This window comes from Segatella bryantii, assembly GCF_022024215.1.
GTDB lineage: Bacteria > Bacteroidota > Bacteroidia > Bacteroidales > Bacteroidaceae > Prevotella > Prevotella bryantii.
Map to the genome: position 1 here is coordinate 1,042,672 of NZ_CP091797.1, position 57,671 is coordinate 1,100,342.

Below are 57,671 nucleotides of genomic sequence, written 5' to 3' on the forward strand. Positions count from 1 at the left end.
TGCATATAGAATCATAATTGGCACATAAGAATAATGGTATCTCATTCCTCCATATAAAATACAATGCATTCCACAAGCTAAAATAATAGGCAGAATAAATACTCCCCAATATCCCCATAATTTTTTTCGAAGTTTCCATAAACCAATTAACATTAAGAAGAATGTTATATAATAGAAAAGAGAAAAGCCTACTATTCTAAAAGCTCGTTTACATAGCTCCAATTTTGAATATAATGATGTATTTGAGGTTGCTAAATTATTTAAAGGTAAATCCATATAATTATCTCCCCACCAAAGTCGAGCCATCTTAATTGGTACATAGGATACATATTTAACAGGATGCTGAGCTATCCATTGTATTGCATGTGATTGCCAAATAGAATCTTTTTGGTAAACATTGGTGTTTTTTTCAATATATCCAATATCCCCTTTTTTAAAGACTTCATCATTTACAGTACCATTCATATGATCGGATTTCGTAAAGTTCATCCCAGGATACTTCTCCGCGGGCAATAACAGGGTGATTGGTAACCACGATAGCAAGATAACCACTCTCATTAATTTTCTTGATAGCCTCTGCTGTGCCTTCTATGAGCTCAAAATCATTGATGTCGCGTAGGAAGCCAACATATGTGTTGATGGTCCCATCACGGTCAAGGAAGATTGCACGCTGCTTATTGTGCAAGTTCTTGGCCTGTACCGTACCTGATTTATAATCAGCTTCTACTTGATGGAATCGTTCCGGGGTGCCCATAGCTTATCTGTAATACTCTATTTTACTCATAATATACTCTCCACTTCTTTTAATTCCTCCGGTGTATCTATCTCATAGATATCCTTTATTTCCTTCACATGTATATCTAATTCAGGATAAATATCCAACACCATATTATCCCAATAGAGATTGGTGTAATCCTTATTGGCATACACTTCTTCCATGTGCTTGATGATTTTCTTGCAGTCATCAGCCTTCCAATACGAGATTCCACTCATCAGAAAGCCTTCACCTGCACCGATGTTTATCTTTATAAGTTTGTTGTTGCTATCTACCTCCAATCCCCATTCATTCTCGTATTTTTTCTTCTTGGCAAAATAGATGGATTGCGCAAGTTCCGACAATAGGACATTCTTATCCATATATACATCGCCTTCCATGACGTATGTATCATGAAATCTATCTCTAACGATATACAAGGAATTGATGTTGTTACAAGAATCGTATCTGTCGTTGAAAACTATATCCACTCCATACTTTTCTTTCAAGAAATCCAAGGCATCAGCCTTATATCCTGAAATCAGAGTAATATCATCTATACCTTTCTCTTTCAAGAATTGTATCTGACGTTCCACCATAGGGATACCATTTACCTCGACCAAACACTTTGGTCGGTCATTTGTCAAAGGGCGCAGGCGTGTTCCCATGCCTGCTGCCAATATTATAGCGTTCATATCTAAATATTATTTCCCGTTCAAATAATTCTTCACATCTTTAAAGAAACTCCAAACTATCAGTATCAAAAGAATACCCACTGGGAATGCAGCAATGATTGTCACAGACTGCAAACTGTAAAGCGTATTCTCGGCAAATAGCAATCCGATAGGGAACAAGATGAGCATAATACTCCATACCGCTCTAATTTTTCTGCTTGGCTCTTTATCAGCAGAGATTTTATTATAGCTATAAGAAGATGCCACATACGTAATACCATCCAATGTAGTACTGTAGAAAGCAATCATCGTGATAACCAATAGTATCAATGCTACCTCTGGTAAAGGTAATGTACCGAATATCTTCAAAATAGCTTGATACATCTCACCTCCATTTGATATATAGCCTGTAACATCAAGTCCATGCTTCAGCTGTTGAGCCAATCCATAGTTTCCTAAAATGATAAATGACATGTAAGTTCCAGCCAATCCCCAACCAAATGTACCAAAGACAAGGTTCTTGATAGTTCTTCCCTTACTGATAAGAGCTATAAAAAATGGAGTTGCAATACACCAAACCAACCAATATGCCCAGTAGTAAATAGTCCATGTCTGTGGGAAACTATTTTCACGCAAGGGATCCATATAAGTAGAGAGACCTACGAAGTTCTGAACCATGTTGCCTAAAGATTGGAATCCTGTTTCTATAATATATCTTGTTTCTCCGCCCAAGAACAAGAAATAAAACAAGATGGCAAAAAACATATATGAACAGAACGATGCCAATTTGGAAATACCATTCATACCCAACAATACTGTAATGGTATAGACTGCACATATCAAAAGCAGGATACCTATGGAAAGCGTAACGCTGGTTGAAATGCCAAACACAGATGCCAAGGCTGAAGCCAAAAGAGGGGTTGCCAAAGAGAATGTTGTTGCCGTTGCACAAACCATTGCGAAAACTGCAACTATATCTATTACCTTGCCCCAAGGACCATCCACTCTGGCACCAATCAAAGGACGCATCGCCTCTGAGAAACGTTGTCTCTCTCGTTTACGAACATGCATCATAAAAGCAAAGCAGATAGCAAGTACCACATAGAATCCCCACGCTAATGGTCCCCAATGGAACAACGGGAAGGTCGGTGCCCAAAGCTGCATCTCACCGAGTTCTGCCACATGAGGTTCTGCACCATACAAAGCCCACTCTATCAATGAATAAAACAAGATATCAGCAGCCATGGTTGAAGTGAATATCATCGTACCCCAAGCAAAGTTGCTATAAACAGGCTTATCGATGTTACCCAACTTAATCTGACCATATTTGTCCTTAAAACCAAATATAATGATAACAACACACATCCTAATCCTAGGATGACATAATTGATACCAATAGTATCACCAAAGAAACCACGCAGGGTATCAACAAATAATTTCGACTGAGAAGGAATCAACATAAATACCAACATCATAGCCAATACTATGACAAAAGGAATCAATGTTGTAATCCAATCAATTCTACCTTTCAAATTCTCTCTTTCCATCCAAAAAATCTATTTTCTTTAAGTTTTCTATTGCTCGCGTATATCTATCCATACCATAAGTACCGAAATCATCACCCTGTGCTTCCTTGATACAAGTCCATACTGCCCACAGATAATCCATCAATATCTGATATACCAATATTTTCTTTCTAGCATTCTCAGGTTCATTGCCATCGAAATAATGGCTTAGAAAATAATCCTTGCTTTCATCAGTAAAATTACTTTCCAAGAATAGGGCTGCAATATCCCACATAGGATCGTTCATCCCAGAATATTCCCAGTCTATCAGATAGATAGTTCCATCCTCAGCCTTCAAGAAATTCTCGGCTACGAGATCATTATGACAAGGCTTTACTGATACCCCCAATTGATTCAGGTAATCTTCTAGTTGAAAGACCTTTTTTCTTATGGGTTCATAGCCTTCATACATTTTACCGTCTGCTTTAACCAGCAAATGCTCATAGTTCAATATTTCCTTGAATACATTAAACTCATTACCAAAGCGAACATGAGAATGATGTAAGGTTCTGAAGATTTTGGCTATTTTCTTCATGTTTGATGGTCGCTGAATGGTCGCCCTATTCAATGTCTCTGCGTTCTTTACAAAGTCTGCTAGTTTGATACCCGTCTCAGAATTGAAGTATCTGATTGGAGGATTGATACCCATCTTGCAAGCTTGCAAGGAGTTTTGTTCCTCATTGCTACGCACCACCATACCTTCTGCACCAATGCCTGGTACACGAAGTACATATTCATTTATACCTTTAGTAACCTTAAAGTTCTTATTCGACATACCTCCAATCTGGCTTATCTTCACCTCATTCTCAATCTGTTCATTAGGGAAAATAACCTTTAGGTATGAAATCAAGTTTTCGTAATCAAACGGATTTTCCTTTCTGCGAAGTTTAGGATAGATATAGTTGCGAAGCTTATTGAAATCTTCTTCACAATCAACATCGCCCCATATCAAATTGGTAAACTTGATATAAGGTCTGTCCAAAACATCAGTAGAATCAAACAGCAAGTACTCATAGTTGAGATAAGGATTATTGCTGTTTTTCCACTTGTTCATCATTCTGTCAAAAGAGTGCTTGGAAATCTTAACAATACCCAATAACTCACCCTCGAAATTACATATTTGGTGACTGTCCTTGCTTATCTTGGTGATATATCCACTGCGAGTTTCGACAAAGGCCTCGTCTCCACTACCAGACTCTTCTGTAATGGCAAAGCAATTTTCGTTTTTTGTCTCAGAAAGTTCTTTCAGTACCTTATATTCATAGAATGTATCGCCCTCTACCAACAGGAAATCATCCTTGATATAAGGTGCTGCCATAGCAAGCGACCCCATTGAAGAAGTAAACTTAAAGTCTGGATTCAATACCAGACGTACTGTATCTGATGCGTATCGCTGATATAGCTGAACTTGCCATCCCACTATTAAGAGAATATTGTCATAGTTGAGAGCTGTCAAAGCCTCGATGGTTCTATCTATCAAACAAGAATTCTCGTAATAAGGTTTCAAAGGATAAGGTATTTCTGTATCCTTATCCTTCCTAGCCGATAAGATAACCGCTGTTTTCATTAAAGTCCGAAATAAAGTGACATCGTAAAGTATGATTTATTATTGTAAGGATTCAGTACATAACTGGCACTGACTGGTAGCTTGAAGTTACCAAACTTGAATGCCGTACTATACTTGGCATTGATATTAACAACATTGAATCCACTTTGATTGTTTGTATAAAAGCCCTTGTTCAAATTGGCTCCTACACATAAAGCGATATTATTGTCTTCCGTAAAGGAGTGGGTGTAACCAACCTCAGCATACGAAGAATACATCTGCTTTCCATCAGTATTCTTGTCCGCTCCAAAAATATAGGTAGATACCGTTACACACAAAGGAACCTTTGTTCCTGCCCATGTGGCGTATGCCTCAACCCAATGTCCTGTCTCGCGATTGCTCAACTTGAAATAATGGTCTTTTTCACCAACGGAAGAAGGATAATAGTAATCTGACACACCAACAGTAAACTCACTGGCAGTATAAGATACACCTAAATCAACTTCCTGATGACTACCATCAATGGCATAACCGCCCATAGCAAATGCATTGAATCCATGAGTATTATAGCCTATCATCGGAAATACCGTAGGGGCTGTTCCGTATTCAATACCACGCCACATATATTTTGTGGACAATTCTAAACTTGCAGAGAAAGGAGACTCCTTCAAGCTCTCCTCCGCATTTGCAGCCATCGCTGTTATCAACAATAGCATCAACAGTTTAACTCTGTTGAAAATCATTTAAATGAACTTTTTAGTTTTCAATTCCCTAAATGCTGCAATTAGCTTATCATAATCAGCAGTCGTCAGTGCTCCAATATGTCCAACACGGAAGATGGTGTCTTTCATGTCACCACCATTTGGGCAAACCCACATACCATACTCATCCTTAATCTTCAAGAAGATATCGTATGCAGAAGCTGTTGTTGGATGAAGCGGAGTAACTGCATTCGAAAGTGATTCAGAGACAATTTCAAAAGGCAATCCCTTTATTTTATCTCGGAAGTAAGTTGCCAAAGCACCGATTCTAGCAATTTCTCCCTCTACGCCACCATTTGCATCTATCTCTTTCAAACGAGCATTAATCTGACGAAGAATACCAACAGCTGGGGTCCAAGGAGTCTGACCACGCTCCATATTCTTCAATGCAATCTGCAGGTCAAAGTATTGACATACACACTTGGTGTTATTAACTCGACTAATTGCGTTTGGGGAAAGAACCATTACAGAAATACCAGGAGGACACGCTAAAGCTTTCTGGCTACCAGTAATCATAATATCAGCCCCCAAATCCTTCATATCAAAAGGATCAGCTAAGAATGTACTGATACAATCAACTATCAAGAACAGTTGGTTACGCTTACAGAAATCACTAATTAAATTCATATCATAATGAACACCAGTTGAAGTCTCATGCTTATTAACCAAGAATGCCGTATATCCTTGTCCCTCATATGGAGCAAGATGCTCAGCTTTTAAAGCCTTACCATGTTCTAGCTTGATTTCTGTATAAGGAACATGATGAAGTTCTAGCAATTCTACAAAACGCTGACCAAAACTACCACCATTCACTACCAAAGCCTTATCATTTGTTGTAAGGGTATTCATGATAGCTGTCTCCATCGCTCCAGAACCAGAAGAAGTCAAGAATACGACTTTAGAATCATCAGAAGCTTTTGCAAACTTTTTAATGAGTCTCTCGTTCTCAAACATAACATCAGAAAAATCCGATGTTCTAAAATAAGGTACTTGTTCTGCACCAATTGCTCGTACAGCATCACTAGACTGCACTGGGCCTACTGTAAAATTGATCATTATTATCTACGTTAAATTTCAAAGAAGTTTTTACGTTCATCAAACTGTTGCATGATCTGAGCCATGCATACGCTTTCTTTCCTTCGAAGTCTAGCTGAAGAGAAACGCTTATTAATGATGCAACTTATAAATTCCTGTATCTCATAACGAAGTCCATAGCCATCCCATTTATAGAAATACTTCTTATTCTCATTCTGATCTTCATATCGAAGTTCAAAATAATCCGTTTTCCACCAAGGAGCTGGTACATAGGCATATCCCTTCGTACCAGAGACCACGAGATTACCTTCTGTTTTCACACCAATGCCAACCTTAAAAGATGCAGTAGCATTAGGATAGCGCATGACACCATGCGTATATACATCTACATGGTTATTTATTCGACTAAATATGGTCAGGTCTTTATAGTTGATACCTAAGAGCTTGACTATAGGTAACAAAGGATAGCTACCCTCCTCATGCATAGCTCCACCACCTTGAGCTACATCAAACTCTCTACCTTTCTTATCCAAGAGTTGAGAGCAAGATGCCTCTATATCAACTATCTCACCTATCAAGCCAGACTTTATCATCACCATCAAATGATTAAATGCAGGGCAATGAGCCGTCTTGTTCGCTTCCATCAGTATAACATTCTTGTTTTCTGCCAACTGATAAAGTTCTTGTGCCTGTTCCTTGCTTAAGACTAATGGTGTTTCACAAAGAACATGCTTGCCAACCTCCAAGGATTTCTTGATATATTCATAATGACTAAGATGTGGAGTTGCTATATAGACAGCATCTACTGCATCGTACAACTTATTCAGATCAGCATAAGCCCAAATACTCTCATTATCCTTTGACATAGTTACAACTGCATCCTTATTTATATCATAAGCAGCGCAAACATTCACACCATTTACAAAGGAAGCCTCTGTAGGAAATCTTTTGGCAATTCTACCACAACCTATGATTCCGATGTTAACGATCTCTTGGCTCTCATTTCGGAGCATTGTAGATGAGATGCCTCGCGTTCTTGGCAGATAAACCACTTGACAGAATTCATTCAAGTAGTCAAACTTACCCTCCCAATCAGAGCCTATAGCAAAAATATCAACATCATATTTTTGTATGTCGTCAATCTTCTGCCCTACATAATCCTCTATGATGATTTTGTCAGCATAGCCTGTGGCTTTCACAGCCTTCACACGCTCCAAGACATTATTGCGAACATTTAATTTTCCTCTATCTCTATCAAAGCTATCATTGGTGACACCAACAATAAGGTAATCTCCCAATTCCTTAGCTCGACGTAAGAGATTTATATGACCTTGATGAAGAAGATCGTATGTTCCATATGTAATAACCGTTTTCATTTAATATTTTCCAAAGTTTAAGTTTATTATCATATGATCTTCTCTTTTTTCCATGGGTGGTAATTCCATATAATCATCACCATAACTTTTTCTTAGATATTCATGAACATTACCGGGAAGTTTTACTTTTAACCCCTCAAAATCACCTTCTGAGCACGGATAATAAACGGATCGATCAAAGACTTCTCTACTCCAAGAAAATTGTGTTAACCCAGAACTTGTTTTTTTGTGTCTAGAGAAGAATTTATCAAACCAATTACACCAAAATGTATGGCTCTTGAAAGATATCATAAATCCTAAAAACTTTCTGAAGTTCAGATATAAATGAGTAGATGCCTTCATCTTCATAAATTTTTCTATAAGAGGATTTGGATACTCATAATAAGTCTGAGAATTTATAATAAACTTTAATATCTCAGAAGCCTTTGCATCAATTTTTCTTATTATAGAATGACCTGCAAGATTATCCAAAATAAAGATATCAATATAGATGCCATGCAAATATGGAGTATTCAAATCATATATATCCGTCAGGTCAGTACCCTTTAAATATATTTTGGCAAAAGTCTGTTTGGGAGCATTCTCATTAGCATTAGGACCTTCTAATTCATATTTATCTCCCATCAAAGATTTAAAAATGCTCTTGAATTTATTCCAATCACTTCGAGACATATAAACATCTAAATCATCATCCCATGGAATAAATCCCTTATGTCGTACTGCCCCTAAAGCAGAACCATAAGCCAGCATGACGTCAATATCATTGCCCATGCAAACCTGCTGAAGGTCTGAAAGCATTCCTACAAGAACAGTTTTTAATTTTTTACTGTTCTCAAGTGTTATAGGCTTCAAAAGTTCTGTTTCTTTTTGAAGTCTATTCATTATTGTTTTGGCATTCAGTTCCATATTTATTATTCTAAAAGTTGAGTATACAGATTAGACAGTTGTTTAAATACGGTCTCAGGCAAAAATGGAATAACTTTTTGATAGCTCTTTTTACCCATTTCCTGACAATTAACACTGTTATCAACAAAATATTGGATAGCCTTAGCTATTTCCTCTGAATTACCAGGGGTTACCATCAATCCATTCTCACCATTTTCCAAAATTTCAGGAATACCACCTACGGGAGTGGAAATCAACGCACAGCTATATGCCATGGCCTCCAAAAGTGTGATAGGAAGTCCTTCATTGAAAGAAGGTAAAATTACCAAATTTGCCCAATTTAGCAGTTGCCATTTCTTGTCGCCAGCAACCCATCCTTCAAATTCAATGATGTCTGTTAGATTATTTTTTGAAATAAAATCAACAACATCCTTTTCGCGTTTATTTCCACCAATTTTCAATTTCAATCTTCCACGAAGAGAATCTTGATGTTCGTTAATTGCCTTTAATACATCCCATACTCCTTTTCGTTCTAACAATTCTCCTAAGAATAACATACGAACAGGTGCATCTTTTTCGTAGGAAAACTCCTTAGGATAATCAACTGGGTTATTTATGACTACAATTTTTTCTTTTGGTACACCGATGCTAGCATAATATTCTTTCCACGATTGCGAGAGTGCTATGAAGGCATCTGCCATATTCATAATTTTTAGCAAATATTCTTTATCGTTGCATTCCTCGAAATATTCTTTAAAAACAGCAGAATGCATATGGAAAATCACCTTGCGCCCCATACGTTTAGCAAGTTTTATAAAGTGGGCCTTACGATGAAATGAAGAAGCACTTGCCACATGAACATGCAGTATCTTATATTTCGGACAAAAGAGCATTTTCATAGCAAAAGCCAAATATGCCCTTGATGCATACCATAACTTACCAATCTTATTAACATCTCTCCAAGAAGACAGATAATGCCATGATTCAAAGTATGGCTCATATGCTCTTACTACAGAAGCCATCCCCCCTATAGCATTTCCTTTGTAGTAATTTCCAACCATAATAACATGGTCGGATAAAGCTTTTTTTATTTTTCCCATTATTTCAATTGTTATTAATATAGTTGGATTATTTCTTTCCATTCATAATCCTTATCCCCAAAAGTTTGAGAAAATAAACGAGACAAGACCTTGCAGATGAAAGCCACTACCAACACCACAATCACCATAATCGGCAGATTGAATGGGAATATGCCGTTTATCTTTGTTGTGAAAACACTATATTGAATCAAGTAAGACTCCAAACATAGTCCAGAAATGGTCATAATGACGGTATGTCCCGATTTATTTGTGTATAGTTTCCTCCAAAATTCGGCATGACACCACTTGTAAAAATAAAATACGATGCCCATAAGTGGCAACAACGTGACTATTTGATAAGGAGCAACAATCAAGGTTTTCTTGGCTGCAAGCTGAATTCCATAGAACACAGCAAGACAAAATGTCATCATACAGAAGTCAATAATAGGCCTGAACATCAGAGTTTTATGCTTTAATCCCATCCATGATCCGAAAAGCATAAATGCAAAATAAGGTATCCAACGAAACTGCGTTGTTATGCCATACATGCCCTTACTACCAGTCTCATATTTATATGGAAACCACAACACATAGATCAGCAATGCGACAATTCCTGTCAACGCAAGTATCTGAGGAACATTCTTCAATACATATTGCTTTATCCAATAGATAAGGATGTAATATACCATAATGGCAACTACGAATTCTCCCCCCCCCCGAATTGTAATAGACTTAGCGAGTCAAGATACTTAAGTAATGCACCTACCAACACACAGACAAAGACTGATGGATAAATTCTGTTGATTCACCGCTTATACCAATTGACAAAACTCAGTTTGCGTTTGCTCAACAATAATGTATAGCCAGAAGCAAAAAGGAAAAGAACATCACCTATCGCACCACCAGTGGCTAACATTTCATACTTCACATACAAAGCATCCATATGGCTGTTGATAATCAAGAACACAACTAAGAATTTCAAAAACAGATGGAGGTAAGCATCCATCCCCTATGACAATACAACTCCATCCCCAACGTTTACTGGGGATACAGAGTATTTTAAGAATTTGAACTTTTTCTATTTTTAAACAGGTTAAACTAAAAGAGCATCTGTCATCAAGGATAATCCCTTCTTCCAGCTAAAATCATGTCAAAGAATCCCCTGAAGAAATCCAGTCGAGCCATTGCCATTAGCTTGCAGGTTTCAACGAAAGTAAAGAATGTCGCTGTGACTCTGGCACCCTGCTCACAGCTAAATCCACCGAAGTTCTTTCGGAGATTTGTGAATGGACGGACTGCGCGTTCGTAGCAATTATCACTACTTAAGGATAACTACATAAAAACCACTAACTGTGGTTCTTTTAATTCTATCGCTTTTGCTTTCAAAAAAATGCGCAAATCGTGAAAAAGTGTCTGTCAGCTATTTCGCAATATCTTCTGATAAAAGTCCAGATAGCCTTGTGCCGTGTTGTCAACGTTATAAAGGGTATGAACATGCCTATATGCCGACTCCAGAAAATCCTTGGTAGGATATGCTTTCATGATTTTCTCTATCTGCCCGGCACAGTCATCAACCGACTTGTTCTTGAAAGTAAAGCCATATTTGCCATTTTCGATGATGGCAAGCGGTCCCTCGTTCTCACTCACGAGCACAGGAATCTTCGCCCCCATTGCCTCAACCACGGTCAAGCCAAAACCCTCGAATCGTGACGGCTGCACAAAAAGGTCGTAGTCGCAAAGATGCTCATAGATGTATTCACGTGGTTTGTTGCCCAACAATGATATATACTCCTCCAAACGGTTGTCTTTTATCATTTGTTTTAGTCTGTCAATGTCTTGCCCTGTACCGATGAAATCCAAATGAATGTTGGTTATTCCATGCGAAAGCACTTTCTTGACCGCCTCCACCAAAATGTCTTGTCCCTTCTGTCCGAAGTAGATTCGGCTTACTTGAATCATTCTGAACACTTCATTTTTCTTTTTTCGCATGTTAGGCTTAATCAATGAGAAATTGATGCCATTGTCGATGACTACGCTTCTGTGAATGCCCCGACTTTCCAAATCCTCTTTAACAGACTCCGAGATGGCAATGATTCCCTTGTGCCATCTGTAGTTTTGGTTACTGATGTTGGTATTGTGTACAGTGCGTACATAATTGCGCTTCAGCCACAAATACTTGATCATGTCAGAATTGTGAAGATGAACAATGTCAAAATGGTGGAAGAGTAGGTAACTGTAAATATTCAACAGAGAAAAAGGATTCTTGTCGCCCTCCTTTCTTCCCATCCGCTTGACATGGCACCGTTTGTCCAGGCGGTTGAAGATACTATAGTCTATACGGTCGTTGACGATGAACAACGATACATCTTCGTACTTTACCTGATAGTTTATGATGTCAACGAGCATATTCTCTGCTCCGCCATTATCGAGCGACCAGCATATATGTAATATTTTCATTTCTATACCTTTAGTTTTTTCTTCAATAATTTATATTTCAAAAGAAGATAAGACTGTAATAGCAGACGATAGCACCATCCTGTATGCGAACGACAGACCACACTGAGAATTTTCTCCTTTTTTCCAGAGAAATTTGAGATATTCAGCCCCTTTGCCTTGCCATATTCACCCAAGAGAATATAATCCTCAAACAGCGATACTTTGATGGCATGGAAACGCCTTGTCATACCCAACAGCCTCAAGTCGTCGCCAAAATATTGCAGCATCAATTCCTGACTTTTCGCATTCTTTCGGATAACGACTATATTAGTTCTGATAACATTACGGGAAACGGAGTCGGCACGCTGGCGTTCTCTGACAGTGACCACCTTGTTGGTAAACAGTACCTGATGCACATCCCGATAAAAGAGAAGGAAGAAAAGTCCCTCGTATATTCTCAGTTCCTCATCGAATGGATGGCGAAGCAACACCTCACGCTGCATCACATGTATGAAGTCGCAATTCACATAACCATTCAGGAAATCCGGATAGCTCACCACTTTCCGATTTGCCCCCTTGATAATCAAATTGTCCTTGTAATATCCCAGCATATCATCGGCAGCAAAAGCATAATGTCCGAAGGACGGATTTGCCTTGATGGTATTGTCTATATCCGAGAGTGCAGTCTCGCAAAAATAGTCATCGCTGTCGAGTATGACAACCCATTTGCCATTTGCTCTGCGGATGGCCTCATTGCGGGCGGCATTCGTTCTTCTGTTTTGAGGAAATTTCACGAACAAGACATGAGGATGCAGCTTGGCATAATCTTCAACGATAGAAGCTGTTGAGTCCAACGAGCCGTCATCTACTATCACATGTTCAATATTGCCCCCCCCCGAATTGAGTTTGCATGGATTTCTCCACGCTCTGCATGCACCTCATGATGCAGTCAGCCCTGTTGTACACAGGTGTAATGATTGAGTATAATATCTTATTTTCCATTGATTCTTTGTTTTTAACAATGATAAGTGGTATTGGTGGAAATCTCCTGTTTAGGAGAGATGGTTATCTTATTCGGATTCTGAATGAAGAACGCTCCCCACCAACCGAAAGAACTGTTGGTGATGACGGCGTGCTTGCAGTGCGCAATAAGTTGCATGTCACGGAAGCTTTCCTCTCCCTTATTCCAATCCACGAAATACACCTTGTCTTTCGCAAAGTCGAGATTGAAAATCTGGGCATTCTGCTTACACCATTCCACACTCCCTGGGTCGCAAAAGAATACGAACACTGGATTCTCCACCTTCTTCTTGATATGACTGATAGCTCGCTTGAAATAACCGAACTTATAACAATAACCATTGCAGCCGAGCATATCGCCACGTCGAGCATGGATGGCAACGGCATTGCAACCATCAAGGAAGGCTGCTATTTTCTTATTCTGAGAGTCCTTGAACTCCGGAAAAGTAAAAACCTCCCTTACTTCTTTCTCTATCCGCTCCATACCGCTCCCGATTCTTTTCAGAGAAAGCCATTGACCTGTGAACACGCTGTCATCCCCTTCATAGAAAACATCTTGATAATGACAGTCGCAAGAGATGAAATACTGCTTGCGGATTGAGCGATAGGTGCGCTTGAACAAGTCACCCAATGGCGAGTCTATCAACCTTTCCTTCAACGTTGGCTTGTATTCCACCTTCATGTTGAGGTTGCGTGTTGCTACCTTCTGCTCGAAGTCACCGCGTATGTTTCGGATATCAAGACCTGCATTGCGGAAAGCGTTTGTGATATATACTGGATAGTTCCAGTTTTTGTCCCAAAACTCAGAGGCATGCACCTCGTTCAAGATTTGTATCCACTGCTCTTCTGTAAATCGCTCTTTTATGTTAGGAGCATCAATCCCGAAGATACGCTTCAGCTCATAACCATTCCATTGCTTGATGACCTCGTTACATTCGGGAATGTCGTATATCATCGTCTCTATGTATATATCCTCGTCGGGATGAAGGCTTTTCAATGCCAAGTATTCACAATAACTAAGCATCTGGTTGCCCAGACCTGATTCTATATGTACTATTTTCATTATATATTCAAATTAATTGTTTATCTTTACATTCGTTAACAACATCAAGGAAGTGGAATAAGGCCGATTTTTCATTCGTCATAAGACAGTAAGCAATGTTCAGCCCCCGCTCCTTAACATCCGAATCCGGACAGTTCACTGGGCTTTGACCCCGCATGCGTAATGATGGCTCCAAGATGTTTCGATGTTGCATATTTGTTTAAATTCGTTATAGTTATGACTTACATTGGTATCGACGTCAGCAAGGACACTCTCGTTGTCGCTTATTCTCCAGAGAAGAACAGCAAGACGAGGACATTCAAGAACACCACCAGAGGTATTCATGAGTTCATCAGGACTATCTCCAAGGATGAGCATCACTGCGTCATGGAGGCGACAGGCAATTACAGTGCTCTGCTTGTCTATCTGCTCTCGGAGGCAGGCATCACGACAAGCCTGGAGAATCCGCTTAAAGTGAAGAACTTCGCCCGTGCCATGCTATCCACCGTCAAGACGGATGAGATAGATGCCCGCCTGATTGCCCTCTACGGGGAGAAGATGAATCCAGCCCCTTACAGGCTTCGCAGTGACGCTATCCTCACCCTGAAGCAGAAGCGTACAGTCATTCGCCAGCTCAAGAAGCAGCTCATTGCCACAAGGAACCTCAAAGGCTCTATGGAGGTGTTGCCGTTCTTTGATGCCAAGTGTAAGAAGTCTATCGAGAAAACCATTGCCTTCCTTGAGAAGCAGGTTAAGGATCTCGAAGAGGATCTCTCTTCACTTGCCCGTTCTGAGTACAAAAAGCAGATGGATCTGCTCACCTCTGTAAAAGGTATTGGCGTCACCCTTGCTGCTGCACTCATCATGGCCACTGGCGGCTTCACTTACTTTGATAATGCCAAGCAACTCACCCGCCATTTGGGATTGTCGCCGACTTATCAGCAGTCCGGTACTTCAGTCAATTTCAAAGGTCACATCAACCGCAACGGGGACTCTTCTTTGAGGAGTCAACTCTACGTCGCGGCGTGCTCTTCGCTAAGATGCAACACTGAGTGCAGAGCCTGTTACGACCGTCTGCGGTCTAATGGAAAGCCTGGGAAGGTCGCTATCATTGCCGTAGCAAATAAACTCATCCGGCAGGCTTTTGCCGTTGTCACTCAGGAGAAACTCTATGTCGATGGTTATGTATCGTCAAAGAAGTAGCTCCTGCATTTCCCAGAAGTGTATCAGGATAGAAAATCTAATACCTGAAAACACCGAGGGGGTTGGGGGCGAGAAGCCCCCATGAGAGGCAACGATTCAGCACTAAGTGCTAATAATCGTTAACCATGTTCATTTTTCGTATTACAGTTCATTGCTTATAGTTTGCGTGTTATGTTTTGCTTTCGTTCTTTTGCAGGATTACCGGCAAGCAAAGTTTGTCGTGTAACAAAAGATTTGTTGACCAAGGCATTTGCTGCGACAATGCAACCATCAGGTATGCATGAGTTTTTCAATACTACAGCTCGACAAGCCAACCAGACATTGTTCCCGATTGAAATTTCTCCGACACAAGAGAAAGTTTCATTCGTTATAGTATTCATAACCGAATGCCAATCTGTATCCATGATTAGAGTATCCCAGGATACGAGCACATTGTTGCCTATCGTAATTTGGTTATCACAAATAATGGTTGCCTTGGCTGTGTTGATAAAACTATCTCCTATCGTCAGAATTCCTGTCTTTGTTACACAAAGTTTGCTACCAGTACCCAAGTTTACTTTTCCATTTAATATCAACTTACCATCTATCTGAATGATAGAACGTTCGTACTTTTTATCCACAATACCAACTTGTCCAAAGCCTATGGTCAACATTGCTGTTTTTACCCCCCCATAATTGAATTTTACTGTTCCGCTTAAACTTGTCAGTTTAGTGTCGTATTTCACCAATATGGGTATGCGGATTGCTTGCACCAAGGGAAAGAATTTCATACTGACATATAAGCTTTTGGGAAGAGACAGTATATTTTCTATTAGATGTTTCATACAGTTACAGATAATACTTTTTGATTTTTCTTTTGGTAAATCAATGACAGCACGAGATAAGGAAATCCTAAACTATACATATTAGACATTGTAGAACCTGCCAAAGAATTCACAAAATAGAAAAGGACAAGCAACATAGTACTGAATATGATAGGATGACCATTCCGATTGATATATAATTTATACAAAATGGAAATCCAAAATAATATCAGTATAAAACCACCCACATATCCGAATTGTGTTAAGAAATTACCATACGATATATCAGGAGTACTTATCTGAGTTCTGAATCCATTATCTTGTACTAATCCCAAATAAAACTTATACATACGATTAACTAAAGCTGATTGTGATTCTGAAATCATGCCTAATCCAAAAATATTTTCAGATAATGGCCTCCTTGAAAGATATTCTGCCCTTTCGTAAATCCAAGCGAAACGATAACTCATCGTACCTCCAGAATCGGAATACCCCGTTCCCGTTCCTAAATCTAAATCATACTTGAAACTTCCATTGAAAATAGCTTGAATATCTGAATTTGAACCTCCAGACGCAGAAAATCTTGCAGAAATCAAATCTGCAAATGGCAAAAGAAAAATACCCAATCCAATGCCTATTTTTAAAAGCTTAGCTCTATGTCCATTTAGCCACAATCCTATAAACAACATGAGAATCAAAGAAATCATCATTGTTCTTCCCTGTGTACAGAGAAGGGCTAAAAACAAAATTACTAAACAAATATTCTTTCTCTTAACCTTGAATTTGTCAGGAAATATAGTAACTGCATAAATAACGAATCCTAAGAAATACGGATAGTTATAAAATCGTCCGATACCTGTTGTTCTATCAATATTATCTTCAACAACATATGGCAACACTGGTAAATTTGTCAATACCTGAATTATGTACAAAACAGATACAAATATAGTAATTCGTATTATTTTATTCACAATCCATTCTACATCTTCATTTCTCGTTTTTTGCAAGAAATAGAAACTTAAGAAAGTCCAATGCATTCGACTTCCTTGAATGACTTGTGTCAATGTAAATCCATAATGAAACAGAGAAAAAAATACGGATAATATAAAAAAGGCCACAAAGACTTTAAATAGTTTATGCACTAAGTCATTTTCATAATGCCTTTTTTCTGCAAAAAATGAATAAATACATATTACTATTGTGTATATTGCCGCCAAGTCTGCAGGTTTAGCCCCCAATACAATTTGATTCAAAACTTGAAAACCACCACAACAAAATGTTATAAACAAAAATAAGCTCCACTTCTTTAAACATGGATATAACAATATAGCAAGTCCCAAAAGTAAATATCCTATCATATTCTACCCCTTCTAACTTTATAATATAACATATTGGCAAAAAAATGCAGTTTTCTTCTCATTCTTGTTTTAGCTATACTTTCGCCACTAGTTCCAGAGTCCCCCCTTTGATCAAGGGCAAAAGGAATATACAAAAATTGAAAACCGTCCTTGCGTGACTGAACAATACTATTATAAAGGACATGCTCAAACCAAATGTTCTTGCTATCATTGCAATGCAATAAACCTTCATTCAAATATCTTTCGTAAAAAGACTTTGAGGCAATATAACAATCACTGCGCGCAAAATTATTCACTGAATTAATCTCGCATACTACCAAGTCCTCCTTTTTATTCAAGAACCACTCTGATGCCTTCATGATTGAGCCTAGATTCAACACTTGATGCCTACCCGACACCTTTATCAAAAATTTACACTCCTTAATGAACTGGGAATGGGAAAAGGCGTAGTTAATAATCAGACCTTCCCCATACCCCTTTCCCAAAGAACGGTCGAAAGAATTTCCATCAAATGTCATACACTCCAATCTGCCTTGCTCTATCTCTTTTTGAAAGTAAGGAGACAAATCAACTTCAGTATTCTCAACCACCAATATCTTGTAAGAATACTTATCCAAATAGAAGCTAATAGCGTCAAGATACTGACGCAATCTGACATCACCATCTTGGAGTACTGTTTGTGCCATTCCCTTGGGATGCACACAAGCCGTCAAGAACAGCAATGTATCTCGTTTTATTCGTTTCATGAATGTTTTTATTTTCTCATGCCCATCAATATCGGGGCATAACGTTTTGTAATCTTTATGATGGGATAGAAAGCCAACACTATGACAAAACTACCCATCAGTGTCAATATATCAAAAGTCCAGGAATCTCTCTGAATGCCAACCTTGACGAGAATTGCCGTCATAACCCTAAAGAAATGGCTTTGGAATCCCAGCATCAAGATTGTACCTGAAGACAAGATCGCCATCAAATTTTTCCCCTTGTGCGCCAGCATCTTGCAAACAATCACCATCATCAGGATTCCAAGACTGCTACCTATAAGAAACAAAAGGATGCTATTACCAAACTCTCCCTTATACATATATACTATGCCATTAATCTGAGCCAGCACATACACCCCAATTGTTAAGACTATCACTATTACATTTAATCATATCCGATAAACGGGGGGGTAAATGGTATCAACTTATCTCTTAGTTTTGCCAATAATCCATTAGCGCACCAGTTGCCCAAACAAAAAAAAGGATAGGCTAGCAACACATTTATCCATGCACTTGCCGCATCGTACCTTTGAGATTGCCACCAAACGGCTAATGACATAAATATCAGACACAAGAAAGGCTGATATTTCGGATACGAAACCATTAAATTATGCACCCCTCTTATGATAATCAAACTATATACAAACCACATGGCTCCACAACCCGCTATGCCATAGAAGGAATGGAAACCTGCCAGTACAAGGAGCATAGACTTTGGCAAATCCATCCAGGAACTCCTGCCCATCAATGCAGACAAGCATAACGCAATCATACAAATCAGCAACATAGGCAAAAGAAGGGTGCGCCAAGTTTTCCGTGCAAACTATCCCCAAGGTACGAACCTGTTTTTAGTAAGATACCCTGATACCCAAAAGAACAATTGAACATCAAAGGCATAGGCAAAGGAAGAAAAATGTGTTGGAGCACAATGCCCCCATACTATCAACACCATGCCAAGCACTTTCAAGTAGTCAACCCAAACTTTTCGTGCTGCCTTTTCTTTCATTATTTTCATTCCCTGCATCTACTTCTGATAACTTTTTCGATATTATCAAACTGGCTCAAAGCTATATCCTTTGCCTGGTCACGGAGCGTTGTACGGTCGCTCTTGTCAGCCATCGCCTTATCGATAATACTCAAAGTCTGTTCGGTAGCTTTAGTAAGCACATCCTTATCGGCAAAAATATCCTTGATGTCTATCATGCTGTCGGTGGACTTCAGTATCTGCAAGAGTCCTTCAATCTTATGCTCATAGCTCAGCGCACAGAAAGGACGAGCCTGGTTGATGGCAAAGACCACGCTGTGATAGCGTGCACCAATGACCATCTCCGAACCCTTGATTACAGCTTGCTGCACATCAGAGCCATAAATATCATCTATCACCGTAATTTGGTTTGATGGATACTTCTTATGAAGATCACGGAAATAATCCACATCATTACCCCATGAAGGGTTCATAAATGTCTGTGGGAGCATCACTATCTGACAATCAGGGTATCTCTGCTCAATATGCTTGATGATATCAATATAATAGGTATCAATATAGTCTTGTGGCGTATTCTTGTAATAGAAATGCCAAGTCAAACTGTTAGGAACAAAGACGATATATTTCTTGTCACCTATCACTGCTTTGATTTCATTTGGCACAGATACTTCTGTATTATCCAAGAATGCTGCATCCGTTGTAGAATGGTACTTCACGCCCAAAGAGTCTGCCAACTTCTGACTTTTTCCATCACGAAGAGAGATATAGTCAAAATGCTTCAACAAATCTATACTTACACGCTTAAATACCTTTTTGTCCATAGTCTCATCACTGAAAGGACCGATGGAACGACAGAAATAGATGATTGGCTTTTGATAATACTTGGTAATGGCAAGGAAAGACACATGGCTCCAATTCATAAAACCACCCATACAGATGCCACCAGGAGCGCAGACAACCACATTCGCCCATTTCAACTTATTTATCCACGCCCTAAATATTGGTTGTAATCCCCACAAGGGATAAAGAGCAGGACTATAAAGAATATATCTTACAAAATATTTATAGAATCTATAGCTAATCTTTTCCGAATTGTAATAGTTGTTTGGATTTTTGACGCTAATTTCCTTCAATATTGCAGGATTGCCATTCGGACTAAATACTTCCACCTTCGCTTCAGGGAATCTCTTGTTGATTTCACGAACCAAAGCTCTGTGAGCCGCCTCGTCTCCACGGTTTCCCAATGGTTGGTTTACAATAACTATATTCATTGTACTTCTTGTTATTTCTTGATAAATGCTTTTAAACTCCTGATGGTATCCTCGCCCACGATGCCTTTAATTTTATCTTTCAATTTGTCTTTAGCCGATTGGTCGAGGTTATTGACAGTATATAATGCAGTGTTCTCATCCTCCGTATCGGTAAATACTTCGAAAATCATAGGCTTGCCTGTCATTTCTGAAGTTAAGAACCGCTGACAATGTCTATGGAACTCTTCCTTGTTCACTGCTGAGAAATATTCGAATCCCAAGTCTTCTGCATAATGCTTGATAACGAGCGGTGACTTGTTACCGAAATGTCTTGCAGCGGAAATATACTCGTCTGTTTCCGCACCAAACATACGGGCAGGATTCGTATAAAGACGGAACTCATTGCCACGGCCATTGTTAATGATCATAATACGGACATTACTGCGCAGGTGGCGATTACCCACTACGTTCATGTCATAAAAGAAAGACAAATCACCGACAATTCCAAAATACAGTTTGTCGGGATGTACCAACGACGCTCCCAACAACGAGGACATATTACCATCAATTCCAAAACCGCCTTCATTGCAATTGATGTCGATGTTGGCAGGTGTACCCATCAGTGTCCAAGCACGCAGAGAACTCAATATGCCTAAGTGTAGCACTGCACCAGAAGGAATACTATCGTGCATCTGTTGAGCTATCCAGACATTAGAAAACGGTAACTCTGGTATCATCTTCTGCAATTCTTCATTACGCTTTTTGCATGCAGTAAGATAAGAGTCATCACCCACAGTATCTATAGAATAATGCTCGAAGAAAGCATACTCAGGCATTTCAAAAACATTAGTAAGTTTCTGAAGTTTATCACGGATCTCACCATCCTCGTTCACTCTCCAAACTTCCTTACAACCACTGAAGGTGTCAGGGAAAGCACTGACCTCTCCTATATGAATTAATAAATCAGGGCATTTATTATCGTCTGGAACAGGTTGATTGCCTGCCATAAAATAGAACACTCTATATTTGCCCTTATATCCGCTACATGGTTCGGAAAATACTACAGCATTATGAGATTGGCAGAATTTGTCAACGGCATCTGTCAATCGCTTAGTCCACTTGGCATGAGTACCAACGTAAATTGCAATCTTCTTCTGCTCTATAGGTGGAAGTTCATCGAATATGGTAAAGTGACCTATCTTACGAACCTTTGGCAATTCCAAGACTGAATAATCACGTGAATAAGTCGTGGTCAGATTGATGTGGGCTGGACCACCGCCATTGCGAGTCAAGGCTTGCATGGCTTTGTTCAGCTTGATCATCACATCCCACTCGTCTGTAGCATCTTTAATAGTCTGAATCTGAACACTACATTTAACCGTATCATTAGGCTGTACGCTTCGATCCATTTGCTGGTCATGGAGGTGACCAATCTTGGAAACATCACGTGTGGAAGTGATGGCAAGCACAGGCAGTTTGCGGTAATATGCCTCAGTGATGCCTGGATAATAATTGCGTGAGGCAGTAGCTCCCGTACAACTTAAAGCAACAGGCTCACCACTTTCTGCAGCCAAGCCGCAAGCAATGTAAGCAGCCGATCTTTCATCCACCGAAGAATATAGCTCAAAATAGCTGTCACGTTGCACAGAAGCGACGAACGTCACATTCGTTGTCCCTGGACTCACAACGATTTTTTTAACACCATACGCCTTAAGAAGCGAAATGCAGAAAAGAACATTTTTTTCGTTTGTATAATGATATTGCATGTCTATGTTTCTAAATTAAAATGAATATTTCACGTCATCAAAAGTCACAATGCCTGAGCCTCCTGTCATAAACACCATGTCACCGATAATGGAGCGTCCCATATTGCTGACAAGGAATACGGCCATATTGGCAATCTCGCCAGGCATAACAAATCTACCTAAAGGATTAGGAAAGGATATTTCATCCCTTACTCCATTCGGCATAGTCATAGGAGTGGCAGTAGGACCTGGAGCCAACCCATTCACCGTGATACCATGAGGGGCAAGTACCTTTGCCAAGCCTTTGGTGAAACCATAAAGTGCGTTTTTGGTCAGCGTATAGGCGGATGTGGCTGGGCGAAGCGAGGAACTCGATCCCATCATCAAGATATTACCCTCAATTTGTTTGTCCACCCAATAGCTTGCAACCAATTTCGATAAAAAGAATGTTCCCTTCAAATTCGTATCAAGAATAGTGTTATACAATTCCTCTGTACAATCCTTTACTTCTCCTCCGACAACACCAGCATTATTGACAAGAATGTCAATATGTCCAGTACCCAACACTCGTTCTATATCTTGAAGTTTACTTGGCATTGACTTCACGTCAGTATTGTTCATGACTATACCAAAGATGTTTCCTTTCCGAGAAACATCTTTGCCAATTGCCTCACATGCCTTCTTCACTTTTTCCTCATTTCTGCCAGTGATGACAACCCGTGCCCCTGCATTGATGTAAGCTTTAGCCACCTCGTACCCGATGCCACTTGTACCACCTGTGACAAGTGCCGTTCTACCTTTTAACAGCTCACTTGGAGCAAGATAAGAAACTTGTGCATAAACCTTACGTTCCGGAACGCCATGCAAGATGAATTTAACACCTCGTTTTATGTATTGTTTAAACCCCATATATCTTTATTTGTTTCTGTTCAACTTCTGTTTAGCAATCTGAATGATTTTACTTCTTTCCCCTTTTGACATACCAATAAAATAAGTTATCGCAGCTGTAGATATGCCACTTATCGCTATTACGACAAATGTGCGCAGCAAGCAATTATCCATGTTGAAATATACAATGGCTGGCAACACGAACGAAAGGATAGAAACTGGAACTATCCTACCGAAGACATTTTTGTAGAACTCTATAACAGGAAAACCGATCAATCCTTTGATGATATACAACTTCAAAAACACCAAGACCAAATAAACTACAGCAAAGGCGATATAAGAAGCATATGCATCAATTCCCATTGCAAAGGCAATCCAGGACAGAGGGAAGACCAAACAACCTACGCCACCAATAACGATATAATACCGTTTTACATTGCCTGTAGCCCAAGCTGCATTGGCTGTGGCATTTCCTAATATATCAAACAAAGTGCCTATCATTGACAAGCGGAGAAACAGCGGTGCCTCTGGTGGATAGTTCTTCAGCCATAAACGCATGATGGTTTCCGTCTCAAACATGAACGGTACAGCAAAGAAGAACATCAAGAAATAGGAAAATTTGGCACCACGACAAACCAAACTATACATATACTTCATATCACCAGCCGCATAAGATTTGGTAATTTGCGGATTGATAGCAGTGGTGAAGTTGGTAACGAACTGACGGATGATACCTTCCACCTGACTTGCCACACCACGAGCGGCATTGACGGCAACGCCAAAATACAAGTTTGTTACAATATTGACACCTTGCGTATTGAAGAGGTATGCACCTGAACCTAAGAGATTCCATCCGGCAAATCCTGTCATCTGTTTCAGAAGTGATTTGTCGAAGACAAACTTATAATGACATTCCTCAAAGTTTCGACTACAATATATGCTATAAACAAAACGTATAATCAAGGCAACAAATGCCAGTAAAAATGCGTATGTTTTTAGTTTATCTATCGGAGATACATAAAGCGTGTAAGCCACAACCAGTTTTAATATCACTTCCAAGATACTGATATAAGCAAATGCCGACATCTTCTCATGTGCAATTATTGCCGCATTGTATGGCACACTGACAAGGTTGATAGCAAAGGTAAGGATAGAGAATTGCAACACCCAGTTGGCCGCATTCATTCTATCAGCCGGGATATTCATGTGAGTGTTCAAGAACCACACACCTCCTATTTCTGCGAGGAGACTAACCAAAATAGCCAATACCAACTGTATGGTGACACTCGTAGAGAACACCACATTGAGCTTATGCACATTTCCCTTTCCTAATTCATAAGTGAGGAATCTGCTTATCGCAGCTGACAACGACCCTGTGAAAAGGGCGAACATTGCCACGACACCACCTACTACATTATATACTCCATAATCTTTAACACCTAAAGTATTGAGTACGACTCGACTTGTAAACAGTCCCACGCCCATGGTAAGGATGAGACGAAGATATAGAAGAAGGGTATTCTTCGCTATTCGTTTATTATTATCTGATGTTAGATTTGACATATTTTATAGGGTTCCAGTTCGTTGTGCCAATTTTAGCTCACTTTTCTGAGCGTCTTGTTCCGTTCTGTAACCCAATTCTTGGGCAGGAGCTCGGTTGACCAGGCACGGATGTCCTTCTGTTTAACATTTACAATGCGCTCTTTGAAATTAATTGTTTTTGTAACGGATTCGTTCGCGACTTTAGAATATAACGGTATCGTTAGAACGAAAGAGGTCACGCCGTACAGTTTGTTTGGTGACTTCTTGTAAACGTCTTATTTTCTGCCACACCACATAACCGGCTGTTTTTCAGCCGGTTATGTGGATTGCGCAAAAAAGATTTTCCAAGTTTAACCTATATTTTGATATAACAGGGCAGCAATTGCCGCTTGTCATAGGTTTCTTTGCTGACTATGCACTTGAAGAGCCTCTCAAGGTATGTCTCTGGATTGATGCAGTTGAGCCTGCAACTCTCCGTAAGCGAAAAGACGAAGGCTGTATTTTCAAGTGACTGTCATAGTTGACACCATACTCGGAGCAGAACTCCTTCAGATCCTTAGTCTCACTGCACAGCTGATACAAATCGTAGACTTCTTGATAATTGACTTTTTCTTTCGGCATAACTTTTCTGATGCCGCAAAGGTAATATTTTTATGTGCAGGTGTCAAGGCGGAAAATAAGACGTTTACCTGTTCGCATTGTCCTCAATGTATCAGCTATGTATACGATATTAGTATAATCACCAATAATTTTGGTACCTGAACATATATAGACATTATTGCCAATATTTGCACTCCTTCCTGTACTTGTTTTTTTGCCAATAAGTACACCGGGAAAGAGCGTACAATTCTCTCCAAGTGTTGCATTGCCTACAATTATCGTTTCATAATGAAAGATTGTCAGTCCTGGCCCACATGTATTGGGCGGTATCTGAAATCCAGTAATATAGCCAAGGTGACGGAGCCGTCTTAGATCGATCTGTGATGATGCATTGGAATTTTGTAAAGTATTCCAACATCTTCCGAATAAGGCCCTCTCTCTCTTTCTGCCACTTCCATATCGGAGCCTTTATTGTAGTTTCTTTTCATTGCTAGAGACTCTTCGCTCTACCTTTTTTATATCTTCAACTGGAGGTAGTTTTTTAGGTTGAATCCCTCCTTTGCTTAACAAATCAAGTAAGCGTAAAATCCTTTACTTCCCTCTTTGCTCCTTTTGCTATATTTATCATTTTCGTGACTTCACGAAAATGATCATCTACATTGATATTCTGAGATTTACAAAATTCAATAGCACTTCCTATAGCAACAACAAAATTTTCCCACCTTGCATATCCCAAAAGAGGCATTATCCATATTCGAAAATTTTATAAAACTGAGTATATCGGGATTTGACTGGTTTCTCGTATAATTATAAGAAACAAAAAATATCCGTGCCCAGATACATTCATGCCTAAAAGGCAATGATTGCACTGCATAACGGATATTTTGCTAAAAAAAATAATATTTGATTTTTATTTTAACTAGGCCAATCAAGCATTTATTCCGATTGTGCCTGGCAATAGATTTTCATTATCTACTCTTCCAATACGTACAAGCCCCAGTAAAATTTCCTTCGTATATTTTGTAATAACTTTCCCACTGTTGGGGATATACAGTAAACCTAGATATATCTATCCTTCTTTCGCAGCCTATTCTATTTTTTCGGCTTCGAAAGGATATAGTTTAGATAAACCGGTTATAACCACCTTGGGGCGAATTTTCTTTTATACTTTGCCTGCAGTCTTACTGGATATCTTCTTCAGATGCCTTACCACGCTTTCAATATATGCTCAGCAAAGCTGCCAGAGATAAACGATTGAAGTTTTTCGTGGTAGGTTCTGTATGTTTATTTATTCAAACTTTAGGTTTAAACTTTTGCAAAGTTACTATTTTTATAGCTAATAAAAAAACATTTTATCGCTTTTTTGAGCTTTAAAATATTACCTTTTTCTTATTTTTATGCTTATTATACTGATATATAACACTTTAACTCTATAATAAATTTACAATATTTCATTAACGAAAAGAACCGTTTTTAGGAATCGTTACCACATAAATTTAATAGGTTTAATAGTCACTGATAGATACACCAAAACATACGGCTTCACCTTTTAAAGTATGAAATTAATTGCGACTTTATATATAAAATTAGCTCATTATTAACCTTTTTTTCGTATCTTTGAACCGAGAAATTTACTCTAATATCTATTTGGATAATATTAACGCACCTTACAACTATTATTAATATGAAAACTAACCAAAAACATTTTTTTAGGTGGCTGATACGAAAGACTTTCTATCCGCAAGCGCTGTTCATCAATAGACTGGCAGCAGTAATGGTTTTGCTCACAATGACCATAGCAACCTATGCTGACAGAATGAACGACAATAGCTACTTTACAATGAATAAAGTGAATGATCATCTGCATTTTAGCTTGCAGATGGCCGATGCTTATGGCAATAATACTTATTGCGACTGGGGCGGTATCATCGCTACGTGCGGCAGTCAAGAGATAGAGGTTATGATTCTCTTTTCCGGCGACGATAACGATGATGGGCCAAAATGGGCCATCCATGCTAAAGACAGAAACGGCGACAAATGGGGAGGTATTTCGTTTATCACCAATACTTACCCTAATGGTAACCGTACGCAGGTGGCATACCAATCGGGTGACTATACCCCTTCTATCGATATCATGAAGAATAATCTCTACCCTAAAGTGGAGATTGACTTCTACTGGCCTGCTTCGATGAGCGGGAAAAACTGGTCGTTCGTATATGCTTTCAATCATGTACGTAATAATGGAACTGACGGTGGTTGGAAGACGATGAACTTGGGTTCCGTCTATCTAGGTAACTCTCCCGTGAACTTTAACTATTCCACTCCGAACATTAAGGACTATACCTATACTCGCGAACGGATGGATAAATTAAAGTTTACCGTACCTGAACTGCCCGATGATATTCCTTCGTATCTCTCATCTAACCGCTGGTTTGAGTCTGACTATGAGCTTACGATGACTTATACCATGCCTTCTCATACAACTCAGGTGATAAAAAACGAAATCTTACATGGCGAAGTGGGTAAAAAGAAGACTTTCGAAGTGGATATTCCTAACTCGGTACAGAAATTCACGAAGATGGACTTGAGGGTAAAATCCACAAGTAGGATTAAAAGTATTAAAGGTAACTATTTTTGGACCAGTACTTACGATCGTACCTATGCTGACGCTCTCACAAGTACTCCTGTCCCTAAAAACCTTGTGACTGAGTATCACCAGTACGACTATGAGACCGTATTGGCCTGGGAGGCTTTCTCTATCGGCGATAGGTATATCGAGAAGAGTGTGCCTTATGTATATCGTATAGAGACAAATGCCAGCGGTACGCCTCTCTCTGGACAGTCGTGGCTGAAACGTGACGTATTGAAACCGATTGGCACTCAGCAGACACAGAGCTATACTGACCAGAATGTTAGCTCGGGGAAATATTATCGCTATATGGTACTCAATGTTCCGCAAGACTGGATCAACAAAGGTATAAGTACTAGCGACCTCAATAGTCCTAATGAGCAAGTTTTGGAGCGTCTTCCTTATACCCAGAGTGCTGTTATCAGCACTGCTCCCAGCGTTACCATCTTCGGACTGCACCAGGATACTGAGGTAGAAGACCAGGTGCGTCTGAAGTGGCAATACTCTCGTATTCCTGTGAATACTCAGACGGTAAACTTCCAGGTGTTGCGCCGCACGTCGGCTGATGGAGAATGGACTCCTTACGGCACCGTCACGGCCAATAGCAAACCTGCTGCTGGTGCCATGGTTTCTTTCGAAGATAAGAATCTGCCTGACAACAAGACGCGTTACGACTATAAGATTGTGCTGGAAATGAACAATGGAGCTTACCGATTTGAGAGCGATCCCGTAACGGCAGGTTTACTCGGCGGCACGATGGTTAAAAATCTGCAGGCTACTAAGGGTACACATGATGCGGTCGTCCGTGTAACATGGAATGCTAAGCAGATTGGTACAGCTAATAGTACTTATGTTCTCTCGCGTCGCTACGCGGGCAGCACTGGTGCATTTATGCAGATTTATACAGCGCATGGCACTGCCGAACAGTATGTCTATGAGGATAATACGGTTATGCCGGGTTACTATTATGAATATAAGGTAGACGTCTATGGTGGCGACGAAGGCACTCTGCAAAACGTACTCACTGATGTGGGCTTCTGTCAGGCTCGTGGTGTCATTTCGGGTCTCGTAAACTTCGGCACGGGGGTGGCCGTGAAAAATGTGCGCATGAATCTCACGACTTCTGGCGACGACGAGGCTATACATGGCTATTCCAAGCGCATCGAAGGAGCATCGACTGGTTTAACATGGGATGCTGGTGCCGAGGCCTTGAACCGTCTGTTTGGCCCTGAACACGATTTCACGGTACAGATGTTCGTACGACCAGACGAAGGGCTAACCAATGGTGCCGTTGTTGCACAGATTCCTGGTGTTGGAAATATGTATATCGACGGTATGAGCAATGGTGGCTATAATCTGTCGGTATCGATGCTCAAGGGCGATGTAAAAACGGACTGTACGTTGCCTGTCAATAGCTTCTCTCTACTGACGCTTAGCCGTTGCGGTGATCAGTTAAGCGTACAGGTAAACCAGGACGAAACGAAGACGTTCGCAACCGATAAGGCTTCTGCTACAGCGCTGTTCTCTATCGGTGGCGCCGAGGGCATAACCGAAGAAAAGGCTTTCCGGGGGTACATAACCGAGGTTCGTGTTTTCGACCATGCACTCAGCGAAAGTGAGCGAACCAGCTACTTCGACCGCACACTCAACGGTCGTGAGAATGGACTTTGCCTCTACTGGCCGATGGACGAGGGGCTAGACCGTTACGTCTTCGATGCTTCTTATGCTAACGACGTGCCTAACAGCCGCCATGCTACCCTGGGAACCAATATCAGCACGTCAGCGTTGTTGCCTACGAAGAATCAGCTTTCACGCTATGGCGTGACAAATGACAAAGGTGAATATATTATTCGTGGCATACCATTCTCTGGTAGTGGTACTAGCTATCGTGTGGTACCAGAGTTGGGTATCCATGATTTCTCGCCTTCCTCACGCTCGATGTTTATTTCGCCTAGCAGCATCACGGCGAATAACGTCGATTTCCAGGATGTCAGTTCCTTCCCTATGGAGGGTTATATCTACTACGCTGGTACTAACGTGCCTGCCAAGGGTATTCAGTTATACATCGACAATGAGCTCGTTACCGCTAATGGTGAGGTGAAGCAGACCGATGATAATGGTCACTACTTGATTAGTGTGCCTATCGGCAACCACTATGTAGAGGCTCGCCTCGATGGTCACACGCTGGTTGATGGCGGACGCTTCCCTACCGAGGGAACCTTCAACTTTGACCGCTCTGTTACTTACGACTTCACTGACTCTACGCTTGTCAACTTCGTGGGTCGTGTGGGCGGCGGTGAGCGCAACGATACTTTGGCTGTGGGGTTCGGAGCTTCTAAGAATAATATCGGTATGGCTACCGTTGTGCTTCGCCTGAATAATGATTCTTACTCGTTCAACTGTGCCAGCGATCATATCTCTGCGGCCGCAACTGAACGTAGTTGGGAGAGCGACACCACGGCTATACAAAGTAAGGCCTGGACTGGTACGGGCGATAACTCGCGCAGCATCAACATTCGTACAGACTCTCTCACCGGTGAGTTCTCTGCCTTACTGCCACCACTGAAGTACATCGTCAAGAGTGTCAGTATCGATAGCAACCAAGATATCGAGTTCTCTGTGGGGCAAGAAGTAGATTTATCTAATGCACGTGCCCAACTTGCCGACACCATTACCGTGGAAAGTGAAGGCGGAATTACCAATAAGTTGGGATACAACTATAATGTAAAAAGGGTTTTCACTTACTTTGCTCCTCCTCAACTCGATTTGCGACAGAAAGATAATCCACAAGGAGCCTTCGGACAAAGATCGGTAAAGTATACTACCGATGAAGAGGGTACTACTGTTTCTGTTGACAACCTCTACTCCGTAGATGAAAAAGGCAACGTAAGCTACCGTTTCGGGTATCCGATCTATGAGATGGGGTTGAGCCAGCACTTCATGCTCCACGTCTTTGAGGAATATATTAATCGCGACGGCGCCAAACCTGTAAGTGACATCATACCAATGAACAACATGTCGCTTACTATCAGCAACGAGATGAGTTCTGAGCAATCTGTTGTCGCTACCGTGGAGAACCCAAATACGGGATACCAACCGGGTGACATTTATGAGTTGAAAAACAATGAGCTCACGCTTGACGACGACGGGCGAGGCGAATTGCAGTGGAAGGTTGGCTTGCCTAACATCGTAAGTCCTTACACGCGCAACTTCAGTGTCACTATGGAGCGCAAGGGACGTACCTACATTCTGGGCAATCTTGACGCTATCGTGCTGGGCAATATCACCACGGGCAATAACTTCATTACCAAAGGTCCTGACCAAGTGCAGTTCGTGCTTCGCGATCCTCCGGGCGCCAAGTCGAATACTACCCTGAAGGTGGGCCAAATTACTACCAAGACACACTATGACACTTATACCAGCTATGGTGACCATAGTCTGGTGACAAATAATATCTTTGGATCTGTAATTACTACTGGACAAGGACTTGGATTCATACAGCTTTCAAGCCATAAGGTCAAGGACCAGCTCGATGTCGGCACAGAAGCCCACTGGCAGTACAATAATGTGGGAGATACAGCTGTGGTAACAACTACCATTACTTCTGTCTCTACCGGTACATCAAACCCTTACGTAGGTAGTAATGGCGATGTCTTTGTCGGTACTTCATATAACTTCCTTATCGGCTCTTGCCGTCGTCTTTACTTGAAACGGGACGACCATACAGGTGAATATGCCATCACGCTGGAAGATGCTTTGGCATTGGGCGATTCTATCGCCACCACTTTCAACTATTCGGCTTATGAGCTCGAGACTGTGATGATTCCGAAATGGAAGGACCAGCGTGCCCGATTTATCACGCGCGTAGCCTCACAAGCCGAGGCGGAAGCTTACGTTAATACAGGCTCTAAAGACCTCTATTTAAGTTGGGTGGGCGAAGATGACCCGGACTTTGGTGTCAATACTGAGACCAAGAAGACTTATCGCTATTTACCATCAGACAACGACACGCCTAGAATAGACAGTGTGCAATGGTGCAATAACCAGATTGACAACTGGGTGTCTGTACTATACGATAATGAGAAAGAGAAAGTGATGGCTATGCGCAATCAGACGGCTACCAACTTCTCTATCGATGGAGGTAGCACTCGTTCCTTCAGTGAACGCAGCGAGATTGTAAGATGGAACGAAAAGAAGACTACTTGGCGAATGGGTGCTGTCCTCGGCAATCAGTTCGGATTCCACTTAAAAAATATTGTTTCATGGGGTATCATTACAAAAGTACAGTCTAACGAGGGAAACGGTAACACGAGTGGAGACGGCACGAAAACGCAGGACTACACAGAGTGGGAATATACCTTCGCTGATGGCAATCGTGATACTGATATTTCCATCAATCAATATAATAGTGACAACAAGAAGAATAGTAAAATCTTCTCGGTATTCGGTGGACAGACGTACAATCCTTATGAGCCACAGGAATTTACAAAGTACTATGAACCGGGCACACCGCTGGGCAATGGTACGGTACAGATGGAACAACCTAACCTCATGATTGGCATCGGTAACGAACCGCCTGCTAAGAGTGTCACCATCACTGATATTCCGGCTGGCAGCGAGGCTAATCTTACCATCTACTGCACCAACATGTCTAACACGCATCAGGGTACAAACTTTAGCTATAATCTGGTCATCACGGAGCGTACTAATGACAAGGGGCTGGAGATACTCATGGATGGTGTGCCTGTGAACGGACGTTCTGTTTTCCTCGATCAAGGCGAAACGACGACAAAAGTGCTTACCATACGCCAAACTGATCAAGGTATACTCGACTACGAGGGTATCCAACTGCGTTTCTGCTCTCAATATCAGCCTGCCAAAATTGCTGACGTGGTAACGATCAACGCTCACTTTAAGCCTTCGTCATCACCTGTCAATCTGGTTATCCAAGAGCCGATACTCAATACCGTAACTAAGGATGCTAAGCTACAGATGCGTCTCACTGGGTTCAACCGACAGTTCAAAAAACTGAAGAATATCGGTGTGCAATATCGTTTTGCCGGCAATACGGAGTGGATCGACTTACACACATGGGTAACTGACCAAGTCGACTCTACCTCGACCAGTTTCAGCACATTGCCTTCTGAGGGCGACTTGCGCTGGGCTGAGGATATGTCGAGCAACCTGAGCTATCCTGAGGGTAACTATGAATTCCGGGCTTTTACCACTACCCCATACGATACAGAACTTATCCGCGTATACAGCGACATCGTCACTGTAACCAAAGATCTGACTCGTCCTCGTAACCTCTATACCCCATCGCCTGCCCACGGTATCCTGGGTTACGGTGACCAACTTGCTATCGAGTTTAACGAGGATATCGTGCCTGGTTACGTAGGCGACAAGAATGTTATTGTTACCGCTAAACTCAACAGTCAGCAGGTGAACCACGAGGTGGCATTGCATCTGAATCCGTTCGGTGAACAGCCTCGAACTCAGAACCCTGTGTTCCTCAAAGGTGACTTCTCTATCGACTTCTGGTTGAACTGGCACGATGCAGGAACGCTCATGCACTTGGGCGCTAATGTTAGCAACTTCGCACTGAACATACGCGAGGACGGTTACGTTGTCGCTAAAATCGCTGGCAATGAATTTGTTAGTAGCCAGCCTATGCCTAAGGACAACTGGACCTTTGTGGCGCTCGCTTACAAGGCTAGTAGTATGACCTTCGATATGCTTGCTCTCTCTGAGGACAAAAGCATCAACCTTTTCCAAAACAAACCTGTAGCACAACAGGCGGTGCAAGCTGCCGGCTATACTAACGATAATTATCTCTACCTCGGAGGTCTCAACGCTGATATCCATGCTCTCAGCCTATACGATATTTATCGAGACGTCCACGATGCTGGAGCTACCAAGAATCAGAGCAAGGACAACTATGTCTATGGACTGGCTAATTACTGGCCTATGGATGAGGGACACGGCAGAACTGCTGCTGACTCTCGCCGTACACACGATTTCATCGTACCGCAGTCATGGACTCTGGAGAACGTAAACTATGCCTTGCGTATCGACAACACTGATGGTGTCGCTGCTGATATTTCACGCATCAACACCCGACCAGGCGACAGTTACGCTGTCGAACTCTGGTTTGACTGTTCTATTCCTACGCCTGATGGACAAGTGATTTTCGAGACCGCTACTCCTGAGGCTGAGCAAGATTTGCAGAAGCAGAGTGACAAACTGCGTCTACGTCGAGACGGGCAAGACAACCTCATCCTCGACTATGGTACGAAATCGCAGGTGTTAGTTAACCTCGCCAATGCTGCTAATAATGAAGTATGGAATCATCTCATCTTCAACGTCGTGCGTGGTCAGGCGGCTAGCTTCTATCTGAATGGTCAACGCACAGCTGTTATTGCCGAAGCTGATGTTCCACCTCTTACCGGTTCACGCCTCTTGGTGGGTAAAGGTACTCATATGCAATACGTCGACGAACTGCGCATCTGGCATGCTTCGCTCAGCGAACAGCGCTTGCTGCAAAACATCTACAACACCATCGACACTTCTGAAGTCTATTCACGTGGTCTCGTGGCTTACTATCCTTTCGAACAGACTGGCATAGTAAATGGTGTCACGACCAAGGTTCCTACGCTTAAGAATATGATGGGCGACGACGAGTTGCAAGTTGCACAGTACACTGTGATTCAAAATGCACCACCTATTAAGAATGCTCCTGAGGAGGTTCGCCTCATCGCTTCACCTGTCGCATCAGAACGCAAGGTGGTAGTCAACCTCACCGGAGCCGGTATTAGTCCGCGAGATATCGAGGGTACCACACTTAACGTTACCGTAGACCAGATACGCGATTTACACGGCAACACGTCGCTGCCTATTCGCTGGTCGGCTTACGTTCAACAGAACACGCTGATGTGGAGTCGTGACTCGGTGAATATTATCAAACAGTATGGCAAAGGCTATACCTTTGATGTCAATATCGAAAACTGGAGTGGCAATACCGAGTATTACACCTTATATAATATGCCTGAGTGGCTCACATTGGTGGACAGTAACACGCAAGACGAACTGGCACCTATCAAAACGAAGACGCTTCGCTTCGAGGTAAACCCACAGGTGGCTGTGGGCAATTACGATGTAACGATAGGATTACAAGGTAACTTGGAGATACTGGAACCTTTACGTATCGTGATGAAGGTACGCGGGGAGAAACCGCAGTGGACTGTCGACCCGACCAAGTATGAGCACCAGATGAATTACATCGGACAGGTATATATCAATGGTATCTTGATGGAGAACGCTGAAAGCATGGTGGCTGCCTTCATCGACGGAGAGTGTCGTGGTGTAGCATCACCAGAACAGGTACGTGGCGCAGCTTATGTTACGATGAACGTTTATGGCAACAGTGACCCTCAGGGAACTAATGATGTGGGTAAACCGATTACTTTCCGCATTTGGAATGCATCGGCAGGTATCGCTTATACGGATGTAAACATCAATGCCTATGATGGTTCGGCTGCTAAGACAACCTTTGCGGTCAATGATATTGTGGGTTCGTTCGATCAACCTGTTATTTGGGCGAAAGGTACAGATGTAGAACAGGTGATGAAGCTGAACCTGAACTGGAACTGGGTATCACTCGGTGTAGATCCTGCTGACAAGCGACCTAACGCCGTATTCCCAGAACTGACCAAATGGAATACCATTATCAAGGGTAAGAGTATAGAACCGGTATACAGCAACGGAACGGAGTGGGCGCCAAGCGGAGCGCAGATACAGTCGGGCACTGCATACAAGATACGCATTACCCCAGCTACAGAAGACCAGCAGCTGCCAGAACAACTGTCGATAAGCGGTGCACAGTTAGACTTATCAAAGACACCTGTGACGCTGACACCTGGATGGAACTGGATAGCTTACACACCGTTATCAACAATGACCATAGGTCAGGCGCTGGCTGCAGCCCAACCGGAGGTGGGCGACTATGTGAAGTCACAGCACGCTATTGCCTTCTACAGCGTAAACGGCTGGGAAGGTAGTCTGAAGGCCTTGGAAAGCGGACATGCTTATATGTATAACAGCACTGCAAACACCGAGAAATCGTTTATCTATCCGACAGTATCGGCTATGAGTCGTGCAGTTACCATGAAGCGTACTCCAGAAGAGCCACATATCTTCACTCCTATCGGTGCGGGAACCTATCCAGATAATATGTCGATGGTTATCCGTCTGCTTGGAACAGACGAAACCGTCATCGATACCTGTGAAGTAGCCGCCTTCATCGACGGAGAGTGCCGTGGTACGACACGTGCCAACAACGGACTTTACTATCTTATCATTGCCGGCGAAGGCAGTGGACAGCCATTAGAGCTACACACCTGCATCAATGGCAAGACGGTAACGATAGACCGTAAGTTGACCTTTACCACCGACCAGAACATCGGTACACCGTGGTCACCATATGTTATCGATCTAAGCGAGGTGCTGACGGGCATTACCGAGATTAGTAGCAATGAAGAAGATGACGATGAAGACTGGTGGTCAGTACAAGGCTTCAAGATAGGTCACAAGCCAATTCAGCCAGGAGTATATATTCATCATGGTAAAAAAGTAACGATTAAATAAACGATTATTCCCGCCAACGCTTCTTCACAATGCGTATGGCGGGAATTTTCTTTTTTATAATTCTTTCCAATCTTTTAAACATTGGAGAGAATTTGAATCACTTTATTTCAATGTGCTCTGATACCACTCGTAAAGTTTCTCTACTCCGTCCTCGATTTCGACTTTGTGAGTCCATCCGAGTGAATGTAGTTTGCTCACATCAATGAGTTTACGTGGGGTTCCATTTGGTTTGGTAGCATCCCAGCAGAGTTCGCCTTCAAAGCCTACGGTCTTAACGACTAATTCTGCCAATTCTTTGATATGCAATTCTTTGCCTGTACCCACGTTGATATGGCAATTGCGAATCTCACCAAGCGATGGGATAGCTCCACCACGACCTTCTGAATTGTTACGGTCTACGGCTCCATCGGTCTTCACACCATAGTGCACGGATGAGTATTTCTCGATGCCGATGATATCCTTGAAATCGACATTCAAGAGTACATGAACAGAGGCATCTGCCATATCTTCTGACCAAAGGAACTCACGCAATGGACTTCCGTCGCCCCAAAGGGTTACCTTATTATTCTCGATACCATAGAAAGCCAAAGCCTGAAGGATACGCTCCTTAGGTTCGTTGCCATCCACGTTTTTCTCGCCGATAGCCTCAGCAAGTTTAGAAGGAGGATTAATAGGGCGCTTATTCATATCTTTCGTGATAGCATCCCAATTATCATCGTGAATCAACTTAGCGAGATAAATCTTACGCATCATCGCAGGCAATACATGACTGTTCTCGAGATGGAAGTTATCATTCGGACCATAAAGGTTGGTTGGCATCACAGCGATATAATTGGTACCGTATTGCAGATTATAGCTTTCGCACATCTTCAGTCCGGCTATCTTAGCTATCGCATATTCCTCATTGGTATATTCCAATAGAGAAGTAAGCAGACAATCTTCTTTCATTGGCTGTGGAGCATTCTTCGGATAGATACAGGTACTACCGAGGAAAAGCAACTTTTTTACGCCATGAAGATACGCCTGTTCGATAACATTACACTGCATCTTCATATTCTGCATGATGAAGTCAGCGCGATAGAGCGAATTTGCCATGATACCGCCAACGAAGGCTGCCGCCAGCACGACAGCATCAGGCTGTTCTTCATCAAAGAACTTCTTTACTGCTTCCTGATTAGTTAAATCCAATTCTTTATGAGATTTACCAATCAAATTGTTATAACCTCTAGCCTTGAGGTTATTCCAAATAGCAGAGCCCACAAGTCCGTGGTGTCCCGCTACAAAAATTTTACTAGATTTATCTAAAGTCATACACAAATATAAAAATTCTCGCAAAGAGCGCAAAGACGCAAAGTCATTTTATAATTCATAAGAGCTTTTAAAAATTATTTCTTAGCGCTCTTTACAAGAAATTTATTAACTTTCCAATTCTTAAAACTTAAAGACTTAAAAAACTTTACGTCTTTGCATTCTTTGCGAGAAATTAATTTACTTTCCCAATTCTTAAAACTTAAAGACTTAAAAACTTTGCGTCTTTGCGTTCTTTGCGAGAAATTAATTTACTTTCCCAATTCTTAAAACTTAAAGACTTAAAAACTTTGCGTCTTTGCGTTCTTTGCGAGAAATTAATTTACTTTTCCATGCAATTCGTTAACGCGATTCTCTGCAAGATGATTAACTACCCGATGGATGTTATCCTTTAATACACTAGTATTAAAATTAATCAACAATCCAAGATGCAGGTTCTTTAGACGAAGATAAGTCTGCAATTGCTTATAAAAGACAGGGTTCAATTCTTCAACAGACTTTAACTCGATAATTACCTTACCCTCGACTACGAGATCGGCTCGAAGCTCTGAACCAAACTGTTTACCATCATAAATAATCGGTATTTCAACTTGCCGTTCAACTTTTAAGCCTGCTTTTTGAAGTTCATAAGAGAGCAATTTTTCATAAATACTCTCTAACAACCCCGGTCCTATTCCAAAATAGACCTTGTAAGCACTATTGATAATAATCTTAGAAATCTCGTTTTCAGTCATCTCTTCAAAAACTTAAAAAACTTTGCGTCTTTGCGTTCTTTGCGAGAAATATTCTTCTATTTTACAATGCCCTTTTCTAGATACTCAGCAAGGTTCATTCTAACTTTTGCAGCAGCACCTTCTGATGCAACCTTGGCCATATCACTATCAACCATGATTTTAACCAGTTTCTCGAAAGAAGTAGTATTCGGATTCCAACCCAATTTTGCCTTCGCCTTCGTAGGATCACCCCACAAGTTGACAACATCTGTAGGACGATAAAAATCTGGGGATACCTCTACCAAAACCTTGCCTACAAGATTGTCCGGACCGGATACACAGATACCCTTTTCGTCCATACCCTCACCTTCCCACTTCAGTTCAATGCCGGCATGATGGAATGCCAACTGAGCAAACTCGCGAACACTGTGCTGTACACCTGTTGCAATCACGAAATCCTCAGGTTGATCATTCTGGAGGATAAGCCACATACACTCTACATAATCCTTAGCATAACCCCAGTCGCGAAGAGAACTCAAGTTGCCGAGATAAAGCTTATCCTGCAAGCCCTGTGCGATACGAGCAGCAGCCAACGTAATCTTACGGGTTACGAATGTCTCGCCACGACGCTCTGACTCGTGATTGAAGAGAATACCTGAGCAGCAGAACATATTATAAGCCTCACGATACTCCTTCACAATCCAAAAGCCATACAACTTCGCTACTGCATAAGGACTGTATGGGTGGAATGGTGTATTCTCATTCTGTGGAACCTCTTCCACCTTACCGTAAAGCTCTGAGGTAGAAGCCTGATAAATACGGCAGGTCTGCTCCAGATGATTGGCACGAACAGCCTCGAGGACACGGAGTACACCTGTCGCATCTACATCTGCAGTAAACTCAGGAGAATCGAAAGAAACCTGAACATGGCTCTGTGCGGCCAAATTATATATTTCGGTTGGACGAACCATATCAACGACTTTAACCAATGACATGGAATCACCAAGATCGCCATAATGAAGATGGAAATGAGGTTGCCCCTCAAGATGAGAGATGCGCTCACGATAATCTACCGATGAACGGCGAATAATACCATGTACATCGTACCCCTTAGATAATAGTAATTCTGCAAGATATGAACCATCCTGACCGGTAATACCAGTAATCAGGGCAATATTCTGTTTACTCATAAATGATAGTATAGTTACATAAATTATTAAGATTCAGTACTCCACTCTTTGATACGCTGCTCTTCAGAACGTTTGCATACAAGTATCTGACCATTCTTTTCAGAGAAAATGTAACCATCAAGCCCCTGAAGAATTACCTTTTTAGCATCTTCAGCATGTACCACGCAGTTATTGCATTCGTACATATGGATATTGCCGACAGCACCATTTTCCTGTTCATCTTTCTCCAGTTTATCGTGCAACGAAGCCCAATTACCCAAGTCGCTCCATCCAAAGTCTGCCGGATGAGTATACACCTTACCCTCTTGAGAAGCAGGCTCCATGACCGCATAATCGATAGAAACCTTCTCACAAGAAGGGAAAATCGCTTCGACATCGCCCGTTGCCACAATTTTATCCATGTCAGCAGCGATATTCGGAGTATATTTGCGGATACTCTCTGTTATCGTGTTAACATTCCATACGAAGATACCTGCATTCCACAGGAAGTTGCCTGCAGCAAGATACTTCTTAGCGGTTTCGAGATCTGGTTTCTCCTTAAATTCCTGCACATGGAGAATTTCGCCCTCTTTGACGTTAGCAGCCTCAACATAACCATAACCCGTCTCTGGGCGAGATGGTTTGATACCAATCGTCACGATATCATTATTTGTTGCAGTATAAGCTAAAGCATTCTTGATAACTCTTCTGAATTCATCCGGATTCATAACCACAGCATCAGCTGGAGTTACGACCACATTAGCATCAGGTTCTTCCTGTTTGATACTCCAACAAGCCCAAGCGATGCAAGGAGCCGTGTTACGGGCAGCTGGTTCAGCCAAGATATGATTCTCAGGAATCATCGGCAACTGCTGCTTCACGATATCCACATATTTTGCATTGGTTACCACCCAAAAATTTTCATCCGGACAAACGCCTTTAAAGCGGTCAACAGTAAGTTGTATAAGTGTACGGCCGCAGCCTAATATATCAATAAATTGCTTTGGAAATTCAGGGGTACTCAGCGGCCAGAAACGGCTTCCAATACCACCTGCCATTATAACTACATGATTTTGCATTTTTTTCTTTGGTTAGATTTCCTTTTTATCTTATTAAGTACTACTTAGATAATAGTGCTGCAAAAATAGTCATATTTTTGCTAAAAAAGGTCCTTTCAATTCATAAAAAAGGAGATTATCCGATTTTTGGGGCGAAATTACACTAATCTTTGAAATTCTGACACTAATTACAACCTTTTTTCTTAACTTTGCAAAGTCAGAAAATTTGTAAAAAAGAAAAATCTTACAAAAATTAAATACTAATTCCTATGGAATTTAAAAGAAACATCATCATTACTGGTGGCGCAGGCTTTATCGGCAGCCATGTAGTCCGCCTGTTCGTCAATAAGTATCCGGAATATCATATTATTAACCTGGATAAATTGACTTATGCCGGTAACCTTGCTAATCTGAAGGATATTGAAAACAAGCCTAACTATTCTTTTGTCAAGGCTGACATCTGTGATTTCGACAAGATGTATGCGCTGATGCAGAAGGAGCACGTGGATGGCATTATCCACCTCGCAGCTGAGAGTCATGTAGACCGCTCTATTAAGGATCCGTTTACTTTCGCTCGTACTAACGTGATGGGTACACTATCACTGCTTCAGGCGGCCAAACTTTATTGGGAAAGTTTGCCTACACCATATATGTTCTCTTCCTCACAGGGAGAGTTAGAGAGGGTTCTTTTCTACCACATCTCTACCGACGAAGTGTATGGTGCACTCGAAATGACACATCCTGAGGGTATCCCTGCACCTTTCACAACCAAAGCATCTTCTGGTAAGAATCATGAAGCATACGGTGAGGACTTCTTTACTGAAGACTTGAAATATATGCCTCATTCTCCATATTCGGCTTCTAAGGCCAGCAGCGACCACTTCGTTCGTGCTTTCCACGATACCTATGGCATGCCGACTATCGTAACCAACTGCAGTAACAATTACGGTCCTTATCAGTTCCCAGAGAAGTTGATTCCGCTGTTTATCAACAACATCCGTCATCGCAAGCCTCTGCCTGTATATGGCAAGGGAGAGAATGTACGCGACTGGTTATACGTAGAGGATCACGCCCGTGCGATAGATGTGATTTTCCACAAGGGTAACATTGCCGACACCTATAACATTGGTGGTTTTAATGAGTGGAAGAATATCGACATTATCAAGGTTGTTATCAATACCGTAGACCGTTTATTGGGTCGCCAAGAGGGTGAAGATATGGACTTGATTACCTATGTAACCGACCGATTGGGCCACGACAAGCGATATGCTATCGACTCACGCAAGCTACAGGCCGAACTCGGGTGGGAACCAAGTTTACAGTTTGAAGAAGGTATAGAGAAGACCGTAAAATGGTATCTCGATAATCAGGAATGGATGGACAACGTAACCAGCGGTGACTACCAGCAGTATTACGAGAAAATGTACAAAGACCGTTAATGAAATCGAAAAAATGGAAGTTATCAAAACCAATATTGATGGTGTAGTCATCATCGAACCCCGCATATTTGCAGATGAACGTGGCTATTTTTACGAGTCATGGAACGAAAAGGAATTCAACGAGAAAGTTCGCCCTATCCGCTTTGTACAGGACAACCAGAGCAAATCGAGCTATGGTGTACTTCGCGGTTTACATTTTCAGAAGGGAGAACATTCACAGAGTAAGTTGGTACGTGTAGTGAAAGGACGTGTTCTCGATGTTGCTGTTGATATCCGCAAAGGCAGTCCTACCTTTGGTCAGCATGTAGCAGTGGAACTGACTGAGGATAACCAGCGCCAGTTTTTTATCCCAAGAGGTTTTGCACATGGCTTTAGTGTATTGAGCGAAACAGCCATATTCCAATACAAGTGTGATAATTTGTATTGTAAGGAAAGCGAAGGTGCCATTGCCTGGAATGACGAAGCTCTCGGCATCGACTGGAAAATACCTGCTGACCAAGTTATCCTAAGTGAAAAGGATGCAAACCATCCATTATTGAAGGATTCGCCTTATCTCTTCGATTACCAAGAAGATTTATACAAATAAAAAGTAGAAATGGCGAAAGCCATATAAACAAGGTATAAAATTCTCGCTAAGGGTTGACGCTCTTGGCGAGTTTTTTTTTGATACCACGCGACACTATAGTCTTTGCGAGAATGATTTAAAAACCATATTTACTGAAAAATTTAATTTTTTTTAAAAATAAGTTGTAACTTTGCACCTGAATTAGATGTATTTATGGAAAGTTTAAAATTATTCAAACCACAACTCGTGTCCTCACTGAGACACTACAATCAGAAAAAGTTTATGGCCGACCTCATGGCCGGTATTATCGTAGGAATTGTAGCATTACCACTCGCCATTGCCTTTGGTATCGCCTCAGGCGTATCACCAGAAAAGGGAATTATCACCGCTATCGTAGGCGGTTTGATCGTCTCACTCTTCGGCGGAAGTAAAGTACAAATTGGAGGTCCTACCGGTGCCTTTATCGTCATCATCTACGACATTATTCAGAATTATGGCTTGGAAGGTCTTGCTATCGCCACACTGATGGCAGGAATATTTCTCATTTTACTTGGAATTCTCAAACTGGGAACCGTTATCCAATACATACCTTATCCTATTATAGTCGGCTTCACCAGCGGTATCGCTGTAACCATCTTCACCACACAGATAAAAGACCTCTTCGGTCTACAAATAGACCAAGTACCTGCAGATTTTATCGAAAAATGGGGCAGTTATATCCAACACTTCGGTACACTCGATCTATGGACAGCCCTCATTGGTATTCTCAGTATCGTGATTATCACCATCACCCCGAAATTCAGTAAAAAAATACCAGGATCGCTCATTGCAATTATCCTGATGACCGTTCTTGCACTAGTACTCAAACAATATGCAGGTGTAACCACCATCGAAACCATTGGCGACCGATTCTCTATCAGCAATGAACTCCCTTCAGCAGTGGCTCCTGCCCTCTCATGGGATACCATTCAAAACCTTATCGGTCCTGCCACAACCATCGCTATTCTCGGCGCCATAGAGTCTCTGTTATCAGCAACCGTTGCCGATGGTGTAATCGGTGCACGTCACAATTCGAATACCGAACTTATCGCACAAGGTATTGCCAATATGGCTAGTCCACTCTTCGGTGGAATTCCTGCTACTGGCGCTATTGCCCGCACGATGACCAATATCAACAATGGCGGTAAGACTCCTGTTGCAGGTGTTATCCATGCTATCGTACTGCTGCTCATCTTCCTCTTCCTCATGCCACTCGCCAAATACATTCCTATGGCTTGTCTGGCAGGTGTACTCGTCGTTGTAAGTTATGGTATGAGTGGATGGCGCTCTTGCCTGTCTATCATGCGCAATCCAAAAAGCGATATCATCGTACTGATTACCACCTTCTTATTAACTATTATCTTCAACCTTACCATCGCAATCGAGGTAGGACTTCTCGCAGCATGTCTTCTCTTTATGAAACGAATGAGCGAGATTACCGAGGTGAAAGTGTTTGAACACGATATCAACCCATATGAAGACGTGATGTATCACGATGCACCGGAGGAGCACCTCGAGATACCTGAAGGTATAGAAGTATACGAAATTAACGGTCCTTACTTCTTCGGCGCTGGTAACAAGTTTGAAGAAATGATGTCAACCTTCGGCGACCGTTCTAAGGTACGTGTCATCCGTATGCGTAAGGTTCCATTTATCGACAGTACCGGTATTCATAACCTTACCAACCTCTGTATGATGAGTAAGAAGGCAGGCATTCAGATTGTACTATCTGGTGTAACCCAGAAGGTGCATGAAACCCTTACCAAGGCACACTTCCAGGAGATTGTACCTGAGGAAAACATCTGTAGCCACATTGACGGAGCTATGGCTCGCGCCAAAGAACTGCTAAATAGCTAAAGGATTATCCAACTTTGCGAAACTACAAAAAACAGAATTATGAAGAAAAACTATCGCAATCTACTCTCTGAAGAAATAGAACAACTTCAGCTGCAAAGATGTCATGCCTCAGACTGGACTGCTATCCAAGTGGCAAAAGACTTCAATGTGAACTTAATTACAAACGTGAACTTTGAAGGACATATCTGCATTGGCAATCAGGTTACCTTGCAGAATATCGCCGTGCTTCGTGCCTCTGGCGATACAACCTTTGCAAATGGCTTGAAAATCGATGTTCTCTCTGAAGTAGGCGATCTGCCGGTTGCGATATATGATAAACTCACTTCGATGGAAGCAGCTTTCGAGGTCATGGAAACCAATACAAATCCTGACCTGGTGGCTAAACTCCAAGCAAAGGCACGTGCATATGCAGAGGCTATACGATGCGATGCCTGCATCATCGAGGATCGGGCTATCGTAAAAAACTGTTTAGAACTGGAGGATGTTCACATCGGTAAAGAGGTAGAAGTGATCGGCGCTTCCCGTCTAAAAGACGTCACGCTGTGTGATACAAACGAAGGTAAACCGATACATATCGGTGCGCAAGTGGTGCTGGAACACGTTATCGTGGGTACCGAAAGTATGATCGTAGACGGCGCACAGATGGACCACTGTTTGGTAGGACAAGGATGCCACATCGGCAGAATGTATTCCGCTACAACAAGTCTATTTTTTGCCAACTGCCATTTCGAAAACGGTGAAGCCTGCGCCTATTTCGCCGGTCCATATAGCGTTTCACACCATAAATCGACCTTGATGATAGCCTGCATGACCAGCTTTTTCAATGCCGGCTCGGGCTCAAACCAAAGTAATCATAGTTACAAGATGGGACCTAACAAATACGGTCAACTGGCTCGCGGATCCAAACTCGGAAGCAATTCGTATGTATACTGGCCGATGCAGATAGGTCCATTCTCGACTGTTATCATGCACCATACTGGGCATCAAGACCTACGCGAATTACCTTTCTCTTTGATCACCGAAGGTCAAGACGGAAAAACGCATATAGTACCAGGACAAGCCTTGCGAAGCGTAGGAACCCGTCGTGATATTAACAAATGGCCCAAACGTGACCAACGCACAGATACTCCAGCCTGCCGATTAGACCGCATCAATTTCTCTATGCTCAACCCTTATACCATCGGTTATATTCTGAAAGGACTAGAAGTTCTGAAGGAACTAAAAACCGAAGGTAAAACGGAATATAAAGGCTGTATCATCAGCCATCGCCACATCGAGGGCGGAATCATGCTCTATCAGCAGGCCATCACGATATATCGCGGTCAACAGGCACAGCGACATCTGCTGCAGACTACAGAAGGTGGTACTGGTGAATGGCAAGACTATGGCGGAATGTTATTACCAAAAGCTGAAACCTATGAAGCTCTCGCTCGAGGCGAAAACTTCGAAGACTTAGAACAGTATCTTACACAATGGGAAAGCAACTGGGTGGATGCACACTTCGACAAAGAAGACCATAAACGTCTGATTGCCAACGGCAAATCAGCTGAAAATGCTTGGAACACCACACTCGATATTGATGGAAGTTGCGATTTGGCTGCTTGTCAATTGAATTGGTAATTCAACTGACTATACTGCACTTTATTCAAAAAATAATTGTATATTTGCATTCCATAAATATATTACAGATAACGATATAACAAAAAAACAGATAAAGTGGAATCAGTAATAAGAAATGATAAGCCCTGGTTGGCAGTAAAACTCTTTTCGCTCAAAACATATGAAATACGTGATTTCTTGAAAGAAAAGGGAATAAACTGCTTCTTACCGGAACAATATGTAGACATCGAAAATCCGGAAAATCAACGCATTAAACATATTCTGAAACCGGTAACACGAAATCTGTTGTTTATCGAGAAACCTGAGGATATGAAGCACTTCCCTTCGGAAATGGCACAATGGCCATTTAAGATGGCAATTATCAAGCCACACCCTACTTCTGATCACTATGCGGAGATATCAAGTCATGAGATGCGCGAATTTGAGGAGATGTGTAATCCGGAACTCAGAATGAAAATCTTTCTGACTCCTGAAGAAGCTCGTCTAAAATCGGGCGATAAGGTGTTAGTAACCAATGGGCCGATGAAGGGAATGACTGGTAGACTGGTTCGCAAGTCGAAGAAATATTATCTGCTAAAAGATATGCCAGGTATCAGTATCATGATAAAGGTAAGCCGCTGGTGCTGTAAACCGACAGAAAAAGAATAAAAAACTCATAATACATCAAAAAAAAGAAAACCATGAAAGGAATTGTATTAGCAGGCGGCAGTGGAACCCGCCTCTATCCGATTACCAGGGGTATTAGCAAACAGCTTATCCCTATTTTTGACAAACCAATGATCTATTACCCGATTTCGGTATTAATGTTAGCTGGTATTCGAGAAATCCTGATTATATCCACACCATTCGACTTACCCGGATTCAAACGCCTTTTAGGCGATGGCAGCGCCTTTGGTGTAAAATTTGAATATGCCGAACAGCCATCACCAGACGGTTTGGCACAAGCATTCATTATCGGTCGTGAATTTATCGGTGACGATGACGTATGCTTAGTACTGGGTGATAATATCTTCCACGGTGCAGGGTTGACAGCCAGACTGAAGGAGGCTGTTCGTACAGCAGAAGAAGAAAAGAAAGCTACTGTCTTCGGGTATTGGGTAAGTGACCCTGAACGTTACGGTGTAGCAGAATTCGACAAAAACGGCAACTGTCTGAGCATCGAGGAGAAACCAAAGGAACCTAAAAGCAACTATGCTGTAGTGGGGTTATATTTCTACCCAAATAAAGTGGTAGATGTCGCTGCCCATGTGAAACCATCTGCGCGTGGCGAACTGGAGATAACATCGGTTAACCAGAAGTTTCTCGAAGACGGTGAGTTGAAAGTACAGACACTTGGTCGTGGTTATGCATGGTTAGACACAGGTACACACGACAGCCTGAGCGAGGCTTCAACCTTTATCGAAGTTATCGAGAAACGTCAGGGTCTAAAGATAGCATGCTTGGAAGGCATCGCCTATCGACAAGGTTGGATAGACGAGGCTAAAATGCGTGAAAACGCTGAGCCTATGATAAAGAATGAATATGGCAAATATCTGCTATCTGTAATAGAAGAAGTTAAGCGAACCGGTAAATCTGTTGGCTAAAATAAGCCTTTAGATACAAGAACGGGGTAAAATTTCTCAGCAATGCACAAAATTGGTTGTTGCTGAGAAATTTTACCCCATATTTGTTACTCATCATTTGGGAAACATCTTTTTCGATATTACAAAGCTATATTCCAAAATAATTGCTTAACTTTGCAACCGAATAATTTTACTAGAGAAGTATATAAGATAACTAATAATATCACATAAGGTTTGCGGAAAATATGTGAAATTCGTTAATACCCATGGTAAGGAATATGTGTTATTCCGAAATGGCTATACGAAATGACAACATGAAATGAATATTGCAATAACCAACACATCTGAAAATAAAGATCTTCTTTCTTAGAATAAATACTAATTTATAAATTAATTTACATGAAGAAAAAATTGCTTATTGTAGCAATGACTGCTTTGGTATTAGGCAGTTGTAAAACACCTAATGTGTCGTATTTCAACGACTTAGGTGACAAGCAGATGGAAATGGTAAACGAGAGGCCAGCTATCCGGATGCAACCAGACGACAAGATTTCAATCGTCGTTAAGAGCCGTGATGCTCAACTGGGCAACTTATTTAACTTATCGGTAACCAGTCAGACTGTAGGAGCTAACGGTATAAATTCGGCCCCACAGCAGATGTCTGTCTACACGATCGACAGTAAGGGAAACATTGATTTCCCTATTATCGGAATCATTCCCGTACAAGGCTTGAGCCGAGAAGAAGTAGCACAAAACATTAAGGCTCAGTTAATTTCACGCCATCTGGTACAAGATCCTGTGGTAACCGTGGAATATGTAAATCTCTGCTTTAACGTATTGGGCGAAGTAAATCGTCCCGGTCACTACTCTATCGACCGCGAACACCCTACCCTTCTTGATGCTATCAGCATGGCAGGCGACCTCACCATTCAGGGCGAACGTAAAAATGTGCTGGTGATACGCAATGAAAACGGTAAGAAAAAAACATATCGCATAAACTTGCAGAATGGCAAAGATGTACTCCATTCTCCTGCATTCTATCTACAGCAAAATGATGTGATATATGTAGAACCCAACAACTTTCGTGCTCGACAAACAACAGTAAACGGTAACAATGTAAGATCTACTTCATTCTGGATATCCATCGCTTCACTAGCTTCATCCTTAGCTGTGCTCATCTACAACATCGTAAACTAAACGAAAGTCAAAAGTAAGTAAACATAATAAAGAAAAATTTTTGATTCATCCAACACTACAAAACAACTCCTGTATCACCAAATACTGGAGCATACGTTTTTATATTCCTAACTATTAACGCAGGTTATTATGTCGATCTCTAATGCGAATAATCACGACGAATCATTTTTAGATTTTCAAGAAGATATCAATATACAAGATATCATAGGGCTTTGCATCAACCGATGGTACTGGTTTGTTATCTCTCTGATACTCTGCACAGGTATAGCCATCGGTTATCTCATGATTACCCCTCCTGTTTTCAGCCGTTCGGCTTCACTCCTGATCAAGGAGGACAGCAAAAACGCCCCCTCTTCGATTAATGAAGAACTTAACAATGTAGGTAATCTAGGCCTATTTGCACAGAATACCAATGTCAATAATGAGATGGTCTATATCAAGTCGCCCGACTTGATCTTGCAGGTGGTGAAAAGACTACATCTGGATATAAACTATCAGGTGGACGGTACGATGCACCGCAACACGATTTATGGTAACAATCTGCCTATACAGGTAGAATTTGAAAATATGCACTATGATACCCAAGCGACATTCACCTTACAGCAGCATGCAAACGGTACAGCCACTCTCTCAGACTTCGTACTCAATGGCAAGGAACAACACTGCAAACCGATAATTGCCCCTGTAAACACCATTATTTCTACCCCTGTGGGTAAACTGAAATGGACGAAGAATCAGGAGGATACCTACAAACCGATATACGTGAGTAAAACTCCACTGATGGCTGCAATGAAAAGTTGTGGCAGCAGAATGGAGGTAAGTAGAAACGACAAACAGTCTACGATTATCGACATCGAATACAAAGATGTTTCACCCGCTCGTGCCGAAGACTTCCTCAACACCTTGATCGACGTATATAACGAAAGTTGGGTGAAGGACAAAAACAAGATAGCTGTCAGTACATCCAAGTTTATTAACGACCGACTACAGGTTATCGAACAGGAACTTGGAAATGTGGACAGTAATATCTCATCGTACAAGAGCAACAATCTGATACCCGACATGGAGGAATCCTCACGCATGTATATGAACACAGCCAACCAGGCCAATATGCAGATAACCGATCTGAACAATCAACTCTACATGGCCCAATATGTACGACAACACATGAGCAGCAAAGCGAATAAACACCAGTTGCTGCCTGCCAACTCCGGTATCAACAATGCCGCTATCGAAAAGCAGATCAGCGACTACAATGAGAAAATGTTAGAGCGCAATAGTCTGGTAGCCAACTCGTCGGTTGAAAATCCTCTGGTAGCAGACCTGGACAAGCGACTGGGGCAAATGCGCTTGTCGATCATCAAGAGTATCGACAACCAGATCAGCACCCTGAATGCCCAGATAAAAGGCATGCAACACATCGAGGGCACTAGCACTTCGCGCATAGCCAGAAATCCGAAACAGGCGAAGTATCTGCTCTCGGTGGAACGTCAACAGAAGGTAAAAGAAAGCCTGTATCTCTTTCTTCTGCAGAAACGCGAAGAAAACGAAATATCACAAGCCTTTACCGCTTACAATACTCGTGTGGTAGTCTCACCTACCGGCGATATGACACCGACTTCGCCAAATCGTAAAAACATACTGATAGGTGCCCTACTCGTGTCGTTTCTACTGCCGATAGCAGGTATTTACGTGATAGAAAACCTCAATACCAAAGTGCGCGGACGCAAAGATCTTGAAAGTCTTACAGCACCTATCGTGGGCGAAATTCCACACTACAACAGCAAAAAGGATAAATCTAAAGAAGACTATAAGATACTGGTCAAAGCAGGTAATAGAAATGTCATCAACGAGGCTTTCCGTGTGGCAAGAACAAATCTGGAGTTTATGACCAATGCCAATCAAGGCAATCGCGTCATCATGTTTACATCAGCTAATCCTGGTTCGGGCAAAACATTCCTGGCGATGAATATGGCATCTTCATTTGCTATAAAAAACAAAAAGGTGATTTGCATCGACTTAGATTTACGAAGAGCTTCTTTATCACAATACGTAGGAAGTCCTGACACGGGTATGGCCAACTATCTAAACTACGAGATAGAGAACTGGCGCGAGATGATTAAACCTGTGAACGGATATGAGAATATCGATGTCGTTCCTGTAGGAAATATTCCGCCAAACCCAACCGAACTCCTGTTTAGTAAGCGCTTAAAACAGTTTATCGACATCCTCCGTCTAGAATACGACTATGTCTTCATCGACTGTCCACCGGCTGAAGTCGTTGCCGATGCGTCAATTATCGCCAAATATGCCAGCACAACCATTTTTGTGATCAGAGCCGGTCTCTTTGAGCGTGATATGCTACAACAGGTGGAATATTATTATACAGAGAAGAAATTCCCACATCTTGGTGTTCTGCTCAACGATACCCAAATGGCCAAGAAATATCGTGGATACCATCGCTATAGTTACCAGTATGGCTATCATGCCTATGGAAGCGAAAGCTATACTGGATACGCTTCATAAGATGACTCTAATAGAAGATAGGTATATAAAAGGATAAAAATAAAAATTAGAGTAATGTATGTGGTTACTATCTCATGACATAAAAGTGTGCGACAGCGATTTGCTAGAGGGCATGACGAACTGGCACTGTCATCTATTACCGGGGGTAGATGATGGAGTGTCTGCAGTATGCGAAACGAACAAAATACTGAAGCTTTGGGAAACGATGGGGATGAAGGAAGTGTGGCTAACCCCACATATCATGGAAGAGATTCCCAACAAAACAGCGTATCTGAAAAATCAATATAAACAATTACAGGAGCAAGTGAAAGATTCACGTATACGATTGCATCTGGCTGCAGAAAATATGCTTGATAATGAATTTCAGCATCGTCTGGCTAAAGAAGACCTTCTTACCCTTGGCTCTCAAAATCAAGTATTAGTAGAAACTTCTTACTACAATCCACCGATGGGTATGAAGCGTATTCTGAATGACATCATCGACCATGGATACACGCCTGTATTGGCTCATCCGGAGCGATATATGTATATGGAAATGAAAGATTATCGGGAAATCAAGGCGATGGGGGTACTGTTGCAACTGAATATTCCCTCTCTCTTTGGCTTTTACGGTCAAGAGGCCAAGACAAAGGCAAAACATCTGCTCAATCGCGAAATGTACAATTTGACGGGTACCGACACTCACTCTTTCCGACCAGCAGAGCATATTCTAAACCGTAAAATTTCACCCAAAATGATCCGCAAGATCAAAAGCATCACCGCCTAGTACCTACATTAAGGAGCACCCTGGATATCCATTAAAATATCTACAGGCTCCAGGGTAATCAGAAAGCCCTTGCCCATGGAATTCAAATCCGACTTGATCTCATGGACAAAGGCTTTTAGCTTACTCTCTTCGTCTATGATTTCTACTACCATCGGATGCTTGATATTGAGTTCCCAAAATTTATTATTGTGTAACTGACTTGAAGACCCAAAACCTGTTACACCAGACAGAATGGTACACCCCTTCATTCCCGCATCCTGCGCCCATTTAGCAATGACCATATAAAGTGATTCATGATGAATCGTATCGGTATTACTCATATAAAATCGTAGTCGTTTCATAGTATTAAGTATTGAGTCACTAAAGGAATCGAATGGCAAGCCAGTGACCGAAAAGTAAGGCTAACAAACCTAAGGCTAGACTGCCAAATAGATAGAATACAAAGTAGAAATAGTTTTCATCTTTTATCAACAGGCCGCTCTCATTCATAAAGGTAGAAAAGGTAGTGAATCCACCACAAAATCCTGTCGTGAGAATCAATTTGGTGTTTGGCGTCATCATGCTGCCACCCCACGACTGTCCTGAGAGAAAGCCGATAATAAGGCAACCAAGTACGTTGACGGCAAATGTGCCAAAAGGAAAACTGAGCAACGTGAGCGACTGTACCCACTTAGATACTAGAAAACGCATACCGCCTCCCACAAAACTACCGATTCCTACGAGTATGAAGTCTTTTATCATTGTTTATGTCTGTTTGAGTAGATCTATTAAATACAGACCTTATTCTGCAAATATACGAAAAAAGGAGAAGGATATACTGAGAATACCCATAAAAAATAAGCAGGAACCTTATCTCTTCTTATTTTTTTTGTACCTTTGAACAGAAAAGAAATAACGACATCATATTTATGCCGCTACAAATAATTATCATAGGAGCAGGTGCAGCAGGATGCTTTGCTGCTATCCAAATCAAACGCCTTCGTCCGGAGGCTCAAGTTACCGTTCTCGAAAAGTTGAAACGTCCTTTGGCAAAAGTGGCCATTACGGGAGGGGGGCGATGTAATCTTACTAATTCCTTTGCACAGGTAAAGAGTCTAGAACAAGTGTATCCACGTGGATTCAGATTGATGAAAAAACTCTTTCATCATTTTTCACACGAAGATGCTTATCAATGGTTTGAGGATAACGGTATCCGACTGATTACCCAGGAGGATGAATGCGTTTTCCCAGCATCACAAGATGCCATGGAAATCGTTAACTACCTTACGCGGGAAATGAAAAACCTTGGCGTTAAACTTCTGACTGATACTCAGGTAGACCATATTATCGATTTATCGAATCAAAAAACTGATGGCAATAGTGATTCTTCTGCAAGTGCTGTAAGCAATTCACCTACAGGATTTTGCGTAAAGACCAATAGAGGCGAAATGAAAGCTGATAAAGTATTGGTTACAACAGGAGGCCACCCAACCGGATCAGGTTATCGCATGCTTCAGGATCTTGATCTCGAGATTATCCCTTCACATCCAAGCCTGTTCTCGTTTAATCTGAGTGATGAACATCTTAAGAGTTTAATGGGTACTGTGGTGAAAGATGCTATTGTCTTTCTACCCGGCACTAAACTCAAGGCTGAAGGCGCTTTATTGATTACTCATTGGGGAATAAGCGGACCTGCAGCTCTGAAACTATCAGCTTATGGAGCCCGTATCTTAGCCGAGCAAAACTATGTAACCGATATCAGCATACGATGGCTTACTGACGACCAAGAAACTATCATGCTCTCGCTTCACGAACTTTCACTCAAACATCGCGACAAGAAGCTTACAAGCGTATATCCTGAAGCCTTCAATGCCCGACTTTGGGAGCATCTGCTGATGCGTGCTAACTTGTCTGTCGATATGCGATGGAAGGAGTTAAGCAATAAAGATATCAACAGACTTATCAACACCCTAACTAACGATATCTATCATGTTACTGGCAAAAATCGCTTTAAAGATGAATTTGTAACCAGCGGAGGTGTTTCGCTTAGTTCGCTCAAGCACAAGACCCTTGAGGCGAAAAACCATCCTGGGCTCCACTTTGCCGGTGAAGTTACCGATGTGGATGCAATAACTGGAGGGTTCAACCTGCAGGCTGCTTGGTCTATGGCATATGTCGCAGCACATGCGATGACAGAATAAACATCATCAAAAGAATAAAAATTTTGCGTCTTTGTGCTCTTTGCTTGAAATAATACACCAACATATTTTCTGCAAAGCAAATACAAAGACGCAAAGTATCATGAAAGATAACCGAAATCGGTTGTCGAATTAGTCGATTTCCTCATCAGCCTCATAGCCACCCATTTCTCGGATAGCATTCTTCAACATCGTATACTGTTGATACAGATTGTTGACCGCTTGTTCGCCCTTCGTAAAATCGTGCATAGGACTCTTGAGGAAGAAACTCAGGAAACGCTGGATGCCAAACTTGCCAGCACGGGCTGCTAGATCGGAAAGCAAACAGAGGTCGAGCAGCAATGGGGCTGCAAGTATACTATCACGACAGAGGAAATTAATCTTAATCTGCATTGGATATTCCATCCAGCCGAAAATATCTATATTATCCCAACTCTCCTTATTATCATTGCGAGGTGGATAATAGTTAATACGTACTTTATGATAAATATCACCATAAAGATCTGGCTGCTCTTCTGCTTTTAAGATGGTCTCAAGAGTAGACAGTTTAGAAACTTCCTTCGTGTGGAAATTGGCTGGCTCATCAAGAACCAAACCATCTCGATTACCAAGAATATTAGTAGAGAACCAGCCATTGACACCCAGACAACGGGTACTGAAGATTGGCGCGAAACCACTCTTAACCAATGTCTGACCAGTCTTGAAATCTTTACCACAAATAGGAAGTTTAGTCTTTTCTGCTAATTCCCACATAGCAGGGATATCGACCGTAGTATTTGGAGCACCCATAATAAAAGGAGCACCTTCCATCAATGCAGCATAAGCATAACACATCGAAGGAGCCACATGTTCACGATCGTTAGCCTTCATAGCAGCTTCGAGCTGAGCAAGCGAACCATGATACTGCTCATTATAAGGTACATAGATCTCGGTAGAAGCCGACCAGATAACAACAATACGTGCACAATGGTTAGCAGCTTTAAATTCTCGGATATCCTGGCGCAAAGCCTCCATCATATCCCATCTTGTCGCACAATCCTTCACATTGTCACCATCCAGACGCTTCGCATAATTCTTATCAAATGCGGCCTTCATTGGCACTATTTTCTCAAGTTCTTCGCGTACAGGGTTAATATCTTTCTCCTTGAGTACTTCGGCATACATAGCTGCCTGATACGCATTCTGAGGATAAACATCCCATGTACCAAAAACGATATCTTTAAGATCGGCCAATGGCACAATTTCACTGTAAGAAAGATATTTTTTGTCAGAGCCTTTGCCTACTCTTATTTTGTCGTATTGCGTCATTGAGCCTACAGGCTTAGCCAGGCCCTTTCTTGCCATCAAAACACCAGTCATGAAAGTGGTAGATACGGCACCACATCCTACAACGAGGATACCCAACTTTCCTTCAGCTGGTTTAACATTAGATTGTAACATGATGAATTATAATTATTCGGTTTATGGTTTATAATTTCAGTTTGTTTTTATACAGAATGCAAAGATACAAAAAACCAGCTAAGGCAAGTCATCCATAGCTGGTTTTTTACTATTTTTTCATAGCACGCATCGCATTAAGAACGGCTAAAACCATAACACCAACATCTGCAAAAACAGCCATCCACATCGTGGCCACCCCCACTGCTGCAAGAATAAGTACGGCTATCTTCACCCCTATCGCAAAACCTACATTCTGGCGTGCGATGCCGATTGTTCTTCTGGCTATACGGATAGCCGTCTCGATTTTAGATGGTTTATCGTCCATCAGTACGACATCAGCAGCCTCGATAGCTGCATCTGATCCAAGGGCTCCCATGGCAATACCGACATCTGCGCGAGCCAATACTGGTGCATCATTTATTCCATCGCCAACAAAAGCTAACGTTCCGCGATGCTCCACAGAAGATTGATTCAACAGTTTTTCTACAATCTTAACCTTATCGACCGGCAACAGTTCGGCATGGTATTCGTCCATACCAATACTGTCAGCTACTTGTTTGGCGACATTTTCTTTATCACCCGTGAGCATGACAAGACGATCTATCCCCGCCTTTTTCAACATCTGAATAGCTTCTACAGTATCCTTTTTCACCAAATCAGCCACCAAAATATGTCCGGCATATTCACCATCAATAACCACATGTACTTCGGTAGCAACTTGGTCTATACACCGTTTACAAGTATCGATCTTAATACCCATATCGTCGAGCATCTTACGATTACCCACACATACCTGTTTACCATTAATGCAAGCACGAACACCATGCCCAGCCATTTCCTCGACTTCAGACACCTCACAATTATCATCCTCATGTCCATAAGCTAATCGAAGTGACTGTGCTATCGGATGCGTAGAATAACGCTCTACATGAGCGGCCAGATGAAGCAGTTCGTCTTTACTGATCTTTTCTGGATGGATATCCGTAACCGAGAATTTTCCCTCTGTAAGCGTACCCGTCTTATCAAATACCACCATGCGAAGTTTGGCTAAGGTATCCATATAGTTGCCTCCCTTGATGAGCACACCCTGACGCGATGCACCGCCGATACCAGCAAAGAAGGTTAACGGAACTGAGATGACCAATGCACAAGGACAAGATACGACCAAGAAGGTAAGTGCCCGACCAAGCCATGCTGGAAAACTCTCAGCAAAATGACCGGAGAATATCGGTGGAATAAAAGCTAAAGCTATAGCAGCGAACACCACAATCGGCGTATAGACATGGGCGAATCGGGCGATAAAAGTTTCGCTCTTCGATTTTCGTTCTGAAGCATTCTCCACCAAATTGATAATCTTCTGAGCCGTAGACTGTCCGTACTGCTTGAGCACCTTCACCTGGAGAACGCCAGAAAGATTGATACAGCCCGAGATAACCTCATCACCCAAATCGACTTCGCGAGGAAGACTCTCACCAGTAAGTGCTGCTGTATTCAGACTGGATCTGCCCTCAATTACCTTACCATCGAGAGGAACCATTTCGCCTGGCTGTATCACAATAATATCACCCACATTCACCTGTTCCGGAGAACATGTAGTCAGTTGGCCATCTTGCATGACGTGCGCTACATCGGGATTGATATTCATCAGT

The 57,671-nt window shown here is 41.7% G+C and carries 45 protein-coding genes and 2 pseudogenes (2 of these 47 only partly in view); 12 read left to right on the forward strand and 35 right to left on the reverse strand.

Annotated features, from left to right (window positions below; genetic code table 11):
• The 15 genes and pseudogenes from L6471_RS03995 to L6471_RS04065 form a co-directional block, all read right to left on the reverse strand.
• Positions 1-465 carry the 5' portion of a hypothetical protein gene (locus L6471_RS03995; RefSeq protein WP_237796911.1) on the reverse strand. The gene continues 63 nt to the left of window position 1, outside the view, so 465 of the gene's 528 nt are visible here — the first part of the coding sequence; it begins with the start codon at positions 463-465; the stop codon falls past the left edge of the window.
• A gap of 7 nt (positions 466-472) precedes the next feature.
• Positions 473-754, reverse strand: a pseudogene (locus L6471_RS04000) (D,D-heptose 1,7-bisphosphate phosphatase); the annotation flags it as partial.
• Between the two features lie 26 nt (positions 755-780).
• Positions 781-1,449 (reverse strand): sugar phosphate nucleotidyltransferase, encoded by a 669-nt coding sequence (locus tag L6471_RS04005; RefSeq protein WP_317221430.1) that lies wholly within the window; start codon positions 1,447-1,449, stop codon positions 781-783.
• 9 nt (positions 1,450-1,458) lie between these two features.
• On the reverse strand, positions 1,459-2,793 hold the full coding sequence (locus L6471_RS04010; protein WP_237796912.1) for a BCCT family transporter: 1,335 nt from the start codon (positions 2,791-2,793) through the stop codon (positions 1,459-1,461).
• A gap of 156 nt (positions 2,794-2,949) precedes the next feature.
• On the reverse strand, positions 2,950-4,560 hold the full coding sequence (locus L6471_RS04015) for a phosphotransferase (RefSeq protein WP_237796913.1): 1,611 nt from the start codon (positions 4,558-4,560) through the stop codon (positions 2,950-2,952).
• Entirely contained in the window at positions 4,560-5,282 is a 723-nt protein-coding gene (locus L6471_RS04020; RefSeq protein ID WP_237796914.1) for a TorF family putative porin, read from the reverse strand. Before L6471_RS04020 ends, L6471_RS04015 begins: the two co-directional genes overlap by 1 nt.
• Positions 5,283-6,356 (reverse strand): pyridoxal-phosphate-dependent aminotransferase family protein, encoded by a 1,074-nt coding sequence (locus L6471_RS04025; protein WP_237796915.1) that lies wholly within the window; start codon positions 6,354-6,356, stop codon positions 5,283-5,285.
• A gap of 11 nt (positions 6,357-6,367) precedes the next feature.
• Positions 6,368-7,711: a Gfo/Idh/MocA family oxidoreductase gene (locus L6471_RS04030; protein ID WP_237796916.1), complete on the reverse strand. Its 1,344-nt coding sequence runs from the start codon at positions 7,709-7,711 to the stop codon at positions 6,368-6,370.
• The gene (locus L6471_RS04035; protein WP_237796917.1) at positions 7,712-8,617 is read right to left on the reverse strand and encodes a LicD family protein; all 906 of its coding nucleotides are present in this window, start codon (positions 8,615-8,617) and stop codon (positions 7,712-7,714) included.
• Positions 8,618-8,622: 5 nt separating this feature from the next.
• The gene (locus tag L6471_RS04040) at positions 8,623-9,696 is read right to left on the reverse strand and encodes a glycosyltransferase family 4 protein (protein ID WP_237796918.1); all 1,074 of its coding nucleotides are present in this window, start codon (positions 9,694-9,696) and stop codon (positions 8,623-8,625) included.
• Between the two features lie 14 nt (positions 9,697-9,710).
• On the reverse strand, positions 9,711-10,364 hold the full coding sequence (locus tag L6471_RS04045) for a hypothetical protein (protein WP_237796919.1): 654 nt from the start codon (positions 10,362-10,364) through the stop codon (positions 9,711-9,713).
• Positions 10,365-10,480: 116 nt separating this feature from the next.
• Positions 10,481-10,657, reverse strand: a complete 177-nt coding sequence (locus L6471_RS04050; protein WP_237796920.1) for a hypothetical protein — start codon at positions 10,655-10,657, stop codon at positions 10,481-10,483.
• Positions 10,658-11,091: 434 nt separating this feature from the next.
• Entirely contained in the window at positions 11,092-12,132 is a 1,041-nt protein-coding gene (locus tag L6471_RS04055; RefSeq protein WP_237796921.1) for a glycosyltransferase family 4 protein, read from the reverse strand.
• Between the two features lie 2 nt (positions 12,133-12,134).
• Positions 12,135-12,986 (reverse strand): glycosyltransferase family 2 protein, encoded by an 852-nt coding sequence (locus L6471_RS04060; protein ID WP_237796922.1) that lies wholly within the window; start codon positions 12,984-12,986, stop codon positions 12,135-12,137.
• A 140-nt stretch (positions 12,987-13,126) separates the two neighbouring features.
• Positions 13,127-14,194, reverse strand: coding sequence for an alpha-1,2-fucosyltransferase (locus L6471_RS04065; RefSeq protein ID WP_237796923.1), 1,068 nt, complete (start codon positions 14,192-14,194; stop codon positions 13,127-13,129).
• Between the two features lie 216 nt (positions 14,195-14,410).
• On the opposite strand from L6471_RS04065, the gene L6471_RS04070 reads away from it, so the two are divergent.
• The gene (locus tag L6471_RS04070; protein WP_237796924.1) at positions 14,411-15,376 is read left to right on the forward strand and encodes an IS110 family transposase; all 966 of its coding nucleotides are present in this window, start codon (positions 14,411-14,413) and stop codon (positions 15,374-15,376) included.
• Between the two features lie 155 nt (positions 15,377-15,531).
• Here the strand turns inward: L6471_RS04070 and L6471_RS04075 are convergent, their stop codons facing one another.
• The 12 genes and pseudogenes from L6471_RS04075 to L6471_RS04125 all read right to left on the reverse strand — a co-directional run.
• Positions 15,532-16,146 (reverse strand): acyltransferase, encoded by a 615-nt coding sequence (locus L6471_RS04075; RefSeq protein WP_237796925.1) that lies wholly within the window; start codon positions 16,144-16,146, stop codon positions 15,532-15,534.
• A gap of 50 nt (positions 16,147-16,196) precedes the next feature.
• Positions 16,197-17,537 carry an O-antigen polymerase gene (locus tag L6471_RS04080; RefSeq protein ID WP_237796926.1) on the reverse strand — a complete coding sequence of 447 codons (1,341 nt, stop codon included), beginning with the start codon at positions 17,535-17,537 and terminating at the stop codon, positions 16,197-16,199.
• The gene (locus L6471_RS04085) at positions 17,534-18,283 is read right to left on the reverse strand and encodes a hypothetical protein (protein WP_237796927.1); all 750 of its coding nucleotides are present in this window, start codon (positions 18,281-18,283) and stop codon (positions 17,534-17,536) included. The genes L6471_RS04080 and L6471_RS04085 overlap by 4 nt, the downstream gene beginning before the upstream one ends.
• Before the next feature lie 8 nt (positions 18,284-18,291).
• Entirely contained in the window at positions 18,292-18,681 is a 390-nt protein-coding gene (locus L6471_RS04090) for a hypothetical protein (protein WP_237796928.1), read from the reverse strand.
• 8 nt (positions 18,682-18,689) lie between these two features.
• Positions 18,690-19,076 carry a hypothetical protein gene (locus L6471_RS04095; RefSeq protein ID WP_237796929.1) on the reverse strand — a complete coding sequence of 129 codons (387 nt, stop codon included), beginning with the start codon at positions 19,074-19,076 and terminating at the stop codon, positions 18,690-18,692.
• A 51-nt stretch (positions 19,077-19,127) separates the two neighbouring features.
• Positions 19,128-19,328 (reverse strand): acyltransferase family protein, encoded by a 201-nt coding sequence (locus L6471_RS14245; RefSeq protein WP_404830150.1) that lies wholly within the window; start codon positions 19,326-19,328, stop codon positions 19,128-19,130.
• The gene (locus L6471_RS04100; protein WP_237796930.1) at positions 19,316-20,560 is read right to left on the reverse strand and encodes a polysaccharide pyruvyl transferase family protein; all 1,245 of its coding nucleotides are present in this window, start codon (positions 20,558-20,560) and stop codon (positions 19,316-19,318) included. The genes L6471_RS14245 and L6471_RS04100 overlap by 13 nt, the downstream gene beginning before the upstream one ends.
• An 11-nt stretch (positions 20,561-20,571) precedes the next feature.
• A complete protein-coding gene (locus L6471_RS04105; protein WP_317221432.1) occupies positions 20,572-22,224 on the reverse strand; it encodes a thiamine pyrophosphate-binding protein in 1,653 nt (550 codons plus the stop codon).
• A 96-nt stretch (positions 22,225-22,320) separates the two neighbouring features.
• Entirely contained in the window at positions 22,321-23,193 is an 873-nt protein-coding gene (locus L6471_RS04110) for an SDR family NAD(P)-dependent oxidoreductase (RefSeq protein ID WP_237796932.1), read from the reverse strand.
• Between the two features lie 6 nt (positions 23,194-23,199).
• Complete coding sequence (locus L6471_RS04115; protein WP_237796933.1) at positions 23,200-24,735, reverse strand: MATE family efflux transporter; 1,536 nt, start codon at positions 24,733-24,735, stop codon at positions 23,200-23,202.
• A gap of 334 nt (positions 24,736-25,069) precedes the next feature.
• Positions 25,070-25,168 (reverse strand): hypothetical protein, encoded by a 99-nt coding sequence (locus L6471_RS04120; protein ID WP_237797186.1) that lies wholly within the window; start codon positions 25,166-25,168, stop codon positions 25,070-25,072.
• Between the two features lie 720 nt (positions 25,169-25,888).
• A pseudogene (locus L6471_RS04125) lies at positions 25,889-26,062 on the reverse strand (DNA damage-inducible protein D); the annotation flags it as partial.
• A gap of 936 nt (positions 26,063-26,998) precedes the next feature.
• On the opposite strand from L6471_RS04125, the gene L6471_RS04130 reads away from it, so the two are divergent.
• Positions 26,999-36,586 carry a LamG domain-containing protein gene (locus L6471_RS04130; protein WP_237796934.1) on the forward strand — a complete coding sequence of 3,196 codons (9,588 nt, stop codon included), beginning with the start codon at positions 26,999-27,001 and terminating at the stop codon, positions 36,584-36,586.
• 102 nt (positions 36,587-36,688) lie between these two features.
• Here L6471_RS04130 and L6471_RS04135 read toward each other — a convergent pair whose 3' ends face one another.
• From L6471_RS04135 to L6471_RS04150, 4 genes are all read right to left on the reverse strand, one after another.
• Positions 36,689-37,897, reverse strand: a complete 1,209-nt coding sequence (locus L6471_RS04135; RefSeq protein ID WP_237796935.1) for a GDP-L-fucose synthase family protein — start codon at positions 37,895-37,897, stop codon at positions 36,689-36,691.
• 314 nt (positions 37,898-38,211) lie between these two features.
• A complete protein-coding gene (locus tag L6471_RS04140; protein ID WP_027453670.1) occupies positions 38,212-38,628 on the reverse strand; it encodes a GxxExxY protein in 417 nt (138 codons plus the stop codon).
• A gap of 56 nt (positions 38,629-38,684) precedes the next feature.
• On the reverse strand, positions 38,685-39,797 hold the full coding sequence (gene gmd / locus L6471_RS04145; protein ID WP_051214672.1) for a GDP-mannose 4,6-dehydratase: 1,113 nt from the start codon (positions 39,795-39,797) through the stop codon (positions 38,685-38,687).
• Positions 39,798-39,823: 26 nt separating this feature from the next.
• On the reverse strand, positions 39,824-40,855 hold the full coding sequence (locus L6471_RS04150; protein WP_027453669.1) for a mannose-1-phosphate guanylyltransferase: 1,032 nt from the start codon (positions 40,853-40,855) through the stop codon (positions 39,824-39,826).
• Positions 40,856-41,103: 248 nt separating this feature from the next.
• On the opposite strand from L6471_RS04150, the gene L6471_RS04155 reads away from it, so the two are divergent.
• The 9 genes from L6471_RS04155 to L6471_RS04195 all read left to right on the forward strand — a co-directional run bounded on the left by L6471_RS04155 (position 41,104) and on the right by L6471_RS04195 (position 52,405).
• On the forward strand, positions 41,104-42,273 hold the full coding sequence (locus L6471_RS04155; RefSeq protein WP_006283711.1) for a dTDP-glucose 4,6-dehydratase: 1,170 nt from the start codon (positions 41,104-41,106) through the stop codon (positions 42,271-42,273).
• 13 nt (positions 42,274-42,286) lie between these two features.
• A complete protein-coding gene (gene rfbC, locus L6471_RS04160) occupies positions 42,287-42,859 on the forward strand; it encodes a dTDP-4-dehydrorhamnose 3,5-epimerase (protein ID WP_027453668.1) in 573 nt (190 codons plus the stop codon).
• 192 nt (positions 42,860-43,051) lie between these two features.
• Positions 43,052-44,734, forward strand: coding sequence for a SulP family inorganic anion transporter (locus L6471_RS04165; protein WP_006283708.1), 1,683 nt, complete (start codon positions 43,052-43,054; stop codon positions 44,732-44,734).
• A gap of 39 nt (positions 44,735-44,773) precedes the next feature.
• The gene (locus L6471_RS04170; RefSeq protein WP_094447935.1) at positions 44,774-46,354 is read left to right on the forward strand and encodes a DUF4954 family protein; all 1,581 of its coding nucleotides are present in this window, start codon (positions 44,774-44,776) and stop codon (positions 46,352-46,354) included.
• A gap of 96 nt (positions 46,355-46,450) precedes the next feature.
• Positions 46,451-47,002 carry a UpxY family transcription antiterminator gene (locus tag L6471_RS04175; protein WP_237796936.1) on the forward strand — a complete coding sequence of 184 codons (552 nt, stop codon included), beginning with the start codon at positions 46,451-46,453 and terminating at the stop codon, positions 47,000-47,002.
• 32 nt (positions 47,003-47,034) lie between these two features.
• Complete coding sequence (rfbA, locus tag L6471_RS04180; protein WP_237796937.1) at positions 47,035-47,937, forward strand: glucose-1-phosphate thymidylyltransferase RfbA; 903 nt, start codon at positions 47,035-47,037, stop codon at positions 47,935-47,937.
• 378 nt (positions 47,938-48,315) lie between these two features.
• The gene (locus L6471_RS04185; protein WP_237796938.1) at positions 48,316-49,113 is read left to right on the forward strand and encodes a polysaccharide biosynthesis/export family protein; all 798 of its coding nucleotides are present in this window, start codon (positions 48,316-48,318) and stop codon (positions 49,111-49,113) included.
• A 129-nt stretch (positions 49,114-49,242) separates the two neighbouring features.
• Positions 49,243-51,639, forward strand: coding sequence for a GumC family protein (locus L6471_RS04190; protein ID WP_237796939.1), 2,397 nt, complete (start codon positions 49,243-49,245; stop codon positions 51,637-51,639).
• Positions 51,640-51,697: 58 nt separating this feature from the next.
• Complete coding sequence (locus L6471_RS04195; RefSeq protein WP_027453661.1) at positions 51,698-52,405, forward strand: tyrosine-protein phosphatase; 708 nt, start codon at positions 51,698-51,700, stop codon at positions 52,403-52,405.
• 8 nt (positions 52,406-52,413) lie between these two features.
• On the opposite strand, the gene L6471_RS04200 is transcribed toward L6471_RS04195, so the two are convergent.
• Together L6471_RS04200 and crcB are read right to left on the reverse strand one after the other, a co-directional pair.
• On the reverse strand, positions 52,414-52,746 hold the full coding sequence (locus tag L6471_RS04200) for a DUF190 domain-containing protein (protein ID WP_006281691.1): 333 nt from the start codon (positions 52,744-52,746) through the stop codon (positions 52,414-52,416).
• 19 nt (positions 52,747-52,765) lie between these two features.
• Positions 52,766-53,146 (reverse strand): fluoride efflux transporter CrcB, encoded by a 381-nt coding sequence (gene crcB, locus L6471_RS04205; protein WP_006281690.1) that lies wholly within the window; start codon positions 53,144-53,146, stop codon positions 52,766-52,768.
• A gap of 167 nt (positions 53,147-53,313) precedes the next feature.
• On the opposite strand from crcB, the gene L6471_RS04210 reads away from it, so the two are divergent.
• A complete protein-coding gene (locus L6471_RS04210; protein ID WP_006281689.1) occupies positions 53,314-54,585 on the forward strand; it encodes an aminoacetone oxidase family FAD-binding enzyme in 1,272 nt (423 codons plus the stop codon).
• A 129-nt stretch (positions 54,586-54,714) separates the two neighbouring features.
• Here the strand turns inward: L6471_RS04210 and L6471_RS04215 are convergent, their stop codons facing one another.
• On the reverse strand, positions 54,715-56,022 hold the full coding sequence (locus L6471_RS04215; protein WP_006281688.1) for an inositol-3-phosphate synthase: 1,308 nt from the start codon (positions 56,020-56,022) through the stop codon (positions 54,715-54,717).
• Positions 56,023-56,131: 109 nt separating this feature from the next.
• Positions 56,132-57,671: the 3' portion of a heavy metal translocating P-type ATPase gene (locus L6471_RS04220; RefSeq protein ID WP_237796940.1), read on the reverse strand. The gene runs 350 nt beyond the window's last position; the window shows 1,540 of its 1,890 coding nt (coding positions 351-1,890); the start codon falls outside the window, past its right edge — the gene reads right to left on this strand; the stop codon is at positions 56,132-56,134.

What these genes read in the sequence shown, in the direction of transcription:
- L6471_RS04005 (WP_317221430.1), bottom strand. Translation starts at nt 1,449, where the DNA reads ATGAACGCTATAATATTGGCAGCAGGCATGGGAACACGCCTGCGCCCT.
- L6471_RS04010 (WP_237796912.1), bottom strand. Translation starts at nt 2,793, where the DNA reads ATGTGTGTTGTTATCATTATATTTGGTTTTAAGGACAAATATGGTCAG.
- L6471_RS04015 (WP_237796913.1), bottom strand. Translation starts at nt 4,560, where the DNA reads ATGAAAACAGCGGTTATCTTATCGGCTAGGAAGGATAAGGATACAGAA.
- L6471_RS04020 (WP_237796914.1), bottom strand. Translation starts at nt 5,282, where the DNA reads ATGATTTTCAACAGAGTTAAACTGTTGATGCTATTGTTGATAACAGCG.
- L6471_RS04025 (WP_237796915.1), bottom strand. Translation starts at nt 6,356, where the DNA reads ATGATCAATTTTACAGTAGGCCCAGTGCAGTCTAGTGATGCTGTACGA.
- L6471_RS04030 (WP_237796916.1), bottom strand. Translation starts at nt 7,711, where the DNA reads ATGAAAACGGTTATTACATATGGAACATACGATCTTCTTCATCAAGGT.
- L6471_RS04035 (WP_237796917.1), bottom strand. Translation starts at nt 8,617, where the DNA reads ATGGAACTGAATGCCAAAACAATAATGAATAGACTTCAAAAAGAAACA.
- L6471_RS04040 (WP_237796918.1), bottom strand. Translation starts at nt 9,696, where the DNA reads ATGGGAAAAATAAAAAAAGCTTTATCCGACCATGTTATTATGGTTGGA.
- L6471_RS04045 (WP_237796919.1), bottom strand. Translation starts at nt 10,364, where the DNA reads ATGGTATATTACATCCTTATCTATTGGATAAAGCAATATGTATTGAAG.
- L6471_RS04055 (WP_237796921.1), bottom strand. Translation starts at nt 12,132, where the DNA reads ATGAAAATATTACATATATGCTGGTCGCTCGATAATGGCGGAGCAGAG.
- L6471_RS04065 (WP_237796923.1), bottom strand. Translation starts at nt 14,194, where the DNA reads ATGAAAATAGTACATATAGAATCAGGTCTGGGCAACCAGATGCTTAGT.
- L6471_RS04070 (WP_237796924.1), top strand. Translation starts at nt 14,411, where the DNA reads ATGACTTACATTGGTATCGACGTCAGCAAGGACACTCTCGTTGTCGCT.
- L6471_RS04075 (WP_237796925.1), bottom strand. Translation starts at nt 16,146, where the DNA reads ATGAAATTCTTTCCCTTGGTGCAAGCAATCCGCATACCCATATTGGTG.
- L6471_RS04080 (WP_237796926.1), bottom strand. Translation starts at nt 17,537, where the DNA reads ATGATAGGATATTTACTTTTGGGACTTGCTATATTGTTATATCCATGT.
- L6471_RS04085 (WP_237796927.1), bottom strand. Translation starts at nt 18,283, where the DNA reads ATGAAACGAATAAAACGAGATACATTGCTGTTCTTGACGGCTTGTGTG.
- L6471_RS04095 (WP_237796929.1), bottom strand. Translation starts at nt 19,076, where the DNA reads ATGATTGCGTTATGCTTGTCTGCATTGATGGGCAGGAGTTCCTGGATG.
- L6471_RS14245 (WP_404830150.1), bottom strand. Translation starts at nt 19,328, where the DNA reads ATGCAGGGAATGAAAATAATGAAAGAAAAGGCAGCACGAAAAGTTTGG.
- L6471_RS04100 (WP_237796930.1), bottom strand. Translation starts at nt 20,560, where the DNA reads ATGAATATAGTTATTGTAAACCAACCATTGGGAAACCGTGGAGACGAG.
- L6471_RS04110 (WP_237796932.1), bottom strand. Translation starts at nt 23,193, where the DNA reads ATGGGGTTTAAACAATACATAAAACGAGGTGTTAAATTCATCTTGCAT.
- L6471_RS04115 (WP_237796933.1), bottom strand. Translation starts at nt 24,735, where the DNA reads ATGTCAAATCTAACATCAGATAATAATAAACGAATAGCGAAGAATACC.
- L6471_RS04130 (WP_237796934.1), top strand. Translation starts at nt 26,999, where the DNA reads ATGAAAACTAACCAAAAACATTTTTTTAGGTGGCTGATACGAAAGACT.
- L6471_RS04135 (WP_237796935.1), bottom strand. Translation starts at nt 37,897, where the DNA reads ATGACTTTAGATAAATCTAGTAAAATTTTTGTAGCGGGACACCACGGA.
- L6471_RS04140 (WP_027453670.1), bottom strand. Translation starts at nt 38,628, where the DNA reads ATGACTGAAAACGAGATTTCTAAGATTATTATCAATAGTGCTTACAAG.
- gmd (WP_051214672.1), bottom strand. Translation starts at nt 39,797, where the DNA reads ATGAGTAAACAGAATATTGCCCTGATTACTGGTATTACCGGTCAGGAT.
- L6471_RS04150 (WP_027453669.1), bottom strand. Translation starts at nt 40,855, where the DNA reads ATGCAAAATCATGTAGTTATAATGGCAGGTGGTATTGGAAGCCGTTTC.
- L6471_RS04155 (WP_006283711.1), top strand. Translation starts at nt 41,104, where the DNA reads ATGGAATTTAAAAGAAACATCATCATTACTGGTGGCGCAGGCTTTATC.
- rfbC (WP_027453668.1), top strand. Translation starts at nt 42,287, where the DNA reads ATGGAAGTTATCAAAACCAATATTGATGGTGTAGTCATCATCGAACCC.
- L6471_RS04165 (WP_006283708.1), top strand. Translation starts at nt 43,052, where the DNA reads ATGGAAAGTTTAAAATTATTCAAACCACAACTCGTGTCCTCACTGAGA.
- L6471_RS04170 (WP_094447935.1), top strand. Translation starts at nt 44,774, where the DNA reads ATGAAGAAAAACTATCGCAATCTACTCTCTGAAGAAATAGAACAACTT.
- rfbA (WP_237796937.1), top strand. Translation starts at nt 47,035, where the DNA reads ATGAAAGGAATTGTATTAGCAGGCGGCAGTGGAACCCGCCTCTATCCG.
- L6471_RS04185 (WP_237796938.1), top strand. Translation starts at nt 48,316, where the DNA reads ATGAAGAAAAAATTGCTTATTGTAGCAATGACTGCTTTGGTATTAGGC.
- L6471_RS04190 (WP_237796939.1), top strand. Translation starts at nt 49,243, where the DNA reads ATGTCGATCTCTAATGCGAATAATCACGACGAATCATTTTTAGATTTT.
- L6471_RS04195 (WP_027453661.1), top strand. Translation starts at nt 51,698, where the DNA reads ATGTGGTTACTATCTCATGACATAAAAGTGTGCGACAGCGATTTGCTA.
- L6471_RS04200 (WP_006281691.1), bottom strand. Translation starts at nt 52,746, where the DNA reads ATGAAACGACTACGATTTTATATGAGTAATACCGATACGATTCATCAT.
- crcB (WP_006281690.1), bottom strand. Translation starts at nt 53,146, where the DNA reads ATGATAAAAGACTTCATACTCGTAGGAATCGGTAGTTTTGTGGGAGGC.
- L6471_RS04210 (WP_006281689.1), top strand. Translation starts at nt 53,314, where the DNA reads ATGCCGCTACAAATAATTATCATAGGAGCAGGTGCAGCAGGATGCTTT.
- L6471_RS04215 (WP_006281688.1), bottom strand. Translation starts at nt 56,022, where the DNA reads ATGTTACAATCTAATGTTAAACCAGCTGAAGGAAAGTTGGGTATCCTC.